This is a genomic window from Dermacoccus sp. NHGro5, from assembly GCF_017565385.1.
Classification (GTDB): Bacteria; Actinomycetota; Actinomycetes; order Actinomycetales; family Dermatophilaceae; genus Dermacoccus; species Dermacoccus nishinomiyaensis.
Genome location: NZ_JAGEKQ010000024.1, coordinates 1 through 56670 on the forward strand (window position 1 = coordinate 1; position 56670 = coordinate 56670).

General features: G+C 68.5%; 55 protein-coding genes and 3 pseudogenes. 28 read left to right on the forward strand and 30 right to left on the reverse strand.

The features are described 5' to 3' along the window. A partial coding sequence (locus J4Z35_RS10455) for an integrase core domain-containing protein (protein WP_208065573.1) occupies positions 1-207 on the forward strand: 207 nt, incomplete at its 5' end. A 30-nt stretch (positions 208-237) separates the two neighbouring features. After that, positions 238-516 carry a M48 family metalloprotease gene (locus tag J4Z35_RS10460; RefSeq protein ID WP_074041082.1) on the forward strand — a complete coding sequence of 93 codons (279 nt, stop codon included), beginning with the start codon at positions 238-240 and terminating at the stop codon, positions 514-516. Positions 517-594: 78 nt separating this feature from the next. On the opposite strand, the gene J4Z35_RS10465 is transcribed toward J4Z35_RS10460, so the two are convergent. Further along, positions 595-840, reverse strand: a complete 246-nt coding sequence (locus J4Z35_RS10465; protein ID WP_040014492.1) for a peptidoglycan-binding domain-containing protein — start codon at positions 838-840, stop codon at positions 595-597. A gap of 54 nt (positions 841-894) precedes the next feature. Here J4Z35_RS10465 and J4Z35_RS10470 point away from each other — a divergent pair, with 54 nt between their 5' ends. The 11 genes and pseudogenes from J4Z35_RS10470 to J4Z35_RS10520 all read left to right on the forward strand — a co-directional run bounded on the left by J4Z35_RS10470 (position 895) and on the right by J4Z35_RS10520 (position 8738). Beyond that, positions 895-2139 (forward strand): IS256 family transposase, encoded by a 1245-nt coding sequence (locus J4Z35_RS10470; RefSeq protein WP_040014493.1) that lies wholly within the window; start codon positions 895-897, stop codon positions 2137-2139. Between the two features lie 53 nt (positions 2140-2192). Further along, positions 2193-2348: pseudogene (locus J4Z35_RS10475) on the forward strand (IS30 family transposase); the annotation flags it as partial. Between the two features lie 4 nt (positions 2349-2352). Then, positions 2353-2646 (forward strand): annotated as a pseudogene (locus J4Z35_RS10480) (integrase core domain-containing protein); the annotation flags it as partial. A gap of 173 nt (positions 2647-2819) precedes the next feature. Next, positions 2820-3395 carry a TlpA disulfide reductase family protein gene (locus tag J4Z35_RS10485; protein WP_040014494.1) on the forward strand — a complete coding sequence of 192 codons (576 nt, stop codon included), beginning with the start codon at positions 2820-2822 and terminating at the stop codon, positions 3393-3395. Then, positions 3392-4135 (forward strand): cytochrome c biogenesis protein CcdA, encoded by a 744-nt coding sequence (locus J4Z35_RS10490; protein WP_006944749.1) that lies wholly within the window; start codon positions 3392-3394, stop codon positions 4133-4135. The genes J4Z35_RS10485 and J4Z35_RS10490 overlap by 4 nt, the downstream gene beginning before the upstream one ends. Positions 4136-4230: 95 nt before the next feature. Then, the gene (locus J4Z35_RS10495; RefSeq protein ID WP_006944798.1) at positions 4231-4617 is read left to right on the forward strand and encodes a metalloregulator ArsR/SmtB family transcription factor; all 387 of its coding nucleotides are present in this window, start codon (positions 4231-4233) and stop codon (positions 4615-4617) included. Continuing rightward, positions 4614-4760 (forward strand): hypothetical protein, encoded by a 147-nt coding sequence (locus J4Z35_RS10500; protein ID WP_006944664.1) that lies wholly within the window; start codon positions 4614-4616, stop codon positions 4758-4760. The genes J4Z35_RS10495 and J4Z35_RS10500 overlap by 4 nt, the downstream gene beginning before the upstream one ends. Further along, positions 4757-6718, forward strand: a complete 1962-nt coding sequence (locus tag J4Z35_RS10505; protein ID WP_006944623.1) for a cation-translocating P-type ATPase — start codon at positions 4757-4759, stop codon at positions 6716-6718. The genes J4Z35_RS10500 and J4Z35_RS10505 overlap by 4 nt, the downstream gene beginning before the upstream one ends. Continuing rightward, on the forward strand, positions 6715-7236 hold the full coding sequence (lspA, locus tag J4Z35_RS10510; protein WP_006944688.1) for a signal peptidase II: 522 nt from the start codon (positions 6715-6717) through the stop codon (positions 7234-7236). The genes J4Z35_RS10505 and lspA overlap by 4 nt, the downstream gene beginning before the upstream one ends. 68 nt (positions 7237-7304) lie before the next feature. Further along, positions 7305-7898 (forward strand): cadmium resistance transporter, encoded by a 594-nt coding sequence (locus J4Z35_RS10515; protein ID WP_006944675.1) that lies wholly within the window; start codon positions 7305-7307, stop codon positions 7896-7898. A 235-nt stretch (positions 7899-8133) separates the two neighbouring features. Then, positions 8134-8738: pseudogene (locus J4Z35_RS10520) on the forward strand (recombinase family protein). Here J4Z35_RS10520 and dnaB read toward each other — a convergent pair. The 3 genes from dnaB to J4Z35_RS10535 form a co-directional block, all read right to left on the reverse strand. Continuing rightward, positions 8703-10034, reverse strand: coding sequence for a replicative DNA helicase (dnaB, locus tag J4Z35_RS10525; RefSeq protein WP_050786480.1), 1332 nt, complete (start codon positions 10032-10034; stop codon positions 8703-8705). The pseudogene J4Z35_RS10520 and the gene dnaB overlap by 36 nt on opposite strands. An 835-nt stretch (positions 10035-10869) precedes the next feature. Beyond that, positions 10870-11982: a peptidoglycan-binding protein gene (locus tag J4Z35_RS10530; protein ID WP_062256949.1), complete on the reverse strand. Its 1113-nt coding sequence runs from the start codon at positions 11980-11982 to the stop codon at positions 10870-10872. Between the two features lie 383 nt (positions 11983-12365). After that, positions 12366-13415 carry an NlpC/P60 family protein gene (locus J4Z35_RS10535; RefSeq protein ID WP_143181292.1) on the reverse strand — a complete coding sequence of 350 codons (1050 nt, stop codon included), beginning with the start codon at positions 13413-13415 and terminating at the stop codon, positions 12366-12368. 415 nt (positions 13416-13830) lie between these two features. Between J4Z35_RS10535 and J4Z35_RS10540 the strand changes: the two genes are divergently transcribed. Further along, the gene (locus tag J4Z35_RS10540) at positions 13831-15120 is read left to right on the forward strand and encodes an MATE family efflux transporter (protein ID WP_347813547.1); all 1290 of its coding nucleotides are present in this window, start codon (positions 13831-13833) and stop codon (positions 15118-15120) included. 106 nt (positions 15121-15226) lie between these two features. Next, the gene (locus J4Z35_RS10545) at positions 15227-16048 is read left to right on the forward strand and encodes a serine hydrolase (protein ID WP_062256945.1); all 822 of its coding nucleotides are present in this window, start codon (positions 15227-15229) and stop codon (positions 16046-16048) included. A gap of 94 nt (positions 16049-16142) precedes the next feature. Here J4Z35_RS10545 and rplI read toward each other — a convergent pair whose 3' ends face one another. The 6 genes from rplI to J4Z35_RS10575 all read right to left on the reverse strand — a co-directional run bounded on the left by rplI (position 16143) and on the right by J4Z35_RS10575 (position 21728). Beyond that, positions 16143-16589 (reverse strand): 50S ribosomal protein L9, encoded by a 447-nt coding sequence (rplI, locus tag J4Z35_RS10550; protein ID WP_006944736.1) that lies wholly within the window; start codon positions 16587-16589, stop codon positions 16143-16145. 20 nt (positions 16590-16609) lie between these two features. After that, positions 16610-16846: a 30S ribosomal protein S18 gene (gene rpsR / locus J4Z35_RS10555; RefSeq protein ID WP_006944621.1), complete on the reverse strand. Its 237-nt coding sequence runs from the start codon at positions 16844-16846 to the stop codon at positions 16610-16612. A 128-nt stretch (positions 16847-16974) separates the two neighbouring features. Beyond that, positions 16975-17637 carry a single-stranded DNA-binding protein gene (locus tag J4Z35_RS10560; RefSeq protein ID WP_062256943.1) on the reverse strand — a complete coding sequence of 221 codons (663 nt, stop codon included), beginning with the start codon at positions 17635-17637 and terminating at the stop codon, positions 16975-16977. Positions 17638-17669: 32 nt separating this feature from the next. After that, the gene (gene rpsF / locus J4Z35_RS10565) at positions 17670-17957 is read right to left on the reverse strand and encodes a 30S ribosomal protein S6 (RefSeq protein WP_038569923.1); all 288 of its coding nucleotides are present in this window, start codon (positions 17955-17957) and stop codon (positions 17670-17672) included. A 213-nt stretch (positions 17958-18170) separates the two neighbouring features. Continuing rightward, positions 18171-19538, reverse strand: a complete 1368-nt coding sequence (locus J4Z35_RS10570) for a hypothetical protein (RefSeq protein ID WP_006944687.1) — start codon at positions 19536-19538, stop codon at positions 18171-18173. A gap of 27 nt (positions 19539-19565) precedes the next feature. Then, positions 19566-21728 carry a transglycosylase domain-containing protein gene (locus J4Z35_RS10575; RefSeq protein ID WP_074041085.1) on the reverse strand — a complete coding sequence of 721 codons (2163 nt, stop codon included), beginning with the start codon at positions 21726-21728 and terminating at the stop codon, positions 19566-19568. Between the two features lie 441 nt (positions 21729-22169). Here J4Z35_RS10575 and J4Z35_RS10580 point away from each other — a divergent pair, with 441 nt between their 5' ends. Further along, positions 22170-23159: a GTP pyrophosphokinase gene (locus J4Z35_RS10580; RefSeq protein ID WP_040014517.1), complete on the forward strand. Its 990-nt coding sequence runs from the start codon at positions 22170-22172 to the stop codon at positions 23157-23159. 305 nt (positions 23160-23464) lie between these two features. On the opposite strand, the gene J4Z35_RS10585 is transcribed toward J4Z35_RS10580, so the two are convergent. Then, positions 23465-24514: an NAD(P)-dependent alcohol dehydrogenase gene (locus J4Z35_RS10585; RefSeq protein WP_038569929.1), complete on the reverse strand. Its 1050-nt coding sequence runs from the start codon at positions 24512-24514 to the stop codon at positions 23465-23467. A 58-nt stretch (positions 24515-24572) separates the two neighbouring features. Then, positions 24573-24836 carry a type II toxin-antitoxin system death-on-curing family toxin gene (locus J4Z35_RS10590; RefSeq protein ID WP_235006027.1) on the reverse strand — a complete coding sequence of 88 codons (264 nt, stop codon included), beginning with the start codon at positions 24834-24836 and terminating at the stop codon, positions 24573-24575. Between the two features lie 325 nt (positions 24837-25161). Here J4Z35_RS10590 and J4Z35_RS10595 point away from each other — a divergent pair, with 325 nt between their 5' ends. Both J4Z35_RS10595 and J4Z35_RS10600 read left to right on the forward strand, forming a co-directional pair. Further along, complete coding sequence (locus tag J4Z35_RS10595) at positions 25162-25677, forward strand: DUF4396 domain-containing protein (protein WP_235006029.1); 516 nt, start codon at positions 25162-25164, stop codon at positions 25675-25677. Positions 25678-25757: 80 nt separating this feature from the next. After that, positions 25758-26339, forward strand: a complete 582-nt coding sequence (locus J4Z35_RS10600; RefSeq protein WP_074045826.1) for a YdhK family protein — start codon at positions 25758-25760, stop codon at positions 26337-26339. A 405-nt stretch (positions 26340-26744) separates the two neighbouring features. Here the strand turns inward: J4Z35_RS10600 and J4Z35_RS10605 are convergent, their stop codons facing one another. The 7 genes from J4Z35_RS10605 to J4Z35_RS10635 form a co-directional block, all read right to left on the reverse strand. Next, positions 26745-27836 carry an inositol-3-phosphate synthase gene (locus J4Z35_RS10605; protein ID WP_006944606.1) on the reverse strand — a complete coding sequence of 364 codons (1092 nt, stop codon included), beginning with the start codon at positions 27834-27836 and terminating at the stop codon, positions 26745-26747. A gap of 64 nt (positions 27837-27900) precedes the next feature. Further along, positions 27901-28470: a PadR family transcriptional regulator gene (locus J4Z35_RS10610; protein WP_038566193.1), complete on the reverse strand. Its 570-nt coding sequence runs from the start codon at positions 28468-28470 to the stop codon at positions 27901-27903. A 323-nt stretch (positions 28471-28793) separates the two neighbouring features. After that, positions 28794-29477, reverse strand: coding sequence for a prepilin peptidase (locus J4Z35_RS10615; protein ID WP_131940175.1), 684 nt, complete (start codon positions 29475-29477; stop codon positions 28794-28796). Between the two features lie 272 nt (positions 29478-29749). Next, positions 29750-31231, reverse strand: a complete 1482-nt coding sequence (locus J4Z35_RS10620; protein WP_131940177.1) for an ATP-binding protein — start codon at positions 31229-31231, stop codon at positions 29750-29752. Positions 31232-31336: 105 nt separating this feature from the next. Continuing rightward, positions 31337-32350 carry an HAD family hydrolase gene (locus J4Z35_RS10625; protein ID WP_235006031.1) on the reverse strand — a complete coding sequence of 338 codons (1014 nt, stop codon included), beginning with the start codon at positions 32348-32350 and terminating at the stop codon, positions 31337-31339. After that, positions 32347-35067: a phosphoribosyltransferase gene (locus tag J4Z35_RS10630; RefSeq protein WP_131940179.1), complete on the reverse strand. Its 2721-nt coding sequence runs from the start codon at positions 35065-35067 to the stop codon at positions 32347-32349. The genes J4Z35_RS10625 and J4Z35_RS10630 overlap by 4 nt, the downstream gene beginning before the upstream one ends. A gap of 14 nt (positions 35068-35081) precedes the next feature. After that, positions 35082-36332: an HpcH/HpaI aldolase/citrate lyase family protein gene (locus tag J4Z35_RS10635; RefSeq protein WP_062256925.1), complete on the reverse strand. Its 1251-nt coding sequence runs from the start codon at positions 36330-36332 to the stop codon at positions 35082-35084. A 98-nt stretch (positions 36333-36430) separates the two neighbouring features. On the opposite strand from J4Z35_RS10635, the gene J4Z35_RS10640 reads away from it, so the two are divergent. Next, a complete protein-coding gene (locus tag J4Z35_RS10640; protein WP_131940181.1) occupies positions 36431-37960 on the forward strand; it encodes a TerD family protein in 1530 nt (509 codons plus the stop codon). A 62-nt stretch (positions 37961-38022) separates the two neighbouring features. Here J4Z35_RS10640 and J4Z35_RS10645 read toward each other — a convergent pair whose 3' ends face one another. Both J4Z35_RS10645 and J4Z35_RS10650 read right to left on the reverse strand, forming a co-directional pair. Continuing rightward, complete coding sequence (locus J4Z35_RS10645; RefSeq protein WP_038566204.1) at positions 38023-38601, reverse strand: TerD family protein; 579 nt, start codon at positions 38599-38601, stop codon at positions 38023-38025. Between the two features lie 66 nt (positions 38602-38667). Further along, positions 38668-39252: a TerD family protein gene (locus J4Z35_RS10650; protein ID WP_131940183.1), complete on the reverse strand. Its 585-nt coding sequence runs from the start codon at positions 39250-39252 to the stop codon at positions 38668-38670. A gap of 164 nt (positions 39253-39416) precedes the next feature. Between J4Z35_RS10650 and J4Z35_RS10655 the strand changes: the two genes are divergently transcribed. Genes J4Z35_RS10655 through J4Z35_RS10665 form a run of 3 tightly spaced genes read left to right on the forward strand, consistent with a single transcriptional unit; the run spans position 39417 to position 41288 of the window. Next, on the forward strand, positions 39417-39881 hold the full coding sequence (locus J4Z35_RS10655) for a hypothetical protein (protein WP_131940185.1): 465 nt from the start codon (positions 39417-39419) through the stop codon (positions 39879-39881). After that, positions 39874-40419 carry a TerD family protein gene (locus J4Z35_RS10660; protein ID WP_006944616.1) on the forward strand — a complete coding sequence of 182 codons (546 nt, stop codon included), beginning with the start codon at positions 39874-39876 and terminating at the stop codon, positions 40417-40419. Before J4Z35_RS10655 ends, J4Z35_RS10660 begins: the two co-directional genes overlap by 8 nt. Beyond that, positions 40416-41288, forward strand: coding sequence for a hypothetical protein (locus J4Z35_RS10665; protein WP_131940187.1), 873 nt, complete (start codon positions 40416-40418; stop codon positions 41286-41288). The genes J4Z35_RS10660 and J4Z35_RS10665 overlap by 4 nt, the downstream gene beginning before the upstream one ends. 50 nt (positions 41289-41338) lie before the next feature. On the opposite strand, the gene J4Z35_RS10670 is transcribed toward J4Z35_RS10665, so the two are convergent. Beyond that, positions 41339-42478, reverse strand: coding sequence for a DUF475 domain-containing protein (locus J4Z35_RS10670; protein ID WP_006944707.1), 1140 nt, complete (start codon positions 42476-42478; stop codon positions 41339-41341). A 245-nt stretch (positions 42479-42723) separates the two neighbouring features. On the opposite strand from J4Z35_RS10670, the gene J4Z35_RS10675 reads away from it, so the two are divergent. The 4 genes from J4Z35_RS10675 (at position 42724) to J4Z35_RS10690 (ending at position 45786) form a co-directional block, all read left to right on the forward strand. Beyond that, positions 42724-43920, forward strand: coding sequence for a toxic anion resistance protein (locus tag J4Z35_RS10675; RefSeq protein ID WP_006944600.1), 1197 nt, complete (start codon positions 42724-42726; stop codon positions 43918-43920). 36 nt (positions 43921-43956) lie between these two features. Continuing rightward, entirely contained in the window at positions 43957-44397 is a 441-nt protein-coding gene (locus tag J4Z35_RS10680) for a hypothetical protein (protein WP_006944815.1), read from the forward strand. Continuing rightward, positions 44390-44932, forward strand: a complete 543-nt coding sequence (locus J4Z35_RS10685) for a TerD family protein (RefSeq protein ID WP_006944772.1) — start codon at positions 44390-44392, stop codon at positions 44930-44932. The genes J4Z35_RS10680 and J4Z35_RS10685 overlap by 8 nt, the downstream gene beginning before the upstream one ends. Before the next feature lie 122 nt (positions 44933-45054). Continuing rightward, entirely contained in the window at positions 45055-45786 is a 732-nt protein-coding gene (locus J4Z35_RS10690) for a hypothetical protein (RefSeq protein WP_006944762.1), read from the forward strand. A 148-nt stretch (positions 45787-45934) separates the two neighbouring features. Here the strand turns inward: J4Z35_RS10690 and J4Z35_RS10695 are convergent, their stop codons facing one another. The 8 genes from J4Z35_RS10695 to J4Z35_RS10730 form a co-directional block, all read right to left on the reverse strand. Continuing rightward, positions 45935-46756 (reverse strand): ATP-binding cassette domain-containing protein, encoded by an 822-nt coding sequence (locus J4Z35_RS10695; RefSeq protein ID WP_040014498.1) that lies wholly within the window; start codon positions 46754-46756, stop codon positions 45935-45937. Positions 46757-46998: 242 nt separating this feature from the next. After that, positions 46999-48078, reverse strand: coding sequence for an ABC transporter permease (locus J4Z35_RS10700; RefSeq protein WP_006944611.1), 1080 nt, complete (start codon positions 48076-48078; stop codon positions 46999-47001). A 115-nt stretch (positions 48079-48193) separates the two neighbouring features. Continuing rightward, on the reverse strand, positions 48194-48412 hold the full coding sequence (locus J4Z35_RS10705; protein ID WP_006944789.1) for a biotin/lipoyl-binding carrier protein: 219 nt from the start codon (positions 48410-48412) through the stop codon (positions 48194-48196). 26 nt (positions 48413-48438) lie between these two features. Further along, positions 48439-49770 (reverse strand): alpha/beta hydrolase-fold protein, encoded by a 1332-nt coding sequence (locus J4Z35_RS10710; RefSeq protein ID WP_131940189.1) that lies wholly within the window; start codon positions 49768-49770, stop codon positions 48439-48441. A 170-nt stretch (positions 49771-49940) separates the two neighbouring features. Then, positions 49941-50921 (reverse strand): sugar ABC transporter substrate-binding protein, encoded by a 981-nt coding sequence (locus J4Z35_RS10715; protein ID WP_006944819.1) that lies wholly within the window; start codon positions 50919-50921, stop codon positions 49941-49943. Positions 50922-51125: 204 nt separating this feature from the next. Next, a complete protein-coding gene (locus tag J4Z35_RS10720; protein WP_160126160.1) occupies positions 51126-52343 on the reverse strand; it encodes a glycosyltransferase 87 family protein in 1218 nt (405 codons plus the stop codon). Positions 52344-52624: 281 nt separating this feature from the next. Further along, entirely contained in the window at positions 52625-53356 is a 732-nt protein-coding gene (locus tag J4Z35_RS10725) for a putative glycolipid-binding domain-containing protein (protein ID WP_131940193.1), read from the reverse strand. A gap of 114 nt (positions 53357-53470) precedes the next feature. After that, positions 53471-54922: a CCA tRNA nucleotidyltransferase gene (locus J4Z35_RS10730; protein ID WP_040014499.1), complete on the reverse strand. Its 1452-nt coding sequence runs from the start codon at positions 54920-54922 to the stop codon at positions 53471-53473. Positions 54923-55451: 529 nt separating this feature from the next. Here J4Z35_RS10730 and J4Z35_RS10735 point away from each other — a divergent pair. Together J4Z35_RS10735 and J4Z35_RS10740 are read left to right on the forward strand one after the other, a co-directional pair. Further along, positions 55452-55982, forward strand: a complete 531-nt coding sequence (locus tag J4Z35_RS10735) for a hypothetical protein (protein ID WP_038566238.1) — start codon at positions 55452-55454, stop codon at positions 55980-55982. A 205-nt stretch (positions 55983-56187) separates the two neighbouring features. Continuing rightward, positions 56188-56667, forward strand: coding sequence for an NUDIX hydrolase (locus J4Z35_RS10740; RefSeq protein ID WP_006944822.1), 480 nt, complete (start codon positions 56188-56190; stop codon positions 56665-56667). The last annotated feature ends 3 nt before the right edge of the window (positions 56668-56670 follow it).

A 56670-nucleotide genomic window follows, 5' to 3' on the forward strand; every position in this document is an offset into this window, starting at 1 on the left:
ATCGGCCTGTACAAGACCGAGTGCATCACCACCACGATCTTCCACGACAGCCCGTACAAGACCATCGCCGACGTCGAGTACGCCACCGCCGGATGGGTCGAGTGGTACAACAACCGAAGGCTCCACTCGTCTCTGGCCATGACCACCCCGGCCGAGTACGAGACCGCCTACTACGCCAACCTCAACCGAGAGTTGGCACCCGCATAGGAGCGGCACGAAACCCGGGACGCTTCACTCATGCTCTTGGGCCTGCTGCGCAACCACCCTGTAGCCCTTGGTGCGGGCGTAGCCTGCGCACTGATCTGGACAGGGCTGCTACTGGCCCTGCGCGCCGCCGACCGCGCTGAAGAGTTCCGCGCCGACGACTTCGTGAAGAAGCACGGCCTCGCGCCCGGCTTGACCTCCTACCTCGAAAACCAGCACGACAATGGCAACGAAGAGAGTCAGACGCCACCCATGTCGTGGCTCAACACCCACCCCCCACTGATCGAACGCATCGAACTCCTGGAGAACTGACAGACTCCCCCCGCGCCCAGCGAACGCGAAGGAGGGGTGGTGATTCCACTGGAATCACCACCCCTCCTTCGCGTTCGCTCAGGCGTCCACGTAGTACATGTGGAGCGCGCGGAAGGTGGCCCGGCCGGCGACACCGTCTACGCCGAGGTGGTGCGCGCGCTGGAAGCGCACGACGGCCGCGCGGGTCTGCGGGCCGAAGACGCCGTCAGCGCGAATGCCGAGGTGGCGCTGCAAGTTCGCCACCGAGGCGCGCAGAGTGGAGTCCAGCAGAGTGGTGTACGACGGACCTGAGTGAGCGCGTGCCTTCAACGTAGGCGCGGCCACCAGGTGGATCCTTCGAGTGATCTCTCACAACCAACCTCGAAGAAGGACACCTTGATGACCGCTGGACCCAGTATCGACCCTGCCCGTTTCCTGAACGAGCAGCTGTCCCAGGCGAGCCCCGATCTGATGCGGGACCTGCTCACCACCTTCGTCAATGCACTGCTGTCCGCCCAGGCCGACGCGGTGTGCGGTGCCGGCTACAACGAACGGACCCCGGAGCGGGTCAACTCCCGCAACGGCTACCGCCACCGCGACCTCGACACCCGCGTCGGCACCCTGGATGTCGCCGTCCCCAAGCTACGCACCGGGTCGCTGTATCCGGAGTGGCTGCTCGAGCGCAGGAAGCGTGCCGAACGAGCACTGACCAGCGTGGTGGCGACCTGCTACCTCCTCGGCGTCTCGACGCGGCGGATGGACAAGCTCGTCCAGACTCTCGGGATCACCGGCCTGTCGAAGTCCCAGGTCTCGGTGATGGCCAAGGAACTCGACGAGCACGTCGAAGAGTTCCGCACCCGACGACTCGAAGACGCCGGGCCGTTCACGTTCGTCGCCGCTGACGCGCTGGTGTTGAAGGTCCGCGAAGGTGGCCGTGTGGTGCCGGTGCACGTGCTGGTCGCGACCGGTGTCAACGCTGACGGGCACCGCGAGATCCTCGGCGCGCAGGTCACCACCAGCGAGGACGGCGCCGGCTGGCTCGCGTTCTGGAGGGATCTGACCGCCCGCGGCCTCACGGGGGTCAAGCTCGTCACCTCTGACGCCCACGCCGGGCTCGTAGCTGCGATCGCGGCCACGAGCCCGGGCGCCGGTTGGCAGCGCTGCCGGACCCACTACGCGGCCAACCTGATGTCCGCGACCCCGAAGACCAACTGGCCGTGGGTCAAGGCGTTGCTGCACTCGATCTACGACCAGCCCGATGCTGAGGCCGTGCACGCCCAGTTCGACCGCGTCGTCGACGCCCTGCACGAGAAGCTCCCGGCGGTGGCTGAACATCTCGAAGGTGCCAAGGCGGACATTCTGGCGTTCACGCCGTTCCCGAAAGAGGTCTGGCGTCAGATCTGGTCGAACAACCCGAACGAGCGGCTCAACCGCGAAATCCGCCGGCGCACCGACGTGGTCGGGATCTTCCCCGACCGCGCATCCATCATCCGGCTCGTCGGCGCCGTCCTGGCCGAGCAACACGACGAGTGGGCCGAAGGCCGCCGCTACCTCGGCCTCGACGTCCTCGCCCGCGCACAAGCCGTCGACACCACCACCGAGGAGGTGACCACCGAACTCGAACTACAGGCCCTCACAGCCTGACAACACGACCAACCGAGGGATCAACCTCGTACACCACCCCAGCGGACTTGACCACCGACCTCGCCCGCTGGGGCCAAGACGAACTCCAAGCCGTCGCGCACGCCCTGAACACCCGCCCCCGCAAGGCACTCGGCTGGAAGACCCCCGCAGAAGCCTTCAACGAAGAACTACTGTTGCTGGCACAAGCCGGTGTTGCATCGACCAGTTGAACCCAGTCAGTACACCTCGGCCCAACTCGCCGAGGCCGCAGAAGAGCTCGATGTTCGATTGTCGGTCGGGCGCACCGGGGTCTGTTGGGACAACGCGCAACAGGAATCTTTCTGGTCAACCCTGAAAACCGAGTACTACCATAGGTATTCGTTCACGACCCGGGCCGAAGCCATCACCGGAGTCAGTACCTGGATCGACACGGTCTACAACCGTCGCAGGCGGCACAGCGCCCTCGGTCAGATCAGCCCGACAGCGTTCGAAGACCAACTCACCACCGCGGCTGCTGAAGCCGCATAACCGATGTCCACCAGACGGGGTCAACCCCAGGATGCTTGAGCTGGTGGAGCGCCGGCCGCGGGAAAGCGATTGGGCGGACCCGGCGCTTCGACTCACTCCACCACGGTCGGTAGTAATAGAGTGCGCGGGTGCGTAGCCTTCGTCGGTCCCCGTTCCAGCGTCGGCTCGCTGCTGTGGCGGCAGCGGCCGTGGTGCTGGCCGGAGCCGCTGCTTGTGGTGATGGTTCGAACTCGATTGCTGGCCAGGCCAAGCGTGGCGACAACAAGGGGTACGTCGCCGGTAACGGCCAGATCGAGGTGATCGCACCTGGGAAGCGAAAGAAGCCCGTGGCGCTGGAGGGTACGACCCTGGAGGGCAAGGCGTGGTCGCTCAGCTCGGCCCGCGGCCAGGTGGTGCTGCTGAACTTCTGGGGCTCGTGGTGTCCGCCGCGCCAGAAGGAGCTACCACAGCTGCAGAGCGCCTGGACCCGCTACCGTGCGGCCGGTGCGCCGGTGCAGTTCATGGGTGTACTACAGAAGGACTCAGTGACCTCTGCCAGCGCGACCGCGGCCAAGTTCGGTGTGCGCTATCCCTCCCTGCGCGATGACGGCGGCAAGTCGTTGCTGGGACTGCAGGGGAAGGTCGTCACGGTGCCGACCACATTGGTGATCGACAAGCAGGGCCGGATCGCCGCACGGGTGTCCGGTGAGTCAACCGAGACGACGTTCCGGTCCTTGGTCGACCAGATGCTCGCCGAGCCAGCAACATGACGTCCGACGCGGCCGACGTCGTCGCCAGCGGCAGCCTGCCGCTGGCCGTCATGCTGGCCGTGGCGGCCGGGACCGTCTCGTTCGCCTCGCCGTGCGTGCTGCCTTTGGTGCCCGGTTTCCTCGGCTACGTCACCGGACTGACCGACCACACCAGGCGTACGCGCGTCGTCGCCGGCGCCGCGCTGTTCGTGATCGGCTTCTCCGTCGTGTTCGTCAGCCTGTCGGTGGCGCTCAACGCGGCGATGAGCCTCTTCTTCGGCCACCGGGACCTGCTGATGCGCGGCGGTGGGGTCCTGGTCATCCTCCTGGCGCTGGTCTACCTCGGGTTCATCGGCCAGCGGGGACTGCCGGTCCGGTGGCGACCAGCCGCCGGGCTCCTCGGCGCGCCCGTCCTGGGCATGGTCTTCGGCATCGGCATGAGCCCATGCATCGGCCCCGTCTACGGCGCTATCCAGGTCGCCGCCTCACCGCTGAGCAACGACGGCGCGCCAGTCCTGCGCGGAGTACTGCTCGCAGCCGGCTACAGCCTGGGCCTGGGGTTGCCGTTCGTGCTGATCGCCGCAGGGTGGGCCCGCGCCGACCGCGCCTCACGCTGGCTGCGAACCCACCACCGGGCCACCCAGCGCCTGGGCGGCGTGCTCATGCTCGCCGTGGGTGTCCTGATGGTGACCGGTGCCTGGCAGTCCGCCATGACATGGATACAGGTCAACCTCAGCTCAGGTTTCACCCCCGCTCTGTGACCTGAGCCCCACCGGGCCACGACGACCGTCACCGCGCCCGACATCGGTGTCACCGAGATTGGCCGATCAATGGCTGATGTCGTTATTATCGGCGCATGTCGATGAGAAGTGAGGTTGCAGACGACCCGGGGCTGCAACCAGACCTGACCGCCGCGGTAGCGCTGTTCCGGTCGCTGGCTGATCCCACCCGGCTCGCGATCGCTCGCCGGCTGGCTTCGGGGGAGGCTCGGGTGGTCGACCTGACCGCGGAGCTCGGCCTGCCGCAGTCCACGGTGTCATCCCACGTCGCGTGCCTGCGCGACTGCGGGCTGATCGACTACCGGCCGCAGGGACGGTCCTCGGTCTACCGGGTCACCCACCCAGAGCTGATCGAGCTGTTTGCCGTGGCCGAGACCCTGCTCGGCGCGACCGGCGAGGCCGTTGCACTCTGCCCCACCTACGGAGATGTTGCCCGTCCTGGTGCCGAGAAGGTGAAGCGGTGACCCAGCTGTCCGCCGTCGAGACCGAGCAGCTGACCCGGCGCGGTCTGCGGCTGGCCCAGTTCACCGTCGCCTACAACCTCATCGAGGGCGCGGTCGCGATCACCGCCGGCATCCTCGCCACGACCGAGGAAGTAGCACCATGACGGATGCATGCGGCTGCGGCCACGACGATCCGCGCGATGACGAGCTAGCGGAGCTAGAGCCTGAGCGGCTCTGGGAGGTCAGCGAGCTGCGGTTCGCCGCGTTCGCTGGAGTCTTCCTCGTCGCAGGCTTCATTGCCGACCGCTCCGGTGCCTCCGGTTCGACGGTGACCGGCCTGAACGGCGTCGCCTTGGCGCTCGGCGCCTGGACCTTCGTCCCGAGCACCCTGAAGCGTCTGGTCAAGGGCAAGATCGGCGTCGGCACGCTGATGACGATCGCCGCGGTGGGCGCCGTCATCCTCGGCGAGGTTGCCGAGGCAGCGATGCTGGCCTTCCTCTATTCCATCAGTGAGGGCTTGGAGGAGTACGCCGTCGCCCGCACCCGCCGCGGCTTGCGCGCACTGCTGTCGCTGGTTCCGGCGGAGGCCACTGTCCTTCGCGACGGCACCCAGGTCACCGTCGCTCCGACCGAGCTCGCGATCGGCGACCTGCTCCTGGTCCGTCCGGGTGAGCGCGTCGCGACCGACGGCGTCGTTCGTGACGGTCGCACCGCTGTGGACGTCTCGGCCCTCACCGGGGAGTCCGTCCCGGTCGAGGTTGCCGCCGGAGACGCCGTCTACGCCGGCTCCATCAACGGAACCGGCGTGCTTGAGGTCGAGGTCACCACCACCGCCGAGGACAACTCCCTGTCCCGGATCGTCACCATCGTCGAGGCCGAGCAAGCCCGCAAGGGCAACGCCCAGCGCCTGGCCGACCGGATCGCCAAGCCGCTGGTGCCCGGCATCATGGTCCTCGCCGGAAGCATCTCGATCATCGGTAGTCTGCTGGGCGATCCGGCCACCTGGATCGAGCGCGCGCTGGTCGTGCTGGTCGCGGCCTCCCCGTGCGCCCTGGCGATCTCCGTTCCGGTCACCGTGGTCGCCGCCATCGGTGCCGCCAGCCGCATCGGCGCCCTGGTCAAGGGCGGCGCCGCACTGGAAGCACTCGGCCGGATCCGTGCCGTTGCCCTGGACAAGACCGGCACGCTGACCCGCAACCAACCGTCAGTGGTCCAGGTCGCCACCGCTCCCGGCCACACCCAGGAGCAGGTCCTTGCGATCGCGGCCGCGCTGGAGTCGCGCAGTGAGCACCCACTGGCCCGCGCCATCCTCGCAGCCGTCCCGGTGTACCGCGACGCCGAGAGCGTGGAGGCCATCACCGGGGCAGGCCTGACCGGCACCATCGACAGCCGCCAGGCCAGACTCGGTCGGCCCGGCTGGATACCCGCAGGCGACCTCGCCGACCCGGTCACCGCCATGCAGGAGGCCGGCGCCACCGCCGTGCTGATCGAGTACGACGGTGGCGTGGTTGGCGCCATCGCTGTCCGCGATGACCTGCGGCCCGAGGCCGCGGAGGTCGTCGCCCGACTCCGCGCCGACGGCTACCAGGTCGCCATGCTCACCGGCGACAACGAACGCACCGCCGCCGCGCTGGCCGCCCAGACGGGCATCACCGACGTGCACGCCGAGCTTCGCCCGGAGGACAAGTCGGCCATCATCCGCCGGCTCCGCGAGGACCGGCCGACCGCGATGGTCGGCGACGGAGTCAACGACGCCCCCGCACTGGCCACCGCCGACGTCGGGATCGCGATGGGCGCCATGGGCAGCGACGTAGCCATCGAGACCGCTGACGTCGCCCTCATGGGTGAGGACCTACGGCACCTACCGCACACCCTGACCCATGCGCGCCGCGCCAGGTCCATCATGCTGCAGAACGTCGCACTGTCTCTCGGCCTAATCGCCCTCCTGATCCCGCTCGCTGCTTTCGGTGTGCTCGGACTCGCCGCGGTGGTGCTGGTCCACGAGGTCGCGGAGATCTTCGTGATCGGCAACGGCGTCCGCGCCGGCCGTACCCGGCCGCTCCCACCACCACCGGCAGCCACGCCCGCGGCTTCGGTGCCAGCGGAAGCCGACGCCAGGTGATTGGCCGTGCCAGCGAGACGGCGGCGCCTGCGAGAACAAGTCGCGGCACGGTCCTGCTCACAGCCGCGGCCATCGCTGCGGTGGACCTGATCGCCAAGGGCGCCTCTGAGGCCCGGCTCGCCGAGTCCACCGTCGATCTCGGAGTCATCCAGCTGCAGCTGGCCTACAACTCAGGCGTGGCATTCAGCATGGGCGACAAGCTGCCCGCCGGCGTGGTCGTGGCCATCACCGCTGCCATCTCTGTCGCGTTCGTCTTGTACGCCTGGCACCGGGCTCCGCGAGCCGGGCGGATGGAGCAGATCGCCGGGGGCGCCGTGATCGGCGGCGCCGTCGCGAACGTGGCCGACCGTGCCCGCGACGGCATGGTCACCGACTACCTGCACACCGGCTGGTGGCCCACCTTCAACCTCGCCGACACATTCCTCGTCACCGGATGCGTCGTGATCGCACTGGTGCACGCGCGCCCCGGGCGCGCGGCGGATGACGAAAAGGAACAGCGTCACACCAGGAACCCGTGAACACGGCACCAGAGCAGGCACGCGCGCAGTAGCACTCGAACAACGTCGACGGAAGGAGACGAATACGCATGGATACGACCGCCGCCGCGCTGCAGGCGATCGGCTTGTACCTGGTGACGAACATCGACGACATCATCGTCTTGTCCCTATTCTTCGCCCGAGGAGCCGGGCAACGAGGCGCCACCACCAAGATCATCGCCGGACAGTACCTCGGGTTCGGTGGCATCCTTATCGCCGCATTAGCAGTGACCTTCGGCGCCGGATTCATCCTTCCCGACGACGCCATCCCGTACTTCGGTCTTATCCCGCTCCTGCTGGGCATCTATGCCGCCTGGCAGGCGTGGAGCAACGGCGACGATGACGACAACGTCGCGGACCGGCCCGTCGGCGCCCTCACGGTCGCCGCGGTGACGTTCGCCAATGGCGGAGACAACATCGGGGTCTACGTCCCGGTGTTCCTGGCGGTAGGTACCGGCGCCCTTGTGGCCTACTGCCTCGTGTTCCTGGCGCTGGTCGTCGTCCTGGTCCTCGCCGCGAAGTTCGTCGCAACTCGTAAGCCGATCGCCGAGGTGCTTGAACGCTGGGAGCACATCCTCTTTCCGCTGGTCTTGATCGGCCTGGGCATTGTCATCTTGGTTGAGGGCGGCGCGTTCGGCCTGTGACCCTCAGCTGCCGAACCGGGCTCGGCCAGTTGGCGTTGGTGCAGTCGTCCCCCGGGGTTGGTGTCCAACGCGTCCGGGGCCAGATCGGACCGTCACCCTGGGGCCAGATCGACTTGACACAATCACATTAGCGCGGATGGGGTACACCCTATTTGCGCCGTTTCTCGGCATGTGGCTCGCGTGCAAATAGGGTCCTCGGTGGCACTATTGCTCACCTTGCGCGTAGGGTCTAGACATGCCAGGACAGATCGTGGGGTACGCGCGCGTCTCGTCGACGTCGCAGAATCTAGCCAGATAACTAGAAGCGCTCGGGCGGTCGACGAGCTGTTCACTGACCACCAACCTGGCAAGAGCCGAGCCGATCGCGCTGGCCTGTCGGATGCGCTGCGCTACGTGCGCCGCGGTGACACGTTGCGCGTTGCGTCGATGGATCGCCTCGCCCGATCACTCATCGACCTCGAGCAGATCGTCTCCGGCCTCACCGCCCGCAAAGTGAGTGTCGAGTTCGTCAAGGAACGCCTCACCTTCTCACCCGACGCCGCGGCCGACCCGTTCGCGACGTTCCAACGCCAACTCATCGGCGCCGTCGCCGAACTCGAGCGTTCCCTCATCCGCGAACGCCAACGTGAAGGCATCGACCTGGCAAAAGTACGCGGCGTGTACAAGGGCCGTGCCCGCCGCCTCACCGACGAACAGGTTGCGCACGTGCGTCAGGCAGCAGCCGCCGGCGCGAACAAGGCCAAGCTCGCGATCGACCTTGGGGTCTCACGCCGCCTTATCTATGACGTCATCGCTGGCAACGGCTCAGAAGTTCTGACCGCCCATGTCCTTGAACCGTGAGTAGTGACCCTGGAACGCGACCGTGATGTCGGCCGTCGGGCCCGCACGGTGCTTGGCGACGATGATCTCGGCCTCGCCGGCCTTCTCCGACTCCTTGTTGAAGTAGTCGTCACGGTGCAGCAGGATCACCATGTCGGCGTCCTGCTCGATCGAACCCGATTCACGCAGGTCCGCCATCTGCGGGCGCTTGTCGGTGCGCTGCTCGGGGCCACGGTTCAGCTGCGAGATCGCGATGACGGGTACCTCGAGCTCCTTCGCGAGCAGCTTGAGCGCACGCGAGAACTCCGACACCTCCTGCTGACGTGATTCGACGCGCTTGCCCGAGCTCATGAGCTGCAGGTAGTCGATCGCGATGATCTTCAGGTCGTGGCGCTGCTTGAGCCGGCGCGCCTTCGCGCGGATCTCCATGAGCGACATGTTCGGTGAGTCGTCGATGAACAACGGCGCGTCCGAGACGCGGCCCATCGTCGTCGCCAGACGCGTCCAGTCCTCGTCACGCATCTGGCCTTTTCGCATGTGCTGCAACTGAATTCCGGCCTCGGCCGACAGCAGGCGCATCGTGATCTCCGTGCGCCCCATCTCGAGCGAGAAGAACGCGGCCGTCATGTTGTGATGAATCGCGGCGCTGCGAATGATGTCCATGCCGAGCGTCGACTTTCCCATGGCCGGTCGTGCCGCGATGACGATCATCTGCCCGGGGTGCAGACCGTTCGTCAGCCCGTCGAGCTCGGAGAAACCCGTCGGCACGCCGACCATCTGCCCGTCGGTGCCGGAGGCCTGCTCGATCTCGTCGGCCGTCGCCTCGATGACATCGCCGAGCCGCACGTAGTCCTCGCCGCCACGCTTGTCGGCGACGGCGTACACCTCGGCCTGCGCGGCGTTGACGATGTCCTCGACGTCGCCGCCCTCGTCGCCGTAGCCCATCTGCACGATGCGGGTGCCGGCGTCCACGAGCCGGCGCAGCACGGCCCGTTCGGCGACGATCTGCGCGTAGTACCCGGCGTTCGCGGCCGTCGGCACCGACGCGATGATCTGGTGCAGGTACGCCTGCCCGCCGATGCGCGCGAGTTCGCCGCGCTTCGTCAGCTCGTCGGCGACGGTGATGGCGTCCGCCGGCTCACCTCGGCCGTACAGGTCGGTGATCGCGTCGAAGATCGTCTCGTGCGCCGGGCGGTAGAAGTCGATGCCCTTGACCTCGGCGATGACGTCGGCGATCGCGTCCTTGCTCAGCATCATGCCGCCGATGACGCTCTGCTCCGCCTGCAGATCCTGCGGCGGCAGCTTGCCCGGCGGCATCGACGACGAACCCGCCCCGTCGAACTCCGGCGGCGCCTCGTACGGCTCCAGCTCAGCCACGCTCACAACTCCTCGAATCGGGTGCCACCCGCCCGGCCGACGCCGCACGATCCGTCACGACCCACCCTTGCACTCACCACCGACAACAGTAGGCAGACGCCCCGTCCGTTCACGAACCCGTCTGTGGACGGTGCTGTGGACAGGGTGTTGGAAACGCCGGTGGCGGTTGTGCACAGACCCGGGACGAACCTGTGGATGATTCGCCAGCCCGTCGTGGGAACCGCGCCACTGCGGTGATTCGCCGATCCACACCCTGTGGACGAAGATTGCTCCCGGTCGTCGACAACCTGGGTTGTCGTCCACAGCCCCGAAAGCTCCCCCACCCCCCACCAGCCGGTCACGTCGCGTTCACGGCCCGCTTGGCGCCCATCGTCCTGCGCGAGGCGGACCACCACGCCACATCAGCCCCACGAGCACCTCGCTGCAGCGAGCGAGGACACCCCGACGCACGAACGTTCGCCGTGGTCATCTTCCGAGGGTGGAACTCTCACATGCGGTCGAGTTCCGCCCCCTGAAGCATGGCGAACCAGTGGGGGGCTGATGCGCCGGGGTGCCATCCCACTCAATCAAGACCACCCCGGCTTCCGGGCGTCACGACACACCTCAGCGCTGGATCGAAACTGTTTTCACAGGTTCACACGCACGGCGCGTGAGCGCCTGCCACCCGTCGACAGCCCGCGCGGTCGACACCCAGCCTGCGCGGCATCCCACGCCGCGCCGCCACGGCAGTGCACGTGAGGCACCCCACCCGGGCAGGCCGGGTGGGGTGTCGCCGTCAGGATCCGTTGCGCGAGACGCCGACCGTGCCCGGGACGTAGGTGGTGCCGAGCTCCTTCGAGTCGGCGATCTTGATGCTCGTGTAGGAGGAGCAGTCAACGATGCCCCAGTGCAGGTGCGGTCCCATCGAGAAGCCGGTGTTGCCCGACAATGCGATCTTCTGCCCCTGCGAGACTCGCTGCCCCGCAACGACGTTCATCGACGACAGGTGCGCGTACTCCATGCAGAAACCGGAGGCGTCCTTGATGAGGACGGTGTTGCCACCGGTGACGTTGTTCTCGGTCTTGAACACGACGCCCGACGCGGAGGCGACGACCTGCGTCCCCGTCGGAACCCCGAAGTCGACGGCGTGCTTGTCGTAGTACTTGTGATGGCTCGCCGCCCCGTACGGACCCTGCGTGATGGGCGCCGGGTAGCCGTTGAGGAACGGTAGCTCGTACGGCGCGTCCGGGTGGACGAGCGGCGGGACGCCCGGCTGGCCGGGGGTGCCGGTGTCACCACCGGTCGGCTGGTCCGTGGCGAGAGCGAGGGCATACGTCGTCTTCGCCCCGACGACGCCGTCGACGCCGAGGCCGTGCGAGCGCTGGAACGTCATGACCGCCGACTCGGTGAGCGGCCCGAACACGCCGTCGACGTTCACCCCGAGCTTCGACTGGATGGCGCGCACGAGCGGGCCCGAGTCGCCGCGTCGGACGACGTCGCCGGCACTCGGCTGTGCGGACGACGCGTCGAGCGCCGCCCACGTACGGGGGCCGACGACGCCGTCGACGTCGAGGCGGTTGGCGCGCTGGAAGTCCTTGACGGCCGCTGTCGTGACCGGGCCGTACCAGCCGTCGACGACGAGAGCGAGGCGAGCCTGCAGCGTCTTGACGGCCTCGCCGCGCGAGTCGAAGGTCAGCACGGGCGAGGTGGTGGGAGCGGGCGCCGGCGCCGGCGTCTCCTGCGCCGCGAAAGCCGGGGCAGCCATCACAGCCGCTCCGGCGACGGGCAGCGTCGCGCCCACGCCGAGCGCGAGGGCGGATCGGGAGCCGCGGGCTGCGGCAGCACCGACGCGCGCGGACTCGACGCGGCCGTGGCGCGTGGCAAGGTGCTTCGGCAAGTACTTCGTCATGGCGGTTCGCTCCGTCGTCGAAGAGCGCCGGTCGACTCGCGGTGGGCGCTCGTGCTCACGTGTCGCACGGGGGTGCGACATGTCGAGGATGCACGAGCCGAACGTCGCCGCAAAGCACCCCGAAAATCACATGCATGTCGTTCTGGCACCCCGTGATCTTCCTGTGATCACGCGGCTGACGGGCACTTTCGGCATGGTTCCGGGCAGCACGAAACGAACATCCTTTCGAGCCTCGAAAAAATGTTCGACGAAATATTCACCATTCAGTTTTGTCCACGATGTGGGACGGCGCTCGGTCCGTCGTCCGCGTCAGCTTCCCCACTGTCGGTACGACCGGATCCGAGCGCCACCCCCTGCCATCGCGGCAGTCTCGACGCCGTCTTTCAGCGCAGCACGCGCGCGTAGCTCGACGGCTTGCCGTAGATCGCGCGAACACCCACGGTGGAACCCGGGTGCGGTGCGTCGATCATCATGCCGTCGCCGAGATAGATGGCGACGTGATACGCCGGGTAGCCGTAGAACAGCAGGTCACCCGGCTGCGGGTTCGTCGTGCTCGGGAAGTACGCCTGCTGCTGCGCGGAGACGCGCGGCATCGTGATGCCGTACTGCTTGAACACGTACGAGACGAAGCCGGAGCAGTCGAAGCCCGACGGCGTCGAACCGCCCCACACGTACGGCACACCCTGGAACGTCTTGGCGTACGCGATGATCTGCGCGGCCGTCGCGGACGGAGCAGGCGTCGTCGGCGTCGTCGGCACCGTGGGAGGCGTCGTCGGCGTCGTGGGCACCGTGGGAGGAGTCGGCGTCGTGGGAGTCGTCGTCGAGCAGCCCAGCTTCGACCACGTCAGCTTGCCCACGATGCCATCCGCGTACAGACCGTTCTGCGCCTGGAACGAGACGACCTCGGCACGCGTGGCCCGCCCGAAGATGCCGTCGACCTCGACTCCGAGCTTGCTCTGCAGCACCTTGACGAGCGCGTGCGTCGAACCGAAGCGCAGCGTCGTGGTGTTCGCGGTGCACGTCGTCGGCGTGGTCGGAGTGGTCGGAGTGGTCGGCGTTGTCGGAGTCGTCGGCGTCGTCGCCGCAGCGAGCTTCGCCCACGTCAGCTTGCCGACGATGCCGTCGGCGTACAGCCCGTTGCTGCGCTGGAACGACTTGACCGCCGACAGCGTCGCAGGGCCGAAGATGCCGTCCGCGTTGACCTGGAGCTGCGCCTGGATCGCCTTCACCGCTTCCCCACGGGAGCCGAAGAACAGGACGGGCTTGACGGTCGGTGTGGTCGCACTCGGCGTGGTCGTACCCGTGCCGGGTGCGGCCATCGCGGGCGCGGCCGCGACGAGGGCTCCGGTGGCCGGGATGGCGAGCGCCACCCCGGCGCCGAGGCCGGATCGAAGAGCGAGCTGCGGGCGCACGGTGCGTTCGCGTCTCCTCATGTGCAGGGGAGCATGTGTACTCAAGTGAGCAGCCTTTCTACGGTTTTCGCGTTCCAGCGCACCGCGCCTCCAGGGTGGAGACGCACGCCACTGCCACACCCTCGCCAGCCCCCGCTCACAAAGGTGCAGGCTTCACTCTGCCCGAGCGTTTCCTGAGTGCGAAATGAAAGTTGCCGACACGCCCGGTAAATGCTTGACTCGACGCGCGCCGCGCGAGATAAGCGGCCACGACGCCCACCTGGATCTTTTCCCGTCGTTCCGCGTAGTTTCGGGCCAGTACCAGGAGTCAGGGGCTCCGCCGAGCAGGCGCGCCGACGCGGTTGCACGAGAGGACATTTTTTCTCATATGATGAGACGGGCGACGCGAGAGGTGCAGGAAACCGACTCCCTGGGGCCCCAGATTCGGGCCCTTGCCGTGCCGGCCTTCTTCACGCTCGTGGCCGAGCCTTTGTTCCTCATGACCGATTCGTCGATCGTCGGCCACCTCGGCGTCACGCAGCTCGCGGCGCTCGGAGCCGCGAGCGCCGTCCTGCTCAGCCTCACCGGCATCTTCGTCTTCCTCGCCTACGCGACAACCGCACTCGTCGCACGCCGCATGGGCGCGAACGACGAGGACGGAGCGATCGGGGCGGGCCTCGACGGCGTGTGGCTCGCGTTGACGCTCAGCATCCCGCTCGCCGCCGCGACGTTCGCCGCAGCGCCACTCGCGGTGCGCGCGATGACCAGCGCGCCTGAGGTCGTGGACGCCGGCGTCACATACCTACGGATCAGCGCCCTCGGCATCCCGGCGATGCTGGTCTGCCTCGCAGCGCAGGGGCTGCTCAGGGGCCTACAGGACACGCGGACGCCGCTGCTCGTCACCGTCGCCGGATTCGCGCTCAACGCGGCGCTCAACGCCATCCTCGTCCTCGGTCTGCACACCGGCCTCGCCGGCTCGGCCGCCGGCACCACGGCCGCGCAGTGGCTCATGGCGCTCGCCCTGCTCGCCTCGATCGGCCGACGGGTGCGCCATCTCGACGTCCGCCCCCACCCGGGACGTGTCCTGGGTGCGGCACGCGCCGGGGCGCCGATCCTCGTGCGTACGATCGCGCTGCGCGCCGTCCTGCTCCTCACGACGGCCACCGCCGGGTTGTTCGGCCCCGGTACCCTCGCGGCGCACCAGATCGCATCGACGATCTTCACCTTCCTGACGTTCGCGCTCGACGCCGTCGCCATCGCGGCGCAAGCGCTCGTCGGCGAATCACTGGGCCGCGGTGACGCCTCACGCACCCGCGAACTGACCGCGACGCTCACTCGATGGGGTTGGCGCTGCGGACTCGTCGGCGGTGTGGCGACGCTGGTCACGGCGTGGTGGGTGCCCCTGCTGTTCACCTCCGATGCGACGATTGCGCACACGACGAGCGCCGCCCTCGTCGTCATCGCCCTCGTGAGCGCACCGTCGGGCGTGCTGTTCGTCCACGACGGTGTGCTCATGGGTGCTGGGGACGGCGCGTTCCTCGCCCGTGCGCAACTGGCGCTTCTCGTGGGCTACCTGCCACTCGTGTGGGTCCTGAGCACCTCGCGGGATGCCGTCACAGGCTGGGGGGACGCGGCGCCGCTCGTCGCGGTCTGGGTGCTGTATGCGCTCTACCTGCTCGCGCGCATGGCCGTGCTCGACCACCGGCGTCGAGGCACCGCCTGGATGCACCTCGAGAGCGCCGGCTGACGCCCCGCTCCCGCCGGCCCCGATGCTCGCGGGGCCGCGAATGCCCCATGGGCCGCCCTCACCCACTATCTTGAGGTCATACGCAGGCATCTCTCAGGGAGTTCCCATGACGCACGACCTCGATGATCGACTGCTCACGAGTCACGGCGTCAGCCGCCGGACCGCACTCACCGGAGCGCTCGCACTGGGCGCCACCGGCGCCGTCTCGACGCTCGGGGCGAACCGGGCCTCGGCCACCACGGTGGGGCTCTACGACAAGATGCACGCCATCGACGCATCCACGACCGGCGGGTTGTCCGTCGCCGTGCACGATCGGCGCAGCATGCGGGTGTGGCAGTACAACGCGCCGTTCCGCAACGAGTGCGCGAGCATCGTCAAGGTGCTCATCCTCGCGGCCGTCTGCTCGCGCGCCCAGAAGGCGGGGCGCGGCCTCACCGCGTGGGAGAAGAGCCAGGCCTCCCCGATGATCCGCGTCAGCGACAACAACGCGGCGACGAACCTGTGGCGCAGCGTCGGCGGCGCACCCGCGGTGCAGGCCGTCGCGAACAGCCTCGGCATGACGTCGACGCGCGCTGCCGGAGCCTGGGGCCTGACGACGACCTCCGCCTACGACCAGATCGTCCTCATGAACGAGATCAGCTGGCGCGGCAGGCTGCTCAACGCCGCCAACCGTGGCTACATCCTGACGCTCATGGGCCAGGTCGCGGCGGATCAGCGTTGGGGCGTCGGCTCGATCGGCACGAGTCAGGTGAAGAACGGCTGGCTGCCCTACGCCGGTCTGTGGCGCGTCAACAGCATCGGCCACGTCGGCGGCAACCGCAACCACACGCTCGCCATCCTGCAGCGCACCCCGACGATGGCGATCGGCACGTCCGTCGCCAACCGCGTCGCCGCGACCATCCACGCGCACCTCGCGACCGCCCTCTGACGCACGCACGACGAAGCCCCGCCCACGGACGAACCGTGGCGCGGGGCTTCGACGTCGCTCCGCCCCGGACGAGGCCGGGGCGGAGCGGTGAGGATCAGGCGCGGGCGACCTTGACGTCGACCGTGGCCTGCACCTCGGGGTGCAGACGCACGAGCACCGAGTACTCGCCGAGCGAACGCATCGGCGTCGTGATCTCGATCTTGCGCTTGTCGACGGAACCGGCGCCGGCTTCCTTGATCGCGTCGGCGATCTCACCGGTCGTGACGGCGCCGAAGAGGCGGCCGTTCTCGCCGGCGCGAGCCTTCAGCGTCACCTTGGCGTTCTCGAGGTTGCCCTTGACGGACTTCGCCTCTTCGAGCGTCTTGATGGAACGCGTCTCGCGAGCCTTCGTGATCGAGTCGACCTGCTTCTGGCCGCCCTTCGTCCACTCCGTGGCGAGGTTGTTGCGCAGAAGGTAGTTGCGGGCAAAACCGGGCTTGACGTCGACGACGTCGCCGGCCGTGCCGAGCTTGGAAACCTCGTGGGTCAGGATGACCTTCATGTCGGTGTTCCTTTCCTCGATCAGCGAGCGGAGCTCGAGTAGGGAAGCAGAGCCATCTCACGCGCGTTCTTGACGGCGTTGGCGATGAGGCGCTGCTCCTGGACGGAGACACCGGTGACGCGACGGGCGCGGATCTTGCCGCGGTCGGAGATGAACTTGCGCAGCAGCGCAGCGTCCTTGTAGTCGATGTTCTCGACCTTCGCCGCCTTCAGCGGGTTGGCCTTCTTCTTGGGCTTGCGCACAACGGGCTTTGCCATCGTGGTGCTCTCCTTCTATGAGAGCCCGAGTGGTGACTCGGGATAGCGAGTGTGTGAGTGGCCGGCACGTGCGTGCCGGGCCGGTGGGGCGTCATCGTCGTGGTGACGCCCGGTAAGAGGAGGAACGATCAGAACGGGGGCTCGTCGTACGACGGGCCGGTGGACCAGCCACCGTTGCCGCCGCCCTGCGAGCCGTTCGACTGGCCGCCGGCGTTGCCACCCGAGTTGCCGCCGAAGCCGCCACCCGAGTTGCCACCGGTCGCCCACGGGTCGTCGGTCGGGCTGCCACCGAAGTTGCCGCCCTGAGAACCCGAGTTGCCGCCGAAACCGTTGCCACCGCCGGAGTTGCCCCCGAAGTTGCCCTGGCTGACGTTGCCGCCGCCGTTGCCACCTCCGAAGTTGCCACCCTGGCCACCGCCGGAGCGCTGGGTCTTGTTGACCTTCGCCGTGGCGTACCGCAGCGACGGGCCGACCTCGTCGACCTCGAGCTCGGTGACGGTGCGCTTCTCGCCCTCCTTCGTCTCGTACGAACGAGACTTCAGACGGCCGGTGACGATGACGCGCGAGCCGCGCTGGAGCGACTCCGAGACGTTCTCCGCTGCCTCGCGCCAGATGGAGCAGGACATGAAGAGCGCCTCGCCGTCCTTCCACTCGTTCGACTGGCGGTCGAAGACGCGCGGGGTCGAGGCGATGCGGAAGTTCGCCACGGCAGCGCCGTTCGGCGTGTAGCGCAGCTCGGGGTCGGCAACGAGGTTGCCGACCATCGTGATGTTGACGTCACCTTGCGCCATGGGTGGTTCCTCCTACTGAATGTGGGGAGTTCTCAGGCGTCCTTGCGCAGGATCTTGGTGCGCAGGATGGACTCGTTGAGTCCAAGCTGACGGTCAAGCTCTGCAGCGGTGGCCGGGGTCGCGTTGAAGTCGACCACGACGTAGATGCCTTCGGACTTCTTCTTGATGTCGTAAGCCATGCGGCGACGGCCCCAGACGTCGACGTTGTCGACGGTGCCGCCGTCCTTCGTGACGACAGAGAGGAACTTCTCCAGCGAGGGCTGGACCGTGCGCTCGTCGAGCTCACCGTCGAGGATGATCATCATTTCGTAATGACGCATGCGGTAACCCACCTCCTTTGGTCTCAAGCGGTCACGGTCTCTCCGTGACAGGAGGGTTGCAGCGTTGCCGCGCCCTCTCGTCGTCGCACGCACCACGATGGCCCATCGAGCCGTCGGGGAGCACGCGCCGGAGCCACAGGTTGTGGATGAGACGGCACGAACCCCACAAGACTACCCGTAGCCGTCACCGGCGACCAATCTCTGTGGATGAACTCAGGCTGACGCGGCGTTCGCGTGCTGCCGAGCCGTGAGGCCGGCGCGGCGGCCGTCGTCGCCGTCCTCGGATGACGCGACGGTCGACGAACGCGTCGCGCGGATCGCCGCGGTGACCAGGTAGACCAGCCCGACCAGTCGCACCAGGGTGAAGAAGCAATACCAGCCGGAGGGCAGCGCCTTCGCCATGTTCGAGGCGCGCGCGATGAACCCCCACACGGTGATGAAGTAGACGAACTCGGCGCCCGCCCAGACGAGGTGGTCGCGCCACGGCAGCGCGCTGAGCGCGATGAGCGGCAGGACCCACAAGCACGCCTGCACTGGCAGGGCACGCGACGTCAGCATCACCGTGACGAGCATGAGCAGCGCGATGGGCGCGAGCGGCAGCCGCTCACGACCCTGAGCGAGAATCGCCCCCAGCGCGATCGCCGCGATCCACCCGAGCACGGCGAGGCCCGTCAGGACGGCAGGTGACAACGTCACGCCCGCGAAGCTGAGGATGTACCAGAGCGAGCCGTACCCGGCGCCCTGCTGGCGCCAGGCGGTGAACGCGGTGAACGGGTCGCCGCCCCACACGGCGATGACGGCGAACATCGCGACGCACGTCGCGCCCGCCCCGACGAAGAGCGCGAGGGCGCCCTTCGTGTGGCCGCGCACGAGCGCGACGACGAGCGCGGCCGCGAGGACGGCGCCGAGCGTCGGACGCGTCAGGAGGGCGCCCGCTAGCGCCACCCCCGCGAGCGGGAAGCGCGAGCGCTCCCAGGCCAGCAGCCCGGCTGCGACGAGGGCCACACCGAGCGCGTCGAACGAGATGAGCGCACTCGTGATGAGCACCGGCGACAACGCGATGTGGGCAGCCACCCAGGGGCTGTCGGGTCGCGACGCGGCACTCGCGCACACGGCGAGGGCGATGAGCAACGCGACGACGGCGGCCCCCCACGCGAACATCCCCTGCTGCAGCCGCAGCTGCGAACCGCCGGGCACGATCGTGCGCACGAGCCAGGTGATGAGTGCCGTCAGCGGGGGCTGGCCCTGCATCGTCGGGTTCGACCACGGCGACGATCCGGCGGGCGCGGCGACGGCGACGGGCAGGTCGGAGTAGCAGGCGCGCCACAAGGATCCGGGCGTCGCCCACCCCGTCGAGACACAGTGGTTCTTCTGCAGCACCCCGAGCGCGACGAAGACCGCGCTCAGCGCACTGAGGACAGCGGCGGCCGGGCGCCACCCGCGTCGCCCGACGACGGCGTGACGCCCCAGCGGCCCACCGACGACGTGACTGGCCTCCGCGGCCACCGGGTCGGTGCGCGTCGGGGCTCGACCCGAGCTCGGAGCGGTCGTCGGGTGCGCAGGCGTGGCCGTGTGCGTCATGGGGTCAGCCTAAGCGGGGGTGCCCGGTCAGCGACTCGCCGAGGCTCCCGGGGATGACCGGCCGCTCGCGGCGGCCGATGACGCCGCCGTCTGCGGCGGGCTCGTTGCACGTGAAACAGCCGCGCTGGAGGAGGCCGGCAGCGTCGCGTCAGGCGCCGTCGACCCGGACGACGCCGGGCCTGGGGCGTCCGTCGCGTCGGGCTGGGTGGGCTGGACGTTCGACTGCGTCGGCTCCGGGTAAGGCTGCGACGCGGCGCTGGAGGGCGCGGCGTACGTCTTCGTCGGGGTCGGTGACGCAGACGTGGACGCCGACTCGGGCTTGTTCTCGTTGTAGTACGAGCGCTTGGGCAGTTGCGTCTTCTTCTGCCCCTCGAGGGCGGCATCCATGAAGTCGACCCACACCTTGCGCGGCAGACCCGCGCCGTAGACGTCGCTCGCCGTCACACCCGGCAGATTCTGCATCGGCTGCGCCGTCTTGCCGTCGGTGCTGTAGTACATGCCGACACTCGTCGTGATCTGGCCAGGCGTGAAGCCGTTGAACCAGAGGTACTTGTTGCCCGAGGCCGTACCTGTCTTCGACGCCATGGCGCGCCCGAGCTCGTCCTGCGCGCCCGCCGCGGTGCCGTAGACACCCGTCTTGCCGAGCGCCCACGTGAGGTCGTCCGCGATCGCCTTGTCGTACACCCGCTTGCCCTTGGTGTCGACGGTGTAGGAGTACTTGCCGTCGAACGACTTCACCGTCGAGATGAGGTGTCGGTCATGGAACACGCCGCCGGAGTTGAGGGTGTTGTACCCCGTCGCCTGGTCGACGACGCGGCTGTCACCCGTGCCGAGGACGTTGAGGATGTTCGTGTCGTTCATCCCCCCGAGCGTCTTCGGCATGCCCGAGGCCTGCGCCGCCTCGAGCGTATTCGCCGGCCCGATCTCCCGGTTGAGCCGGACGAACGCCGTGTTGATCGAGTACGCGAGCATGTTGCTGATCGGCTGCCAACCCCACGACTCGTTCTGGTTGTTCTGCACGTACTTGCCGGCACCGATCGGCAGATAGTTGTTGCCGTTGTACTGGGTGTCGACCGACTTGCCGTGCTGCAGCGCAGCGATCGCGGTGTACAGCTTCATCGATGACGCCGTCTGCAGCATCGCCTGATCTGCGTCCGAGTAGGGCGACTTCACCGGGTCGTAGTCGGCGCCGCCATACATCGCGACGACGCCGCCGTCGTTCGCACGCTCGGCGACGAGGCCGGTGTGCAGCTTGCCGAGCAACGTGTCAGGCGTGTGCTTCTCCACCGCCGCGACGGCCGCGTCCTGCGCGCGCTTGTCGATCGTCGTCGTGATGCGCAGACCACCGCGGTCGATGTCCTCCTGGCTGAGCTTCAGCTTGCGCGACAGTTCGCCGCGGACGGAGGCGATGACGTAGCCCTGCGGCCCGTCCGCGTACTTGATCGGCTGACGCGGATAGAACTTCGGCATGACGGCCTTGTTGCGTTCCTCGGCCGTCAGCCACCCCATCTTGACCATGCCGTTGAGCGTGTACGCCATGCGCTCGTTGGCACGCTGCTCGGAGTTGGGCCCGACGCTCGGATCCATGTTCTCCGGGTTGTTGACGACGGAGGCGAGGAACGCGCCCTCCACAGTCGTCAGCTGGGAGACGTCCTTGTGGAAGTACGACTGCGACGCAGCCTGGATGCCGTACGTCCCGCGCCCGAAGTAGACGTTGTTGAGGTAGGCCTGCAGGATCTCGTCCTTGCTCATCTCCTGATCGACCTTGAGGCTGATGACGACCTCCTTCACCTTGCGGGTGACCGTCTTGTCCTGCGTCAGGAAGTAGTTCTTCACCCACTGCTGCGTCAGCGTCGAGCCGCCCTGGCTGCCACCGTCACCGGTGAAGTCGTTGATGAAGGCGCGCGCGATGCCCGTCGGGGAGATGCCGCGGTTCGAGTAGAAGCTGCGGTCCTCGGCGGCGATGAACGCGTGTTGCACGTCGATCGGCACCTTGTTCAGCTCGACGGGGTCACGGTTCGTCGTCGTGAAGCGGCCCATCTCCGTCTTGCCGTCGGCGTAGTAGACGACGGAGACCGCCTGCGTCGCCTGCGTGTTGGCCTTGGGGATGTCGATGAACAGGTAGAGGCCGATGAACGTGAGCACGGCCAGCAGCACGAGGCTCGCGAGGGTGAGCAGGACGGCGCGCACGATGCGGAACGGTAACGAGTGCGCGCTCTTCTTCTTGCTCCCCCGTCGACGCCGCGCCGCGGGACTCGCGCCCTGGGCGCCCCGCGCACCGGCGCGGGAGGTGGGTGCCTTGGGACTACCGCTGTTCGACGGACGCGACCCGCCCCTCGACGGGGGTCGCTTCGAACCGGAATCGTTGACCACGGACGTGCCTCACTTTCGCGCGACGCACGACGTGCGGCGTCATTCTCATCGATCAGCGTACCGAGCGGGCTCCCGCCGCGTCCTCGTGGTGGCTGTCAATGCCTGTGCGTGAGCCGTGCCCGGAGCGCCAGCGCCGGGGCAACAGGGTGGTGGAAGTGGCGACGTGGGCAGGCCGTCGGGCGCAGTGCGACGTCCTGTCGGCCGCGGGGCGCTGCCGGCAGGTGACGTGCGCGGGCTGCATCTGTTTGGATGCTCTTCATGAGCCGACGGTCTCTGGAACGCGCGATGGCGACGTACACCTCCCGCTATCCCCGCACGCGGCGGCGTACGGACGACATGGTGCGCAAGGTGCGTTCGATCATCGACGACGCCGGCATCAACTATCTGTCGATCACGGGGCGCGCGAAGTCGCCGGCATCGTTCTCGGACAAGGTCGCTCGACGTGCGAGCGAGTTGGGGCACACCGATTTCGATCCGGCGCTCGACATCACCGATCAGGTCGGCGTCCGCATCATCACGTACGTGCACAGCGACATCGAGCCCGTCGCACAGTTGCTCGCGGAGAACTTCACGGTGCTCGAGGATCGCGACATGGGTCGTGAGACGGCGAGCGAGGGACGGTTCGGCTACGCGAGTCGTCACATGCTGATCTCGAACGATCCGTCGGCGACGGCGTACGACGCGGCGCAGTGCATGTCGGTGCAGTTGCGCACAGTGCTGCAGCACGCGTGGGCGGAATTCGAGCACGACGCGCGGTACAAGGGTGACGTGCCGGCGGAGTTCGCGCATGAGCTGGATCGTCGTTTCACGTTGGCGGCGGGGCTCATCGAGCTCGCCGACCGTGAGTTCTCCGTCATTCGCGACACGTTGTCGAGTGGCCTCTCGCAGCAGGGTGAGGGCCGGTTCGAGGACGGGTTGCGCGTCGACGCCCGCGAGCTCGCGTCGTTCCTCGCGGGCCGGTACGAAACATCGGGCTTCGCCCGGCCGGAGGCGTACGTCGAGGCCGCGAACTGGTTGACGGAGCTCGAGGTGACGTCGATCCCGATGCTGGCTGACGAGCTGAAATCCGTCGACTCGGAACGCATCTCACGTTCGATGGGCTACCGTCACCAGCCCGGTGCCGTGCGCCGGCTCGAGGACGACCTCCTCGCGCGTTACCGCGAGCGTTTCGTCGAACTGCCGGCGAACGAGGAACGTCGCGATTCTCTTCGCGGCCGCTTGCAACGGTTGGGCCGCGTCGGAGATTGAGCAGGCGTGTGAGCCGAGTGATGCGCACCGAGGCGCTCACCCAGTGAGGGACAAGGGGTGACGCAGCGCCGACGTCCAACCCCGCCACGCTCCATCTCCAGGCTCAGAGACCCGCAGCCCCGACCGCCCGCGACGCGGACTCGGGATGACGAGAGCCGCCCCGGCCGAACACCGAGCCTGCGAGGTGTGCGGTCGAGGCGGCTCTCGCCGTTCCGCCCGAAGGCCTGTCGCACCGAGGCGGCGCGGCGATCCTGGGCGAGCTTGCGAGCTCAGGATCCGCGCCACCCGGAAGACGGGCCGAGGGATCAGGCGAACGTCTTGGCGTCGATGACGAAGCGGTAGCGGACGTCGGAGTTCACGACGCGGTCGTAGGCTTCGTTGATCTGGTCGGCGTTGATGAGTTCGATCTCGGCAGTGACGCCGTGTTCGGCGCAGAAGTCGAGCATTTCCTGCGTCTCGCGGATGCCGCCGATGTTGGAGCCGGTGAGGGACTTGCGGCCGCCGATGAGGTTGCCGGCGTTGACTTCGAGGGCTTCGGTCGGCAGGCCGAGCAGCACCATCGCGCCGTGGGGGCGCAGTGTCGCCATGTAGGCGCGCACGTCGATGTGGGCGGAGACGGTGTTGATGATGACGTCGAACTGGCCCTTGTGCTCCTTGAGCGCGTCGGGGTTCTCCTTCGTCGCGATCCATTCGGTGGCGCCGTACTTGCGGCCGTCCTCTTCCTTGGAGCGCGTCTGGCTGATGACGGTCACCTCGGCGCCCATTGCCTTGGCCAGCTTGACGGCCACGTGGCCGAGACCGCCCATGCCGACGACGGCGACCTTGGAGCCTTCGGTGACGCCCCAGGTGCGCAGCGGCGAGTAGGTGGTGATGCCGGCGCACAGCAGTGGCGTGACGGCGGCGGCGTCGAGGTTCTCGGGGATGTGGAGGGCGAACGCCTCGGAGACGACGATGGCCTGCGAGTAACCACCGGCGGTCGGGCGCCCGTCGTGACGGTCGATGCCGTTGTAGGTACCGACGGCGTTCGGGCAGTTGTTCTCCTCGCCCTTCTTGCACCATTCGCACTCACGGCACGAGTCGACGAGGCAACCGACACCGGCACGGTCGCCGACCTTGAACTCGGTGACGTCGGAACCGATCTCGGCGACGCGGCCGACGATCTCGTGGCCGGTCACCATGGGGTAATTCACCGGGCCCCACTCGCCGCGGACGGTGTGGATGTCGGAGTGGCAGATTCCGGCGTACTCGATCTCGATGCGGATGTCGTCGGGGCGCAGGTCGCGGCGCTCGACGGTGCCGGGCTCGAGGGGCTTGTCGGCGGCAATGGCCTGGTAGCAGGCAACAGTCGTAGTCATGATGCTGACGCTACGCCGACGCGGAGTGAGAAGCATTGTCACGTCGGCGAGCGCCGTCTCACATGGGTTCCGTGAGGTCACGAAGGCGTTCGGCGATCACGCCGACGTCGTCGAGGCCCCCGGCAGCGACGTCGAGCATGCATTCGCATCGTTCGTCGTCGCTGCCGACGAGATGAGTCCCGTTGAGGGCGAGGAACAGCCAGAGCGCACCGAGCGCGGTCCGCTTGTTGCCGTCGACCAACGCGCGATTCTTGGCCACGGAATGGACGAGTGCGGCTGCCTTCATCAGGATCCCCGGGTAGACATCCTCCCCGAAGACCACCGCTCGCGGCCGAGCCAGGGCCGATTCCAGCAGACCCCAGTCCTGCTGGCGCGCCGCGCCGACCGCCGGTCAGGGCGCCTGAAACCGCTGAGGTCTGAAACTCCACAATGCGGGGTTTCAGACCTCAAGCCGTGAGTTGAGGGCCGAAACTCTGCACTGCAGGGTTTCGGCCCTCAACTCGACGATGGCGACGAGGTGGACGACGGACGCCCTCCGTCCAGTAGGTGCAGTGAAACCTCCCAGCAGTCATGGAATACCCCCTAGGGGTATCGGCGTTGCGGCTGACATGAGCGAACACGAACACCATCACGGCTCAGGTCATGACATGTCGTCGATGGCTGCGTCGGCCACGCTGCACTGCCTCACCGGATGCGCCATCGGCGAGATCGTCGGGCTCATCGCCGCAACGGCCCTGGGATGGGGCAACGGCCTCAGCACGGCCGTCGCGATAGCCCTCGCGTTCGTCTTCGGGTACACGCTGTCAGCGACACCGCTGCTGCGCTCAGGCATCCCCGCCAAGCAGGCGCTCCTGCTCGTCCTCGCAGCGGACACCGTCTCGATCGCCACGATGGAGCTCGTCGACAACCTCGTCATGTGGCTCGTACCGGGTGCGATGGACGCACGGTTGATGGACCTGCTGTTCTGGGTCTCGATGGCGGTGGCTCTCGTCGCGGCCTACGTCGCCGCCTACCCGGTGAACAAGCACTTGCTGCGCCAGGGCAGAGGGCACGCGATCACTCACCACGCCAGCGGTGCAGCGATGGACAACAAACCCCTGGCGTACGCCATCACCGCGTTCCTCCTCGGGGGCGCCGTGGCATCGCTCGGCACACTGCTGTGAACCCACGCCGCTCTGACAGAACTCAGAGGGACGTCCGCTATGTTCGTCGAACACGCCCCCGAAGCGAAAGGCCGCACCTCATGAACCGTCGAAATCTGGCCGCCACTGCGGCCGCCGCCGTGGCATTGGGCGCCGGCACCGCATGTTCCTCCGGCAGCGACCATTCCTCGCACTCAGGCATGCCGACGTCGGCCGCGGCCACGTCGACGTCGGCCTCCTCCGGCCATGGTCACATGCACGAGATGGACGGCGGCCCGGCCCCGGCGGACATGACCCCGGCGAAGAACCCGAGATTCCCGGTGGGCAGCAGGGTCACGCTGACGACCGATCACATGGACGGCATGAAAAATGCCCCCGCGACCGTCGTCGGGGCCTACCGCACCGCCACATATGCGGTGAACTACCAGCCCACCACCGGCGGTGCGATGGTCAAGAACCACAAGTGGGTCGTGCAGCAAGAGCTGAAGAGCGCCGGCACAGAACACCTCGCCGACGGGGAAGCCGTCACCATCACAGCTGACCACATGGACGGCATGCAGGGCGCCAAGGGCACCATCGCGTCGTCCACCACTCAGACGGTGTACATGGTCGACTACACGGCCGACGGAATGACGATGAAGAACCACAAGTGGGTGGTGGAGGACGAGATGAAGTCTCGTTGAGGTCGCACCGATCGTTGCGCCGGCCCGGCTGCGCCCTCGCGTGAACGCACAACTCGTCGCGTGCAGGGTCGCGATGCCCAGCGACGTTCCGACGAGCGTGACGAGCAACGCGCCGGGCCCTTTCGACCGGCCGACGCGGGGTGGCGCGCGGCCGGGTGCGTGCGCAGACTACCCACCCGTGGGGTCTGAAACTCCGCAATGCAGAGTTTTAGACCCCAAGCCATGAGTTGAGGGCCGAAACCCTGCAGTGCAGAGTTTCGGCCCTCAACTCGTCAACCCGTTCAGGTCGCCGGACGGCGCGACATCGATGCCGACTCAGCGCTCTTCCTCTTCTGAGCGCTTCCTCAACGCTCACTTCGGCAGGATCCTCGCTTCGCTGCGGTCCTACCTCCGCTCGCTTGATCGTCAGCGCTCTTCATCACCGCGGATGAAGGCCTCCAACATCTCGCGGCCGACGGTGTCCTCGCGCTGCTCGGGCGGGCTCTTCATGAGGTAGCTCGACGCGGACAGCAGCGGGCCGCCGACACCACGGTCCTTGGCGATCTTCGCGGCGCGGATGGCGTCGATGATGATGCCGGCCGAGTTCGGCGAGTCCCACACCTCGAGCTTGTACTCCAGGTTGAGCGGCACGTCACCGAACGCGCGGCCCTCGAGGCGCACGTACGCCCACTTGCGGTCGTCGAGCCACGCGACATAGTCGGACGGGCCGATGTGCACGTTCTTGTCGTCGATCTTGCCGGCGAGCGAACCGGAGAGGTTCGACGTCACGGCCTGCGTCTTCGATACCTTCTTCGACTCGAGGCGCTCACGCTCGAGCATGTTCTTGAAGTCCATGTTGCCGCCGACGTTGAGCTGGTACGTGCGATCCAGCGCGACACCGCGGTCCTCGAACAGCTTCGCCATGACGCGGTGCGTGATCGTCGCGCCGACCTGGCTCTTGATGTCGTCACCGATGATCGGCACGCCCGCGTCCTCGAACTTCTTCGCCCACTCCGGGTCGGACGCGATGAAGACGGGCAGCGCGTTGACGAACGCGACACCCGCGTCGATCGCGCACTGAGCGTAGAACTTGTCGGCGCTCTCCGAACCGACGGGCAGGTAGCTGACGAGGACGTCGACCTGCGCGTCCTTGAGCGCCTGCACGACGTCGACGGGCTCCGCGTCCGACTCGTCGATCGTCATGGCGTAGTACTTGCCGACACCATCGAGGGTGTGCCCGCGCTGCACGATGACGCCCGTCGGCGGCACGTCCGCGATCTTGATCGTGTTGTTCTCGGAGTTGTTGATCGCCTCCGACAGGTCGAACCCGACCTTCTTCGCGTCGACGTCGAACGCCGCGACGAACTCGACGTCACCGACGTGGTAGTCGCCGAACGTGACGTGCATGAGACCCGGCACGTGTGCGTCAGCGGACGCGTTCTTGTAGTACTCGACACCCTGCACGAGCGAACTCGCGCAGTTGCCGACGCCGACGATGGCGACGCGAATATTTCCCATGGAACTCACTCCGTTGTGGACGAGCCTTCGATCCTGACGGACGACGCGAGCGCCGCCCGAATCGTCAGGTCTCGGAGGCGAGGGGGCGCGGATCGGCAACAGCCTTCCGCTCGATCTCGATGAGTTCGTTCACCCAACGCACCTCACGCTCCGTCGACTCGATGTCATGACGGAACAGCTCCGCAATGTACGAATCGCGTGTGCTGCGGCTGTCCATCGCCTGCTCGCGGGAGCGCTCGAGACGCTCCTGCAACCGCAGACGTCGCCCCTCGAGGATGCGCAGGCGCACCTCTGCGCTCGCGCGCGAGAAGAAGGCGAAGTGCACGTCGAAGTTCTCGTCGTCCCACGATGCCGGGCCGGAGCGCGACAACTGATCCGCGAAATGATCCCGACCCTCGTCGGTGATCTCGTACGTGATGCGAGGGCGCCGACCGCCGGGAGCGAACGACGCGCTCTCGGAGATGAGGCCCTTGCGGGACAGCTTCGCGAGACACGGATACAGCGACCCGTAGCTCACGACACGAAACGCACCGAGCACACCGGTGAGCCGCTTGCGCAACTCGTACCCGTGCAAGGGCGCCTCATGCAGCAGACCGAGGACGGCGAACTCGAGCACCGTGCCACGACGTGACATGCCACTCTCCTTCGCCTCGAAACAGTCTGCGCCGCACCGCGCGACACGAATGCCCAGTTTTTCAAACGGACGCGCCACACGGAAATGACGAGCGGGTGAACGCTCAGAGACATTCCTAACAGATGTATCGAGTCGAGATATCGAAACGCGGCAAACTTCTTCGGAACGGGTGGGGACGACGAGAGGCCAGCGCCACCCGTCGGCACAGCGCCACGCCGGAGGATCTGCGCGCCACGCCGACTGACCGGAGTAGGTCCCCGGGCCGCGAGGACGCCCTGGCGTGAGCCTTCCGCGCGACCCTTTGCCGTCCGTGAGGGCGCGCGTCAGGCCAGCGCGAGGGCGACGAGGGCGCCGGCGATCATGAACGGGCCGAACGGCATGCGCGCCTGACGACCCCTGCCGCGCGCGAGCAGGACGACGCCCCATGCGCCGCCGAGCAGGAACGCGGCGAACGCGCCGGTGAGCCACACGTCCCAGCCCACCCACGCGAGCAGCGCGCCGAGCGTCGGGGCGAGCTTCACGTCCCCGAGGCCCATGCCGGACCCACCGCCGAGCAGCGCGAGGACGAGGTAGCACGCGCAGAGCGCGACGGCACCGACGACGGCGCGGCGGGCGGCGTCAGCGTCGAAAACGGTTGTGCCGGAACGATGGACGTCGACGAAGCCCGCCAAGGCGAGCCCGGCGCCGACGAGGGCTGCGGCGCGCAGCGTCAGCGCGTTGGGCAGGCGATGGACGTCGAGATCGATGACGGCGAGGCGCACGAGCGTCGGCATGACGATGACGGTCGCGACCACGAGACCCGGCCGGGTGGCCCACCACGCCGTCACAACACCGACGAGCAGCAGGGCCGCGAGCGCCGACGCGGCGAGCCATGCCCCGTCCAGGCGACTCAGTGCGGGCTCGCGATAGGTGACGCCGTCACGATGGCCGGCGGCCACGACATCGCGCGCCGCGAGCGGCAACGCCCCGGCGAGAAACAGTGTGACGCCAGCGGCGGCCCAGATCATGCCTCGATCATGTCAGCGCGCGCCCTGCCGGCGGTGGTTCGCGAGTGGTCGATCACGGCGCCGAGAACGCGGGCATCGGACGATCCTGCGAGCGCCGGGCACGGGCTCTCGCCGGTCGACAGACCCGAAGCTCCGCGTCACGACGAGCCCCAGCTTGCTCGCCGCGTTCGTCGCGGTGGTCTGTGCGCCCAGCGCTCCACATCACGAGCCTCAGCACCATGGAGGTGACCGCCGAAGCGCTCGGACCTCCAACTGGTCAGTCCGCCAACGGCTCAGACCTCGAACCCGTCCGACTGGAAGTCGTCGAAACCCTGCCCGGCGAACACGGCGTCGTCCGCCTCGTCCGCCTCGTCAGGAGCATCGGAACCGCCCGAACCGAGCAGCGCTCGCGTCACGTGCTGCGCGTCGTCGAGCATGTCGTCGAGGGCGTGCGTGACGTCGTCGGCCGTGATCGTGGTGCTCTCCGGGCCCGGCTGCAACGCCGTGAGCACGCACCGTCGCACGAGTTCCTTGAGGAACGAGGCCGTGACGCCCTCGGTGCGGCGGCTCACCTCGTCGAGCAGGGCCGGCGTCATCTCGAGGTCGGTGCGCGCCGCGTACAGCTCGAACAGTTTGCGTCGCGCCTGGGCGTCGGGCCGTTCGATCTCGACGGCGACGTCGACGCGCCCGGGCCGTGCGGCGAGCGCGCGTTCGAGCACCTCGGCGCGGTTGGTCGTGAGGATGAACAGCAGGTCGCTGTCGGCGGCGGCGCCGTCCATCGCGTCGAGCAGTTCGAACAGGATCGGATTGTCGCCCTGGTCGAACGAGCGATCCTGGGCGACGAGGTCGACGTCCTCCAGCACGACGACGGCCGGCGCCAACCGGCGGGCGAGATCGGCGGCTGAGGCGATGGCGTGCAGCGCCGCGCCCTGCATGATGAGGCGCGTGTAGCCCTCCATCTGCCCGAGCACGTAGCGAATCGTGTGCGTCTTGCCCGTTCCCGGAGGGCCGTACAGCAGTACACCGCGCTTGAGATGCTGCCCCGCAGCGAGCAACTGCTCACGGTGCTGGGCGACTCCGACGGTGTGCTGCTCGACGCGCTTCAACGTGACCTCGGGCAGGATGAGACGCTCCCGCGGCATCGGCGTGGGGTCGAGGAACTCGAGCGTGATGCCACCCGTCATCGACGTGCGCACCTGCAGCAGACCCCCGCGGTGCACGTCGAGAGCATCACGAAGACTGTCGAGTTCGTCGAGGACGGCCTGCGCCTGCGCGACGGGCAGGCCCGCGATCTCGACGCGCAGTTCGCCGCTCATGTCATCGCTGCGGCCCAGATACACGGCGTAGGAGCCGCGCGCATCGCGCACGAGGAGGAAGACACGCTCGTAGCACGCCAGCGTGCTGCCGTAACCGTCGGGCAGATCCGTCATCGCCGGAGCGACGAGACGGGCCGGTGCGCCGTGGCCGGACATGAGGCTCATGAGATCGGCGCCGCCGTAGTTGCGCGGCACGTACACGCCGCGCACGTCGACGGTGCGCCCCGGGCTCACCGACCAGGTGTTGATCGCGACCTGTAGGTTGACGAGTTCCATCCCCGGCAGGTCACGCCCGATGACGGACTCGGCCGCGCCCTCACCCAGCCAGTCCTCCAGCAGGCGACGAACCTTGTCGCGTTCGTCGTCAGCGTGCTCCCGGACGTTCGCCCATTCCACGAGCGCGCTGATGTCGCTCGCCAACTGCTGCATCCGTGCGTCGTGCTGCGATTCGCTCGTCATGACCGAAGGCTAGTCGGCAGGAGCAGGGTCGGTGGGGGTTGGCGTGGGCTGTGCTTGATGGCTGATGGGCAGGGTGATCTCAGGGGCTGACGAGCGACGGCGCTCTCACGGGCTGACGGCCGCGAGCAACCGCGCACAGACCTCGCGGCCACCGAGGACGCCGGAGGCCGTCGTCACCTGCAGGCCCGGGCACGTCCAGCCCAGGTCGTCGAGTTCGCCGTGACGCGGGCGGATCGGGGCATCGACGGCGAGCAGCAGGTCGGCGTCGAGCAGCGAGTCGCCGGCGGCCGTCGAGAACGTGGCACCCGTGCGGCGCATGACCTCCGCGAGTCCGCGCGACTTGCGCAGCGGCTTCGGCACGACGTAAAGCTTGCGACCCTGCAACGACACGTCCCAGCCGCGCTCGTCGGCCCAGGCCGACAGGTCGCGCACGACCGACGCCGGCAACTCGGCGCGTTCGACGACGAGATAGGCGAACATGCCCTCGGCGTCGCGCAGCTTGCGCAGCCACCCCGGGTCCGCGATGGCGTCGAGATGCTCTCGAATCTCGGCCAGGGGGGCGCACGAGCCGTCGAGTTCGGCGACGACGTCGCAGTGGTAGTCCTCGTCGCTCACACCGTCGACGAGCAGGTGCGCGCCGTTGGTCGTGATCGCGAAGTGCGGGTCGATGGGCAACCGGATGCGTCCGTACTGCGCGCGGGTGCGTGTGGTGGCCGGCACGACGTGCGCGACGTGATGCATCTCCTGCACGAGCGCCACGGCGTCGACCGTCAGATACGACAGCGGCAGCTTGTCGTACACCTCCGCGACGAGCAGGACGGGCGCATCCGCGTCGTCGCCGGCGAGCGCCAGGGCCTTCGCCGAGTAGATGAGCGTGCGGTCGAGATCGCAGGCGATGACGCTGCGCTCGCCGGGGTTGGCGCGCCTGCGTCCCGGGGCCGCGTCGGCGTCGCGGGTGGCGTCGACCGTCTTTGTGACACGGGGGCCAGCGTCGCGGGGGCTGGTGCCGTCGGAGGTGACGCCGGTGCGCCCGCCCGCGGCAACCTCGACGTTCGCGAATCCCCTGACGTACGAGGCGAGTTCGTCCGTCATCGGCACGCTCACCGGATGCGTCGTCATGCGCGCTCCCCCGCCCCGGTGAGGTCCGTTGCGGCCCGGGCGGCCGTGCCGTCGTCGCCCGTCGCGCCGCGCGTGAAGCGCGGGTGGATGAGGCCGACGCAGCTGTAGTCGAGGCCGGGATACTCCTCGACCGGCACGCCACGCGCCGCGGCGAGCGCCTCGATGTGGCGCAGATCCTCGCCGAAGCCGGGCGCGACGAGGATCTTCCAGGGCACCCGGCGCAGCAACACGCGGGTCGTTTCGCCGACGCCCGGTTTGACGAGGTTGACGCTGCCGATGCCGAACTCCTCGGCGAGCTTCTCGACGGTGGCCCACCCCGTCCACCGGGGTGGCTCCGCCGCGCATCGCGCCTGCGCCTCGGCGCGGATGTCGTCGGCGTCCGCGGCCGGCGGGAATGCTCCCGTGACGGCGTCGACGAAGAGTCCCGACACGTCGTGCGGCGCGAGTTCGGCGTAGAACTTGGCCCCATGGAACTGGCCGGGCCCGATCAGAGCGTCGTTGAGCACGGTGCGTGACACGAGACCGGAGACGGTCGAGTTGAGGCAGGCGGAGGGGATGAGGAAGTCATCACGCGTGCCCCACATCGTCGTGCACGACCCGGTGTCGGCGAGCACGGCGAGCGTCGGATCCAACTGCACCCCCGTGGCTTGCTCGTACTCGGCGAGCGCCGCGACGAGTTCGCGGCTGATCGCGCCCTTGCCCGTCCAGCCGTCGACGAACAGCACCGAAGACGCATCGTGCCGCGCCACGATGTGATCGAGCGCCACCGTGTCGATGCCGCGCCCGCGCACGATCGAGACGGCATAGTGCGACACGTCGAGCCCGCGCGCCTGACGGGCCCAACGCTTCATGAGCACCCCCACGGGAGTGCCGGCCCGGGCGAGGGAGACGAGGACGAGGTCATCGCCGCGCTCTGCGAGCGCGAGCTCGGTGACGGCGGCGACCGCAGCAGCCACCCGGGCCTTCGACATCTCCAGCGCATCACGGAACAGCTGTCCGTAGGCCGCGTCCGGTTGGTACTCGACGGGCAGGCTCTCGGCATAGTGCGCGCCGCCGGACTGGATGGCTTCCTCGCGTTCCTCGGTCGGCGCCTCGAGCGTGACGCCGGACAGATCTTCGAGCAGCCACGTCACCTCCTCGGGCGCGTACGAACCAAACGTCGGGCCGACGAGTTCGCGCGCCGGGGCCGTCGCCGGTTCGGGCAGCCGCGCGACGACGACGCAGTCCGTACTGGCCGCGAGCGCCTCGATGACGCCATCCGGGGCGTGCAGCTGCGGCATCAGGCTCGGCGGGTCGACGCACAGGACGATCGCCCGCCACGGTGTTTCACGTGAAACGTTGTACGTGAAACGCGGGCCGTCACCGTCGGCCGGGTCATCGAAGGCCGGGAACGTCAGCGCGTTGCGGATGGCATAACCGGGGTCGTCCACGGCGAGTACGGGCGAGCGGGTGGTCGTCGAGAACCGCGTGGCGACACCGCGTTCGCGCAGCGCGCATGCCAGACGCAGCGGCGCGTCCATCAGCTCTTCGGTGCCGAGGACGAGCACCTCACCATCGCCGTAGGGCAGAGCCTGTGCGACGACGGTCGCCGCCTCCGGAAGCGTCGCGGTCAGGGGGGCGAGCTGCGCAGGCGTCACCCCGTGACGCCCCGTCAACGGGGTGCGGGGCGGCCACGGCACGTCGACCTCGGTGATGGTTCCCCGGGCAGCATTCGGTGCGGCCGTCGAGACATGGGCGCGCCCCGATGCCCACGCAGCCTTCGACTCGGGCCCCTGCTCCGGGCCGGCATCTCTCAGGACGCTCGCGCGCGACTCCACCTGCTCGACGAGCCGCTGCCCGCGCTCGAGCACGTCGCTCGGCAGGTCGAGGTGACCGGCCGCGAGCGAGACGACGTCGATCTGCACGCCGAGCTCAGCGGCGCGGGTGGCCATCGCCGCGCGATCCTTCGCGTTGCGCATGTCGACGAGCGTCGCGATGACGTAGCGCACGCGCGGCAGGCTCTCGTGCAGCGCGGCGATGGTGTTGAGCACCGTGCGGCCCGTCGACAGTTCGTCGTCGACGAGGACGAGCGGCACGACGCGCCCAGCAGAACGCCGCGCGAAGAAGCCGTCGTCCGAAGGCAGGACGAGGTGGCTGGTGGCGTGCGAGTGCTCCTCCTCGAAGGCGCCGACGGGCGTGAACCCGGCGACGGGGCGTCGCGTCGAATGGATCGCCGGCGCCCGCAGCGCATCCGCGACGCACTGGCCGAGCGCCGTCGCCGTCTCGGCGAACCCCATGACGACGCATGCAGGTGAGTGCTGCAGATCGACGAACGAGTCGACGGCGCAAGTGAATTCATCGACCACCCGCGCGTCGTCAGGAGCCCGGTGAGCCTCGTGCAGCGCCTGTCCTACGCGTGCGAGAGCACCATCGACGACGTCAAGGCCCTGCGCACCCGAGTCGTCGCTTCCCGCGTCACTGCTACCAACCGCCGCTCCTGCGTCGAGAACCCGACGCACCAGCTCGCCGAGCGCCCGGCCACTGCCGCGCACGATCTGCGGGTCGACGGGCACGTGCTTGCCGAGGACGTTCGAGACGAGCAAGTGTGCGCGACGAGGGTTGCGTCGCACCGCGAGCCCGACGAGGTCGTGCAGATCGAGCCCCGGCAGCGCCTGCGTCGTGCGCAGGTCGGCACCGAGGCGTTCGGCGACCCACTCGCCCGGCCACGTCGTCGTCATGGGGTGCTCCTTCGTCATGCCTGCTCACCGGCTGGGTTGCCCGCGCCACGACCCGCGAGGGCCTCGACGTGCGCGAGGAGGAAGTCGACCATGCCCAGACCGGGCCGCGCGACACCGAACAGTTCGGCGCGCGTCATCGTGCGCTCCCCCCACCCCCGATGCGGGCCGGCTTCGTTCATCTTGTTGCCGGCGCTGGAGGCCTGCACCCCACCACCGCTCGCATGCTTGGCGAGGATGTCGACGGCGTCGGCGTGCTCCTCGCTGGAGACGACGCTCAGCGCGTGCACGATGCCGACGTGCTGGGGGTGGATGATCGTCTTGCCCGTGAGCCCGTTCGCCCGATCCAGTGCGAGTTCGCGTACGAGGCCGTCGAGGTTCTCCTCGAGCAACTCCTCACGGATGTCGTCATGCTCGAGCGCACGGAACGGGGTCTCGCGCAGCTGCGGTTTGAACAGGCGGCGCGAGTTGGCGAAGTACTCCCAGACGGGCCCGGAGATCGGAAAGCCGGTGCCGTCGGTGCGGCCGAACACGTTGACGATGTCGTACACCACGTCCGCGACGGGCCCGATGTTGTAGATCGTCAGCTCGCGCGGGCGACGCAGCCCGAGCGCGGCGCCCAGGTCGGTACCACCGATGCGCACGCAGGCGACGACGTCGCGATGGGGTGCGAGCAGCGTCGAGACAGCCGACAGCAGGCCGCCGCGCGTCTCCCGATGAAGCAGGCCGGGCGTCTCGACGACGGGCATCGCGAGCAGGCGATACCCCGCGAGCGCGCTCGCCTCCGCGAGAGCGTCGAAGTAGGCCGGCGCGTTCGCGCCTGTGAACTTCGGCATGACGAAACCCGCCAACACCGCTGAACTCCAGGTTGATTCGCCGCCTGGCCCCTCGTTCACGAGGGTGGCGAGGTCGCGCAACTGCTGCGGCGTGCGCACCCGGACGAAGATCAGCGGCAGCGCCGCGGCGACGTCGTCAGGCGTCGGAAACCGCGCCGCGAGCGCCGCGAGGTGCGTGACGATGTTGGCCTGCGCCGCCGGCACCTCGCTCTCGGAGATCGAATCCTCGAGGCACCACACGGTGCTGACGAGACCACGCGCGTGATGCGTGACGACGTCATCGGCGAGCTGCGGGCGCGTACCGGGCATGTAGAGGCTCGCCCCGAGACCCGAACCGACGTGCTGCGCGTCATCACGCGCCGAGAAAGAACGAGGCGGGCTCGCGAAGATGGCCTCGCGGGTCGATTCGTCGAGATGGGAATAGTGCTGCACCGCATGCCCTCCCTGATGTCGGTGTGCCTGCGCCCAAGTCTGCCCCGTCGACGCCCGTCATCCGCCAACGGGACGCCACGGCATGTGAGGATCGAGACATGACCCAGCTCACCAAGGGCGCCAACGTCGCCGTCCCCAGCGATGCCGTCAACATCGTCGTCACCTGGACGGCGGCACCCCAGGCGCCGACCGTCGACCTGTCCACCCTGCTCGTCACCGCCACCGGCAAGGTCCGTGACGACTCGGACTTCGTGTTCTACAACGCCCCGCAGCACGCGTCGGGCGCCGTGCGTCTCGGCCCCTCCTCGCCCGGATCCGCGTCTGTCGAAGCCCATCTCACGGGCGTCGAGGACGTCGTCGAACGTATCGTCGTCGTCCTCAGCGCTGACGGCGGCCCGTTCTCGCAGGTGCCCGGCCTCACCGTGCGCGTCGACGATGCGACGAGCGGCCAGGTCGTCGCCCAGTTCGGCGACATGGGCGCGACGAGCGAGACCGCCCTCGTCGCCGGCGAACTGTACCGACGCGCCGGCGCCTGGAAGTTCCGCGCCGTCGGCCAGGGCTGGGATTCCGGCCTGGCCGGCCTCGCCACCGACTTCGGCATCAGCGTCGACAACGCCCCCGAACAGCCCTCGTCGTCAACGGCGCCGGCTGCCACCCCTGCGTCGGCTCCTGCCCCGGCACCGGCGGCACTCCGGCCTGCCGAGCCCTCGCCGGGCGAGCAGCCAGGCAGCGACACGAGCCAGCCGTACGCGGCGCCGGTGTCCCCGACGCCCGCGCCGCTACAGCCTCCACAGCAGCCGTCGGCACCGCAGCAGGCCCCCCTGCAGCCGCCCCACCAGCCCCAAGCTCCGCTTCAGGCCCCGCTTCCACAGCAGGCGCCGCTGCAGCCACCCCACCAGCCGCAGGCCCCGCAGTACGAACCCCTGCAGCCTCCACACCACCAGCAGGCTCCCCAGCAGGTGCCCTCGCCGCAGATGGCACCGCCTCCTCAGATGGCGCCGCCTCAGATGCCCCTGGCCGCGCCGGCCACTCAGGCCGCGCCGTCGGTCGTCAACCTCGACAAGGGCCATGTGAGCCTGCGCAAGGGTGATCGCGTCAGCCTGACGAAGACGGGCGCGCCGCCGATGAGTCGCGTGTTCATGGGTCTCGGGTGGGATCCGGCGAAGCGCGGACGCAACATCGACCTCGATGCGTCCGTCATCGCCTTCGACGCGAACGGGCGTGAGCTGGAGATCGTCTGGTTCATGCACAAGAAGGAGTTCGGCGGCGCGATCGTGCATCTCGGTGACAACCTCACCGGCAAGGGCGACGGTGACGACGAGGTCATCACGCTCGACCTGACGGCGATTCCGCCCACCGTCGTGCACCTGGCGTTCACGATCAACAGCTACTCGGGGCAGAAGTTCACGGACGTGCGCAACGCCTACGCCCGTCTCGTCGATGCGCAGTCGGGTGCCGAACTCGTGCGGTTCTCGCTCAGCGAGTCGGATCGCGCGACGGGTGTCGTCATCGCAGCGCTGAGCCGCACTCCGCAGGGCACGTGGGACATGCGCGCCATCGGCCAGTTCGCCAACGGCCGCACCGTCAAGAAGCTCGTCAAGCCGGCCGTGCAGATGCTCGGGCTGTGACGACACACGTGTGAGGGGTGAGGGCCCGAAAGCCCTCACCCCTCACACGTCGCAGGAACTGCTCAGCCGACGTTGACGCCGAAGTCGCGCGCGATGCCCGCGAGACCGTCGGCGTAGCCCTGACCGACGGCGCGGAACTTCCACTCGCCGTTGTTGCGGTAGACCTCGCCGAAGATCATCGCCGTCTCGGTCGAGGCATCTTCCGTCAGGTCATAGCGCGCGAGCTCGGCGCCGTCAGCACGGTTGACGACGCGGATGAACGCGTTCGCCACCTGCCCGAAGCTCTGCCCGCGCTGCGGCGCCTCGTAGATCGACACCGCGACGACGACGCGCTCGACGTTCTGCGAGAGCGTCGACAGGTCGACGTTGATCGACTCGTCGTCGCCCTCACCCTCACCGGTGAGGTTGTCACCGGTGTGCTCGACGGCGCCGTCAGGGCTGCGGAGGTTGTTGAAGAAGACGAAGTGCTGGTCGTCGATGACGCGGCCGTCAGCACCGAGCAGCAGCGCCGAGGCGTCGAGGTCGAAGTCGGCGCCGGTCGTGGTGCGCACGTCCCAGCCGAGGCCGACCGTGATGGCCTGCAGGGACGGGGCCATCTTCGTCAGGGAGACATTGCCACCCTTGGAGAGCGAAACACCCATGAGATTTCTCCTCGTTCGATGTGAGTCGTACGGATCGTGCGTCGAGATCGAGCCGGACGCGACGCGTCAGCCGACGTTGACGCCGAAGTCGCGCGCGATGCCCGCAAGGCCGTTCGAGTACCCCTGGCCGACGGCACGGAACTTCCACTCGTCGTTGTTGCGGTAGACCTCACCGAAGATCATCGCCGTCTCGGTCGAGGCGTCCTCCGTCAGGTCGTAGCGCGCGAGCTCCGAGCCGCCAGCCGCGTTCATCACACGCATGAACGCGTTGCGCACCTGCCCGAAGGTCTGCTGGCGCGTCCCCGCATCGTAGATCGACACCGCGACGACGACCCGGTCGGCCTGCGGCGGCAGGCCCGACAGGCCGATCTTGATCTGCTCGTCGTCGCCCTCGCCCTCACCGGTGAGGTTGTCACCGGTGTGCTGGACGGTGCCGTCCGGGCTCGCGAGGTTGCCGTAGAAGACGAAGAACCCGTCGTCGATGACCTTGCCCGACGCGTCAACGATGATCGCCGAACCGTCGAGGTCGAATTCCGTGCCCGTCGTCGTCCGCGCGTCCCATCCGAGACCCACGACGACGTCGGTGAGACCGGCGGGCCCGGCCTCCTTGGTGAGTGAGACGTTTCCGCCCTTGGCGAGGCTGACAGCCATGACTGCTCCTTGATCACCTGATGCTCCGGTGGCCGTGACCAGCGTGACGCAGGTCTCGGCCCTTGCTCGTGACACTACCAACGCACGAGACGCTGCGAAGGTTGCAGCAGTACGCTCTGTGCGAACACTCGAACGCACCGACGAAGCCAGGGGAGGCAGTGACGATGGGCTTGTTCGATCGGCTCGGCGAGCGCGCAGCGTCTTCAGCAGCCCCAGCGGCCCCATCCGCCCCCGAGCCCGGCTCGGTGGAGGCGATCGCCGCCGGCAACGTCACGCTGCTGCAGTTCCTGCGCCGCGAATCCGGCCGGATCCCCAACCGCGCCTACATCCTCGCGCGCACCATCGCCCAGCACCTCGACGACGTCGTCGCGGACCCGTCGGCTCACCTGCTCGACGTCGGCTCCCGCATCACCCTCGAACGCATGGCGACGACCCACCTGCCCGACACGATCAACGCCTACCTCGCAGCCCGCACCATGCCCGACGCCGACGAACTCCTCGTCGAACAGCTCGCGACGCTCGAGGTCGCCGCGTCCAAGGCCGCCGCGCGCTCCATCGAAGCGGCGCGCGACGCGTTCCTCATCCAGGGCAGCTTCCTCGAGGACAAGTACGGTTCGTTCCATGTCTGATCTCGTCCCCGGCGCCAACGTCTCACTGCGCGAGGTCCCCGGCCTGCGCCTGCTGCGCATCAGCCTCGAATGGGACGCCGGACGCGAGAACGTCCTCGACGAACGTCTCGGCGTCGCCGCGCTCCCCCTCGTCGACGAGAAACTGCCCGGACGCAGCCACGTCGTGTTCGGCAACCAACCCACCTCACCCGAGCAGTCGACCCGCCTCGGCGCCTCGAACGGCGTCGTCGAGATCGACCTCGACGCCGTCCCCGCCGACGTCGGGCGCGTCGCCGTCATCGTCTTCATCCACCCGCGCCCCGGCGCCGCGCGCCGCTCCCTGTCGCAGCTGCGCTCGCTGCGCGCCGTCGTCACCGACGCGGAGAAGGGCACGCCCATCACCCGCTCCGTCGACCTCGCCAAGAGCGCCGGCAACGTCACCGCGCTCATCGCCGTCGAGGTGTACCGCCGCGGCAGTGAGTGGAAGGTCAAGGTCAACGGCCAGGGCTTCGACGGAGGACTCGACGCGGGCCTCGCGCAGTTCGGCCTGCCGGCATGAGTGACGGCTTCCTGCGTCCGCCCTCGGCGGGCGGCCCGGGCACGCCGGACGGCCCGACGCTCGCGCCGCCCGGGACCTCCGCGCCCCCATCGACCCCGGGCCCATCGACCCCGGGCCCGGCTTCCGCGGCGGGGCAGGCGCAGCCCGCCGCCTCGCCGAGCGCGTCCTCGCCGACGACGAGTGGCCCGCGTCCTTGGCTGTGGGTCCACACCGCGCGACCCAACCCTCTCGAGGCGCCGTCCGCGACGCCGGTGAGCACTGCGGCAACACCGGCCACGACGGGCGCCCCTGCCGTCACCCCGCCGGCGGCGGGCCACCGTTCCACGTCGGCCGGCACCCCGCCCGGGCCTGCCGGCGCCTCCCGCACGCCGGCGTCGTTTCCGCCCGCGCGCGTGTGCCACGACGCACCTCGCGGCCTCGAGATGACAGGCGGGACGACGACGCAGCTCGACGGCGCGATCACCCTCGACCGTCTCGCCTCCGGTTACGGTGCCCTGACGATCTCGTGGTCGCACACCGGCGAGGGCCGCGATCTTCTCGCACTCGTCGACGGCTCCACCGTCGACCCGCGCGGCGACGAGTTCGTCATCGACCTGCTCCCCGGCCTCGACCGCATCCTCATCTGCACGGGCACCGCGCGCGGCGTCGAGCTGCCCGCGTCGAGCATCATCGTGGCGAACGGTTCGACGCGCGTCGAGTGCCGACTGCCCGCAGGCACGAGTTACGGCGTCTGGCCCCGCCTCAGCCTCGTCGGGGTCGACGAGTTCGTCGTCCTGCTCGACGAGCACGACCCCAGCTCCGGCGACCTCGGGCCCGTGGCCGCTGCCTACGGCCACGATGCGGCGACGTTCGTGCGCGCGGGACGCTGACGGCCACCCGTCCTCATCAGGACGAGTGGCCGCGCGCTGTTCGTGAGGGCTCAGCCGCCCAGGTGCTCGACCTGACCGCCGGCCGCCTCGATGCGCTTGTTGCGCACCAGAGAGCTGAGGTAGGCAGCGCCGATGAAGCCGACACCGATGAGCCCGGTGACGACCTCCGGCACCTCGTGCTTGATGCTGATGAGCAGGATCGCGGCCAGCGCTCCGATGGCCCACATCGCGCCGTGCTCGAGGTAGGCGTAATCGTCGAGCGTGCCCTGACGCACGAGGTACACCGTCAGCGACCGGATCCACATCGCCCCGACGCCGAGGCCGAGCGCGATGATGAAGATGTCCTGGCTGATGGCGAACGCGCCGATGACACCGTCGAACGAGAACGACGCGTCGAGCACCTCGAGGTACATGAACAGGAAGAACGCCGCCTTGCCCGCCGTGGTGCCAACACCCTTCGACGCGGGTGCCTGCGCCGCAGTGTCGCCGGCCTTCGTGGCGACGCTGCGCTCAGCGTCGTCATCGCCTGCCGCAGCGTCGTCGTCATCCTCGCCCTGGCTCTCGAACAGGTCACCGAGACCGCCGACGAGCAGGTACGTCATGAGGCCGAGGATGCCGGAGAACAGGACGGTGCCGGGCTCCTTCGCGAGCGTCTGCGACACGACGGCGAGCACGAGCAGCGCGACGACGACGGAGAGCTGATCGAGCTTGCCGATCTTGGCGAGGGGACGCTCGATGGGGCGCAGCCACTGCAGGTCGCGCTTCTCGAAGACGAAGTCGAGGAACAGCATCAGCAGGAACATGCCGCCGAACGCGGCGATGCTCGGGTGCGCATCGTGGAGCATGTGCGCGTATGTGCCGGGGGTCTCCTGGTCGCCGCCCTTGATGGCCAGGTCGATGGCCTCCATCGGCCCGACGTGACCCGTCAGGCACACGATGAGCAGGGGGAAGACCAGGCGCATGCCGAAGACGGCGATGAGGATGCCGACCGTCAGGAAGATTTTCTGCCAGAAGGCGTTCATCCGTTTGAGGATGGTCGCGTTGACGACGGCATTGTCGAAGCTCAGGGAGACCTCGAGCACGATGAGGATGGCGACGATGGCGAGGCCGGAGGGCCCACCGATCAGGAAGCCGCCGACCAGGCCGGCGATCGTGATGGCGGCGGACCATCCGAACGTCTTGAGGAGCATGAGGATCCGTTTCCGAAGGGGACGCGCCCGGCGACATCGGCACGGGCTGCGGGGTCATCGCTCAGCCTAGCCGCGCAGCGACGGGGAACGTCCGCGGCACGACGGAGCACCACCGTGTTTCACGTGAAACTTGGCGCCGCAGAGCCGGACGGGGAACGTTCCCCGGGCCTCAGCGCGTTGTCACCGGCGTGGACTAGGCTCGACGCAACCGAGATGTCTTGGCCGCGTGACCAAGGAGGAGCACGATGACGAACCCTGAACCCCAGCCCATGCTCGCCCCGCCGAAACCGGTCGACGTGGTCGAGCCCGAGAAGGCTGCGGCGATGGTGCCGATCGACGAGCAGCACAAGCAGCTCGCCGTCACGGAGGCGACGCAGACCGTCGCGAGGTTCGAGGAGATCGACCCCAACGACCCGGCGTTCCGCGCGCGGCTCAAGGAGATCACCAACATGGGCCGCGAGGAGTCCATGAAGGCTGCGCAGGTGAGCAACTCGATCCTGCAGCGCCCCTCCCTCGCCGGCAAGGACAGCGCCCAGAACAAGGTCGGCAACACCCTCGCCGAGCTGCGTCAGACGGTCACCGACCTCGACCCGCACCGCGCCGACCTCAAGGGTGCGAAGAAGCTGCTCAAGTGGATGCCGGGCGGCGACAAGGTCGACCGCTACTTCATGAAGTACCAGTCGAGCCAGACCCACCTCAACGCCATCATCGCCGCGCTCGAATCGGGCCAGGACGACCTGCGCAAGGACAACGCCGGCATCCAGCTCGAGCAGACGCGCCTGTGGGAGTCGCTCATCCGCCTGCGCGACCTCGACGAGAAGATGACGCAGCTCGACGCCGCCATCGAGCAGCGCGTCGCCGAGCTCGGCGCCCGCGGTGAGACGGAGAAGGCCGACGCGATGAAGTCGCAGGTGCTCTTCACCGTCCGTCAGCGCCGTCAGGACCTCGCGACGGAGATCGCCGTCGCCACGCAGGGCTACATGTCGCTCGGGCTCGTCCTGCAGAACAACGACCAGCTCATCACGGCCGTCGACCGTGCCAAGTCGACGACAGTCGCCGCGCTCTACACGGCCGTCATCGTCTCCGAGGCGCTGGCGCGTCAGAAGCTCGTGCTCGACCAGATCAACGCCCTGCGCTCGACCACGTCGAACATGATCGAGTCGACGTCGCAGCAGCTGCGTCAGCAGGGCGCCGAGATCAACGCGAAGTCGACCGAGTCGCTCGTCGAGGTGCAGAAGCTCGAGAACGCGTTCACCAACGTCTTCGCGACGATGGACGCGATCGACTCCTACCGCAGCGCCGCGACGGACTCGATGGCCGCGACCATCACGTCCCTGCAGACGCAGATCAAGCGTGCCGAGCCGTACATGGAGCGCGCCCGCAAGCAGCAGCTCGAGAGCAACGAGAACATGCGCGGCCAGCTGCCCGGCGGGCCCGCCTGAGCCTCGTGACGCACCGCTTCGCAGGAAGGATCTGACGTGGGGTGGTTCTCGCGCGACGACGCGCGCCAGCAGCAGCCCAGCGGGCCGACTCCGGGCACCGTCGAAGCCGTCGAGGCGGCGCTGCACCCGTACGTGCGGTGGCTGCGTTCCCTCGGCGCGCAGGTGCCCGGGCGAGCGATGGTGCTGTGCCGTCTCATCGGAGACCACCTCGAGGACGTCGTCGCCGACCCGTCGGCGCGCCTGCTCGACGTGCAGACCCTCGTGACGCTGGAGCGCACCGCGAGCGCCCACGTGCCCGACACGATCAACGCCTACCTCGCGGCGCGCGGCGTCGCCGGGGCGCAGGACATGCTGATCCAGCAGCTCACGACGATCGAGCACGTCGCCTCGTCCGCGGCGCGCCGTTCGATCGACAACGCCCGCGACGCCCTGGAGATCCAGGGCGCGTTCTTGGAGGAGAAGTTCGGCCATGGCTGACGAATCCCGCGCGCCCGGCACCGGCGCCTCACTCGACGGCGTCCGCATCGTCTCGCTCGACGTGCGCTGGAACACCGGCGCGCAGACCGCGCTGGGCGACCGCCTCGGCATCGCCGCGATGCCGCTCGTGCGCGACCGCGTCGAGAGCCGCGAGCACGTCGTGCACTCCAACCAGCCGGCCACCCCCGACGAGACGACGCGCCTCGGTATCTCCGACGGCGTCGTCGAGGTCGACCTCGCGGCAGCCCCCACGGACGTCGAGCGCATCGTCGTCCTCGCGTTCGTTCAGCCGCGCGCCAACGCCCCGAAGCGCACCCTCGACGAGGTGAGCAGCCTCGACGTCAGCGTGCGTGACGACGCCACGGGTCGCGAGATCACGCGCTCGGGCAACCTCGCGTCAGCGGCGGGGCCTGTGTCGGCGCTCGTCGTCGCGGAGGTCGTGCGAGGGGATGCCGGGTGGCGTGTCGAGTTCACCGGCCGCGGCTACGACGCCGGCCTCGACGCCGCGATGCAGCAGGCCGGGAGCCGGCTGTGACGCTGCAGCCACCGCCCGGTTACGGCTCCGGGCAGGGGGATTCGTCGCCCACTCCATCGTCGGGGGGCGCTTTCTCACTTCCCGGAGGCACCGATGGCTACGCGCAGGATCAGCCAGGCCGGGTGCAGCCCCCGACGCCGGCGCCGCTGCCTGCGGACGCACCGGAGGATGCGCCGTCCGAGCGCGGTGTGCCGGATTCGCAGCTCGGCAACCCCGATGGTGCCTGGCTGCGCGTTCTCGCGCGGCAGACGAGCCCGTCGGTGACGGACATGGCCCCGTCCGCGGGCGAGCAGGGCGTCGCGGTGGGGCAAGGCGGCGAAGCGCCCGCTCCGAGCGGGCGGGTCGAGGTCGTGCCGGCACGTCGACGCCCGTCTCCGCCGCCGCTGGGCGTCAGCGTCGTCGGGGGGCGCACGGTGAAGCTGCACCGCGTCGCCGCGCTCGACCGGCTTGCCTCGGGCGTCGGCTACCTGACGGTCGAATGGCTCGTGCGTCGGCGTGGTCTCGACCTGCTCGCGCTGCAGGACGGCTCGAGCGTCACCCCACGCGGCAACACGCTGACGGTCGACATGACGCAGCCGATGAACCGCGTGCTCATCGCCACGGGGACCCAGGGCACCATGCCGCTGCCGCCGTCGGAGATGCGGGTGAGCAACGGTTCGACGCAGGTCATCGTCCCGATCGATGGGGGCACGAGCCTCGGCGTCTGGCCACGCCTGACACTGACGCGCGTCGACGAGTTCGTCGTCATCCGCCACGAGCACGACCCGCTGTCCGGTGTGCTCGGGGCCGTCGCGTCGGCGTACGGCTACGACGAGCGATCGTTCGCCATCACGCACACGCACCTGTTGGGCTGACGTCCGCCGCGCTCGCCTGGAGGCCGCGTCGCCGGCCCACGCGCACCTTCCACGGCTGAGGGCCGAAACCCTGCAATGCAGAGTTTCGGCCCTCAACTCGTCTCTGAGAGCTGCGATCCCGCAGCGCGCGGTCTCGGCTCCGAAGGAATCACTCGACGTCGATCGGTGACGCGGCCACCTTCGGCGCGTCGTCGTGGCGCAATTCGTGCTCGAGCGCCTCGAGTTCGCTCACGCCGGCCATCTGCGCCGTCAGCTCGTCGAGGCCGATCTCGCTCTTCGACGCATCGAGCGTCACGCGGCCGAGCTTCAGGACGACGAAGTGGTCGCCGACCAGGTAGGCGTGGTGCGGGTTGTGCGTGATGAGCACGACGCCGAGGCCGGCGTCACGCGCCGCCATGATGTATTTCAGAACGACGCCGGATTGCTTGACGCCGAGCGCGGCCGTCGGCTCGTCGAGGATGATGACCTTGGCGCCGAAGTAGATGGCTCGGGCGATGGCGAGACACTGCTTCTGCCCGCCCGAGAGGCCACCAACGGGACGGTCGAGGTCGGGCACCGCGATGCCCATCTTCGTCAGTTCCTCGTCGCAGACGGCCTTCATGCGCTTGATGTCGAGCGCTCCGAACGGGCCCTTCGTCAACTCGTTGCCGAGGAAGAAGTTGCGCCACACCGACTGCAGCGGCGCGAGCGCGAGATCCTGGTAAACCGTCGCGATACCGGACGAGAGCGACTGGCGCGGTGACGAGAAGTGGCGCACCTCGCCGTCGACGACCATCTCGCCGCTCGTGTAGTCGTGCAGGCCCGACATGATCTTGATGAGCGTCGACTTGCCGGCACCGTTGTCACCGAGCACGCACGTCACCTCGCCGGGTCGGACGGTGAGGTCGACGCCACGCAGGGCGTCGACGTTGCCGTAGGCCTTGCCGACGTCGACGAGCTGGACGATGGCGGTGTCATCGTGGGAGTTCACGCCGGTGGCGCCCCTCGTCTCGCCCGCGCTGTCCGTGCCCGAGGAGGCCGTTTCACGTGAAACATCAACCGCGGGGGACGCGGTGCGTTCAGCCGACGCTGTTCGGGTCTCTTCGGCCGCCTCGCGTCGGGGGGCAGCGTCATCCGGCATCACCGACTGCGTCGCGCCAGCAGTGTCACCCGTGCCCGGCCTTCCCGTTGCGCCCGGGCGGCGGCGGCCGTCGTCACCGGTCTTGATGCGGATCATCGGGCGTCCGCCTTTCGCTTGACGTAGGTGTTGAGGAGCACGGCGGCGAGCAGCATGACGCCGAGGAACGTCTTGAACCAGTCGGGGTTCCAGCCGGCGTAGTTGATGCCGAGCTGCGTCATGCCGAACATGAGCGCACCGAAGCTCGCACCGACCGCGGAGCCGTAGCCGCCCGTCAGCAGACAGCCACCGACGACAGCCGCGATGATGTAGATGAACTCGTTGCCGATGCCCTCACCGGACTGCACCTGGTTGAACGCGAACAGCAGGTGCATGCCCGACAGCCAGGCGCAGAACCCGACGAACATGTAGAGCCCGACGCGCACCTTCCACACGGGCACACCGACGGCGCGGGCCGCTTTCTCGTCGTCGCCGATGGCGAAGATCCAGTTGCCGACCTTGGTGCGCAGCAGCACGAAGGCGGCGATGATCGTCAGGACGATCCAGAACAGCACCGGGATCTTGAGGTTGACCGGCCCGATCTTCATCGAGGCCGCGAAGAATGCGTGCGCGGAGTCGAAACCGGCCATGTCGGAGATGTCGTTGCTCGCGACGCCACCCGTGACGGAGCGCGTCACGCCGAGGTTGACGCCCTGCAGGACGAAGAACGTCGCGAGCGTGATGAGGAAGCTCGGCAAACCGCTGCGGTTGAGCATGAACCCGTTGAGCGCACCGATGGCGAGCGCGATGAGCAGGCTCAACCCGACTGCGGCCCACACGTGGAAGTTGAAGTACCAGGCGAGCAGCGACGCCGACAGCCCCGCCGTCGTCACCGCGACACCGGCCGACAGGTCGAACTCGCCCGCCACCATGAGCAGCGCGACGGGCACGGCCATGATGCCGATCGTCGCGGACTGATAGAGGATCGTGCCGGTGTTTGCCATGTGACGGAACGGCTCGGCGACGAGGAGGAAGAACACGGCGATCGCGAGAACCCCGAACAGGGCACCGATCTCGGGGCGTGACAGGTAGCGCGCGAGGACGTTGCGGTTGCGGACGCGGTCGTCCGCTGAGCTGGCGGGCGCGGGCGTCGCCGGTGACGAACTCGGCTCGCTCGACGTGGCAGGAGTCGACACGCGAGGCTCCCTTTCGAGTGTGCGGGCAGGCGAAGGGGTACCTTCACCGTCCTTCATGGTAGAGGACAGGTGTATCGAACCGATACATTTCCCGACCGCGCCGCGCGGCGCTCGCTCACTGAAGGACGACGAGGACGTCGCCCTCCTGCACGACGTCACCGGGCTGGACGCGGATCTCGACGACGGTGCCCGGCTCCTCGGGGACGACGGGGATCTCCATCTTCATCGACTCGAGCAGGACGAGTTCGTCACCGGCCTCGACGCGCTGGCCGACGCTCACCGCGATGGAGTGGACGTTCGCGACGAGGTCGGATGCGATGTGTTGTGTGCCCATGCCAGCATCGTGGCAGAGGCGCGCTGTTACCCGCGCGTTCGCGGCGTCAAGCCGACGAGGCCGTTCGTCGAACCCGTGACGTGATGGGTGAGAGCGCGGTGACGGCGCGTCAGCGAACTCGCCGACGGCTGCACCTGCGACGTGCCTGCTGCCGCGCTCGACGGCGACGTCGCCTGCTGCGACGTCGAACCCGCCGAGGCCGCGAACATGGGGAACGTCTTGCCCATCCAGGTGAACACGTCGGGGAACGTCGTCTCCCACACGCCGACGCGGTGACCGGCGTGCGGCAGGTCGACCTGCGTGACGTCATACGCCGTCGCCGCCTTGATGAACGCCTCGCTCGAGGCGCCCGACAGCTTGTCCGCGCCCGAGACGAGCACCCACAGCGACTGCGGGTGCGGGTTCTTCTTGACCTGCTCGATGAGGTTGTAACGCTCGGGGACCTTGCCGTTGAACGGGTTCCACGTGTCGAACTGCGGCGAATAGTACCCACCGAGGCTCGCGCCACCCGCGTAACGGTCGGGGTGCAGGATCGTCGCCATCGACGAGCACCAACCGCCGGCCGAGACACCGATCGTCGTCCACGCCTCGCGGCTGGCCTGTGCACGGAAGTTCTGCGTGATGTAGTCGGGCACCATCGACGTCAGCCACGTCTCCATGTTGAGGCCACCGCCGTCGACGCACTCGGTGTCGATACCGGCCGGCATCTCCTGCGGCACGATGATGATGGCGTCACGCATCGCGCCGCGACTCACCGCGTCACGCAGCGAGGCGTCGAGGTGGAAGACGCGCTGGTAGTCGAGGGTGCCACCGGGCATGCCGTGGAAGGCCTCGATGACGGGGTACGTGCGCTTCGTGTCACTCGTGTACGACGGCGGCAGCCACACCATGACACGGCCGATGTCCTTGCCCTGCATGCGGATACCGGGGATGTTGATCTTGATCCACTGCCCCGTGGAGGACGGCTTGAGGTGCAGCCCGGCCTCGTAGCGGGCGCGCTGGGCGGCGTACTTCGCGTCGGCGGCGGCGTCGGTCTGACGTGCCTGCTGCAGCGCTTCGTTCTTCTGCTCCTGGGTACGCGCCTTGCCGTGCGTGTGCTGCTCGATGGTGGGCGGTGTGCCGGTGACGGCGGCCTGCACGTCCTGCCAGGACGAGTACCACCCGTACTTCGAGTTGAGCGTCACGACGGCCGCGAGCACGAGCACGAACGTGCTCGTCAACATGCCACCGAGGCGCATCGCGACGTGCTTGAGCGAGCGCGTGCCGAACGCGTGACCCCGCAGCGCCACGAACAGCGTGATGAGCAAGCCCAGAATCCAGATCATGACCGCGAACGTCATGCTGTCCGGCTCGATCATCTCCCCGCCCTTCCCCTTGCGCGCCCCGCGGTTCGGGGCGTCGACGACGAGCTCTTGTGAAGTCCAACCCTCAGCACATCACATCCAGGTGAACGCCAGCTGAGGCGGGCCAGAACCACACGTGGGTGCGCGTCGGGCCGAGACCGCGCCGCGCGAGTCGGGCGCACCGCTCAGCGGCGTCCGGACTTCGCGTACTTCTCGACGTCGGCGACGTTCGACTTGTCGATGAACGCGGGCCCCGTGAGCACGGGCTGGCCACCACCGACGATGTTGCCGTTGTTCTTGCGCAGCCACAACGCATCGACGGCGAGGTATCCCTGCAGGTACGGCTGCTGGTCGACCGCCCACTGGATCGTGCCCGCCTTGATCGCGCCGAGCACCTCGTTGCTCGTGTCGAACGTGTAGACCTTGGCGTCCGAGCTCGCGTCCTTGACCGACTTCGTCGCCGCCATCGCGTACGGGCCGCCGAGGCCGAGGACGGCATCGATCGTCTTGTCCTGCTGCAGCTTGCTCGTGATCGCACTCTGCACGCTCGGCATGTCCGTGCCGTTGACGTAGATGTTCTCCGTCGCGTCGAACTTGCTCTTGACGCCCGCACAGCGATCCATGTGGCCGACGTTGCCCTGCTCGTGGATGACGCACAGCACCTTCTTGGCGCCGCCGCTCTTGAGCTTGTCGCCTGCCGCCTCGCCGGCGATCTTCTCGTCCTGGCCGAAGTAGCTCTCGACGCCCATCTTCTTCCAGTCGTCCAGGCCGCCGTTGAGCGCGACGACGGGGATGCCCGCCTTCTTCGCCGCCTCCACGGAGCCCTTCATGGCATCCGGCTTCGCGAGCGTCAGGGCGATGCCGTCGACCTTCTTGTCGACGGCCTGCTGCACGAGGTTCGACTGCTTCGAACCGTCCGGGTCGGAGGTGTACTCGAGCTTGACGTTGTCCTTCGCCGCCGCATCCTCGGCGCCCTTGCGCACGATGTCCCAGAACGTGTCACCCGGGCCCGAGTGCGTGACGAGAGCGACCGTCATCGTCGGAGTGTTCGCGTGACCGGCGTTGTTCGACGCCTCTTCGACCGCCTTGCGCCCACCCGTGGAACTGCACGCGGCGAGCGAGGTGGCGAGCACGGCGACACTCGCCATCGTCAGGGACTTGCGCATGTGGATGATCCTTCTCCGGGGCGCCGACGGCGCGGACGTGACTATCAGCGTCCATTGTGCCCCACCTGATGTCTCGGTTCGATACATCGCGGGTCGGCGGGGTGCCTGTGTCGGCGGTGGGGCGTGGGTGCCCGGTGGGCCAGGGCGCTGTCAGGATGGCGGGTAAGTCACGCGTCGGCAGGTAACTGCGCGCCTACCTGTGAGTTACTCGCCACCTCGTGGTGCGGGTGAAGCGACGTTGCGCCCGCGTCGGCCCGCACGGGCGTCGAGAAGTGCCCAGGCGATCCACAGCGCGCCGGCGACGACGTACGTGTTGCCCAAGACCTTCTGGACGAGGCTCCACGACAACTCGGCGTCCTCGTAGTGAGGTGGCCACCACGTCGAGCGCGAGACGAAGACGAGCAGCCACACCATGAGGAGCGCACCCGTGGCGACGGCCCAGCCGGGCGCACGCTCGGCGGCACCGATGCCCCGCGCGTCGCCATGGTCTACGTCATCGGCCGCATGCTCGCCATTGCCCCCGCGCGCACCCCGGAGCTGACGGACGAGCGCCGCCACGAGCACGAGAGCGGCCGGCCACGCCCAGACCCAGTGATGGCTCCACGAGATCGGCGACATCGCGAGCATCCCGAACGACGCGGCGATCACCGACTCGAGTTCATGACCGCGACGGTGGAGGTAGGAAGCCGCGACGAGCGCCGCCAGACCCGCGAGCGCCTGCGCCACGAGGACGACGGCGTGCGGCAGAGGCCCACCGGCCCACCGCGGCAGCACCCCGGTGAGGGCCTGGTTACCGGCGAAGAAGGCCGAACCCACGCGCGACGGATCGCGCACCGCATCCGTCCAGAAGACCGCCGCGCCATGCGGATTGAACATGAACCCCACCGCGACGGTGGCGGCGAACGTCGCGCACACCGTCGCCGCAGCCCGGAACTGCCGCGTGAACACCAGATAGGCGACGAAGAACAGCGGCGTCAGCTTCAACCCCGCAGCCAGACCGACCATGACACCGCGCGCACGATGACGGCCCGTCAGATCGAGCAGACACAACGCCAGCACGATGAGGTTGACCTGCCCGAACGAGAACGTCGCCCACACCGGCTCGAATGCGATCGCCAGCACGGCCAGGACGAAGAACCAGTGCGCTGCGATCGGCAACGGCTGTCGGACCAGCGTGCGGCGCGTGACGAGGAGCAGTGCCGCGAACGAGAGCATCGCGATGAACGCGGCGCCGAACGCGAAGGGCAGATGCCCGAAAGGAGCCATGGCCATCGCCGCGAAAGGCGGGTACGTGAAGGGAAGCCCCGCATCGTCGAGCTTCTGGTCGTAGAGATCCGACGAAAAAGCGTGGCCGGCGCCGAGGACGTAGACCCTCAGGTCGATGAACCATCCGTTCGAGACGGCGGCAGCCACAGCACCCACGACGGCGATGAGGCCAGCCGCGACCAGTCGCTCGGTGCGCAGCAGCGGATCAGCCGTGGACCGTCCCCTGCTCTCGACTCGAGCGAGATCCTGACGACCCAGATGCGTTGCGCGCGAACGTCCCCATGTCACCGGCCCATCCTCGCGCATGTGTGGCCGACTGCCGCACACCGCGAACGCGCGGCGCGCCACTTGAGCGACTCGGCCTCCGTCAGCTGCCGACGCGGGACCGCTGCATCAGCCCCCGGGTTTGCGCGGCGTCGACCCGACAGAGTCGGACGTCACTCTGTGACGACGCGCGCGGCGAGATCGGGGTAGGTGAGCACGAGGCCGTGATCGTCGACGGTGAGATCGACGCTGACGTCGCGCGTCGCCGAGCGGTAGTGCACGACCGAGAACACACGCGGGTCGAGCACCGTCATCGCCTCCGTCAGCGCCTGCGGCCCCGACGAGTACACCTGCGGCGACGGCATGACGGCGAGATCCGGAAGGCGCACCCACGCCGTCGTGATCGACCGTTCCCCGACGCCGGCAGCATCGACCCCGAGACGACGGATCGGCATCGTGTTCGTCACCGGGCAGCCGCCGAGGTCGACGTCGACGGCGTCGCTGAGGAGCAGTTCCATGCCGTCCTCCATACCGAGCGGGGCCAGCCAACCGGGCGCGTCGCCCGACCCGTCACCCTCCCAGCGCCACAGCGAGCGAGCTCCGTCGTCACGGCGCCAGATGTTGAGGTGGCGTTGCCACACCGGCTCCCGCCAGCCGCCCTCGTCCGCTGTTTCACGTGAAACGTCGTCGGTTTCCGGTGAAACAGGCGCGTAGCCCTCGGCGTCGAGCGTCACGAACTTCGTGCACCAGCGTGAATCCACGACGAGATCCCACTGCACGCGCCACGTCTCCGTCGACTGACGGCCGGTCGCGACGAACCCACCCTCGTCGGAGAAGTCGAGCGACGCCACGTCGAGGCGCGTCTCGTCGTCGAGGCCCTGCCACGCCACGTCCACTGCAGTCATGGCACCACCTTGTCAGGCACGCCAGCCGTGACGGCGGCAACACGCCCGCCGCAGTCCACGGCACCCGCGAGAACACGCATGACGCATAACAACACGAACAGCGCAATGCCCCCGTCAGCCCTGCGACTCCGGCTGCTGCGCCCACCATTCACGCAGCCGCTCGCTCGCGGCGTCCTTGCCGATGACGCCCTCATCGAGGCGCACCGCGAGCAGGTGCTTGTAGGCACGCCCGAGTACCGGCCCGGGCTTGATGCCGAGGACGGCCTGGATCTCGTTGCCGTCGAGCTCGGGCCGCACGGCGGCCAGCTCCTCTTCGGCCTGGAGGCGCTCGATGCGCGCCTCGAGGTCGTCGTAGGTCGCTTGCAGCCGGGCTGCTTTGCGCTTGTTGCGCGTCGTCGAATCCGCTCGCGTCAGCAGGTGCAGGCGCGGCAGCAACGGCCCTGCGTCCGTGACGTAGCGGCGCACGGCCGAGTCGGTCCACTCACCGTTGCCGTAGCCGTGGAAACGCAGGTGCAGCTCTACGAGACGGGAGACCTGCTTGATCGTCTCCTTGTCGAAACGCAGCGCGCGCAACCGCTTGCGCGTCATCTTCGCGCCGACGAGTTCATGATGGTGGAAGCTCACGCCGCCACCCGGCTCGAAACGTCGCGTGTCGGGCTTGCCGATGTCGTGCAGCAGAGCCGCGAGGCGCAGCACGAGATCCGGCCCCTCGACCTCGGTCGGCGCCTCGACCCCCGGCACCTCGCGCGGTCCCTCGAGCGCCATCGCCTGCTCGAGCACGATGAGTGAGTGCTCGTACACGTCCTTGTGACGGTGGTGCTCGTCGATCTCGAGCGCGAGCGCCGGAAGTTCGGGCAGCACGTGTTCGGCGATGCCCGACTCGACGAGCAGTTCGAGCCCCCGGCGCGGCGTCGGTGACATGAGGAGCTTGACCAGTTCGTCCCGCACGCGCTCGGCCGAGATCATCTCGATCGACGCGGCCATTTCGCGCATCGCCCTGAACGCTTCGGGCGCGACGTCGAACCCGAGCTGCGACGAGAAACGTGCCGCGCGCATCATGCGCAGTGGGTCGTCACCGAACGAGACCTCCGGGTCGGTCGGGGTGCGCAGCACACCTGCAGCCAGGTCGGCGAGACCGCCGTACGGGTCGACGAACGTCAGGTCGGGCAGGCGCAGCGCCATCGCGTTGACGGTGAAGTCGCGGCGGACGAGATCGTCGTCGAGCGAGTCACCGAACTCGACCACCGGCTTGCGCGTCTCACGGTCGTAGGCGTCAGCGCGGTAGGTCGTGATCTCGACCTGGACGCCACCCTTGCGCACCCCGATCGTGCCGAACGCGCGGCCCAGATCCCACGTCGCGTCGGCCCATCCGGCGACTATGCGCTCGGTGTCATCGGGGCGGGCGGACGTCGTGAAGTCCAGATCCGGCGAGGTGCGGGAGAGGAAGGCGTCGCGCACCGGCCCGCCGACGAGAGCGATCTCGTGCCCGGCCCCGGCGAACAGCTCACCGAGCTGCCGCAGCAGCGGCATGACCGGTTCGAGATGCGCGATCGCTGTCCCGAGCATCCTCGCCCCCGACGCCGGAGGCGCCGCGGTCGTGCCCGTCCGGGCGTCCTGCTGGGTGGAGGTGGAGGTGTGCGTCACTGGTCAAGGGTATCCAGTCGCCCACCTCGGGCCGCACCCCCGTTGCGCTGCCGCGTGATGGCTGCCGCCACGCCTGAGTGGTGGCCGTCGCCTCGCGTCCAGCGCCTCTTCGCAACGGGCTTCATCAAATGGAGTCGTTGCGATGAACAATGCGGGCGATCGTCGCCCCCCGTCGCCATGTTCCACGTAAAACATCGCTTCGTCCTCGCTCGACGTCGGTCACATCCACGCCAGCATCGAATCGACGGTCCCCACATGAGCACCTCAGCAGACGTGCCGCCGTTCCTACCCGCTCGGCGCATCCGCGCGGTCGCTGCCGCCTACGGTGCGGTCTCGGGGCGGTGGCCGGCCTCGCGCTGACCCCGATGAACGGTGCGCAGCACCTCATCTGGCACGGGCCCAGAGCCCCGTACGATCTGCCGCCACCATCCTGCTCAGCGGTGTCATCATCGTGCCGCTGCGGCGCAAGGATGACCACCTCGACACCCTCGACTCCCTCATCACCGACTCCGAGGATCCCGTCGCCGTGCGCTGGCGGCGCACGCTTCACCTGTGCGCCCTCGGTGTCGCGGCCGTCGCCGGCTTCCTCGGCTGCGTCGTCATCCATCAGGCCACCAGCGGTGAGCACGTCGCCCTCGGTCTGCCGACCGTCGGCGGCGGTCAGGAACAGATGCTGTGGGCCTTCGTTCCCGCAGCCGCGGGCGCTGCGATCGCCGCGCTCTTCAACGCCGGACAGCCGCTGCTGGGCAGATGGCTCGATGCGGTGCCGGCACCGTCATGGGTGCAGGCCATGCTCGCCACGATGGCCGTCGCCCTCCTCGCGGCCTTCCTCCCGCAGGCCCGATTCTCCGGACACGAGCAGATGCCGGAGATCGCCGCCTTCATTCACGACGGCGCATGGGTGACGCTCGCGGCGCTGGCCTGCGCAAGCCCCTCGCCGCGCTGCTGTTGTGCGCCCTCGGCGCCGGCACCGGCGCCCTGATCCCGCTCATGGTCGCGACGCTCGTCGGCGCCGTCATCGCTCGTCTGTTGCCGGAGCGCGAGCAACACTGACGGGGCACCCCCAGGCCGCCCACGAACGGCCGCGACGGACGTCAAGACCGGGCGCCGGCGAGTTTTCCGCATCATGCCGGGGCCTGCGGGCGAGCGCGGGCGCAAACGCCGAACCCTCTCGTTAAGGTATGAGAATGACCGTCTCCTCGCACCGCGTGCACCGGGCTGCGCGCCTTGCGACGCTCGAGGAGATCTCTGCGGGCGGCGTCGTCGTCGACGTTCGCGACCACCAGGCCTACCTCGCTCTCATCGCGCGCCACAATCGCGCCGGACGCGTCGAGTGGTGCCTGCCGAAGGGCCACATCGAAGCCGGTGAGACGCTCGTCCAGACCGCGGAACGCGAGGTGGAGGAGGAGACCGGCATCAAGGGCCGGGCCCTCGTGACGCTCGGCGTCATCGACTACTGGTTCTCCGTGCCGGGCTACCGCATCCACAAGATGGTGCACCACTACCTGCTCGAAGCCGTCGGAGGCGAGATCAGCATCGAGAAGGACCCGGACCACGAAGCCATCGACGCGCAGTGGTTCCGCCTCGACCGCGCCCACGAACACCTGACCTTCCCCAACGAACGCCGCATCGCCGCGACGGCGTGGGCCCGCCTGACCGGTCACTGAGTC

Bases quoted from the DNA above. Each gene is read 5' to 3' on its own strand.
- J4Z35_RS10460 (WP_074041082.1), top strand. From the start codon at position 238: ATGCTCTTGGGCCTGCTGCGCAACCACCCTGTAGCCCTTGGTGCGGGC.
- J4Z35_RS10470 (WP_040014493.1), top strand. From the start codon at position 895: ATGACCGCTGGACCCAGTATCGACCCTGCCCGTTTCCTGAACGAGCAG.
- J4Z35_RS10490 (WP_006944749.1), top strand. From the start codon at position 3,392: ATGACGTCCGACGCGGCCGACGTCGTCGCCAGCGGCAGCCTGCCGCTG.
- J4Z35_RS10495 (WP_006944798.1), top strand. From the start codon at position 4,231: ATGTCGATGAGAAGTGAGGTTGCAGACGACCCGGGGCTGCAACCAGAC.
- J4Z35_RS10505 (WP_006944623.1), top strand. From the start codon at position 4,757: ATGACGGATGCATGCGGCTGCGGCCACGACGATCCGCGCGATGACGAG.
- J4Z35_RS10515 (WP_006944675.1), top strand. From the start codon at position 7,305: ATGGATACGACCGCCGCCGCGCTGCAGGCGATCGGCTTGTACCTGGTG.
- dnaB (WP_050786480.1), bottom strand. From the start codon at position 10,034: ATGCCGCCGGGCAAGCTGCCGCCGCAGGATCTGCAGGCGGAGCAGAGC.
- J4Z35_RS10530 (WP_062256949.1), bottom strand. From the start codon at position 11,982: ATGACGAAGTACTTGCCGAAGCACCTTGCCACGCGCCACGGCCGCGTC.
- J4Z35_RS10535 (WP_143181292.1), bottom strand. From the start codon at position 13,415: ATGAGGAGACGCGAACGCACCGTGCGCCCGCAGCTCGCTCTTCGATCC.
- J4Z35_RS10545 (WP_062256945.1), top strand. From the start codon at position 15,227: ATGACGCACGACCTCGATGATCGACTGCTCACGAGTCACGGCGTCAGC.
- rplI (WP_006944736.1), bottom strand. From the start codon at position 16,589: ATGAAGGTCATCCTGACCCACGAGGTTTCCAAGCTCGGCACGGCCGGC.
- rpsR (WP_006944621.1), bottom strand. From the start codon at position 16,846: ATGGCAAAGCCCGTTGTGCGCAAGCCCAAGAAGAAGGCCAACCCGCTG.
- J4Z35_RS10560 (WP_062256943.1), bottom strand. From the start codon at position 17,637: ATGGCGCAAGGTGACGTCAACATCACGATGGTCGGCAACCTCGTTGCC.
- rpsF (WP_038569923.1), bottom strand. From the start codon at position 17,957: ATGCGTCATTACGAAATGATGATCATCCTCGACGGTGAGCTCGACGAG.
- J4Z35_RS10570 (WP_006944687.1), bottom strand. From the start codon at position 19,538: ATGACGCACACGGCCACGCCTGCGCACCCGACGACCGCTCCGAGCTCG.
- J4Z35_RS10580 (WP_040014517.1), top strand. From the start codon at position 22,170: ATGAGCCGACGGTCTCTGGAACGCGCGATGGCGACGTACACCTCCCGC.
- J4Z35_RS10585 (WP_038569929.1), bottom strand. From the start codon at position 24,514: ATGACTACGACTGTTGCCTGCTACCAGGCCATTGCCGCCGACAAGCCC.
- J4Z35_RS10595 (WP_235006029.1), top strand. From the start codon at position 25,162: ATGTCGTCGATGGCTGCGTCGGCCACGCTGCACTGCCTCACCGGATGC.
- J4Z35_RS10600 (WP_074045826.1), top strand. From the start codon at position 25,758: ATGAACCGTCGAAATCTGGCCGCCACTGCGGCCGCCGCCGTGGCATTG.
- J4Z35_RS10605 (WP_006944606.1), bottom strand. From the start codon at position 27,836: ATGGGAAATATTCGCGTCGCCATCGTCGGCGTCGGCAACTGCGCGAGT.
- J4Z35_RS10610 (WP_038566193.1), bottom strand. From the start codon at position 28,470: ATGTCACGTCGTGGCACGGTGCTCGAGTTCGCCGTCCTCGGTCTGCTG.
- J4Z35_RS10615 (WP_131940175.1), bottom strand. From the start codon at position 29,477: ATGATCTGGGCCGCCGCTGGCGTCACACTGTTTCTCGCCGGGGCGTTG.
- J4Z35_RS10620 (WP_131940177.1), bottom strand. From the start codon at position 31,231: ATGACGAGCGAATCGCAGCACGACGCACGGATGCAGCAGTTGGCGAGC.
- J4Z35_RS10625 (WP_235006031.1), bottom strand. From the start codon at position 32,350: ATGACGACGCATCCGGTGAGCGTGCCGATGACGGACGAACTCGCCTCG.
- J4Z35_RS10630 (WP_131940179.1), bottom strand. From the start codon at position 35,067: ATGACGACGACGTGGCCGGGCGAGTGGGTCGCCGAACGCCTCGGTGCC.
- J4Z35_RS10640 (WP_131940181.1), top strand. From the start codon at position 36,431: ATGACCCAGCTCACCAAGGGCGCCAACGTCGCCGTCCCCAGCGATGCC.
- J4Z35_RS10645 (WP_038566204.1), bottom strand. From the start codon at position 38,601: ATGGGTGTTTCGCTCTCCAAGGGTGGCAATGTCTCCCTGACGAAGATG.
- J4Z35_RS10650 (WP_131940183.1), bottom strand. From the start codon at position 39,252: ATGGCTGTCAGCCTCGCCAAGGGCGGAAACGTCTCACTCACCAAGGAG.
- J4Z35_RS10655 (WP_131940185.1), top strand. From the start codon at position 39,417: ATGGGCTTGTTCGATCGGCTCGGCGAGCGCGCAGCGTCTTCAGCAGCC.
- J4Z35_RS10660 (WP_006944616.1), top strand. From the start codon at position 39,874: ATGTCTGATCTCGTCCCCGGCGCCAACGTCTCACTGCGCGAGGTCCCC.
- J4Z35_RS10665 (WP_131940187.1), top strand. From the start codon at position 40,416: ATGAGTGACGGCTTCCTGCGTCCGCCCTCGGCGGGCGGCCCGGGCACG.
- J4Z35_RS10670 (WP_006944707.1), bottom strand. From the start codon at position 42,478: ATGCTCCTCAAGACGTTCGGATGGTCCGCCGCCATCACGATCGCCGGC.
- J4Z35_RS10675 (WP_006944600.1), top strand. From the start codon at position 42,724: ATGACGAACCCTGAACCCCAGCCCATGCTCGCCCCGCCGAAACCGGTC.
- J4Z35_RS10685 (WP_006944772.1), top strand. From the start codon at position 44,390: ATGGCTGACGAATCCCGCGCGCCCGGCACCGGCGCCTCACTCGACGGC.
- J4Z35_RS10705 (WP_006944789.1), bottom strand. From the start codon at position 48,412: ATGGGCACACAACACATCGCATCCGACCTCGTCGCGAACGTCCACTCC.
- J4Z35_RS10710 (WP_131940189.1), bottom strand. From the start codon at position 49,770: ATGATCGAGCCGGACAGCATGACGTTCGCGGTCATGATCTGGATTCTG.
- J4Z35_RS10715 (WP_006944819.1), bottom strand. From the start codon at position 50,921: ATGCGCAAGTCCCTGACGATGGCGAGTGTCGCCGTGCTCGCCACCTCG.
- J4Z35_RS10725 (WP_131940193.1), bottom strand. From the start codon at position 53,356: ATGACTGCAGTGGACGTGGCGTGGCAGGGCCTCGACGACGAGACGCGC.
- J4Z35_RS10730 (WP_040014499.1), bottom strand. From the start codon at position 54,922: ATGCTCGGGACAGCGATCGCGCATCTCGAACCGGTCATGCCGCTGCTG.
- J4Z35_RS10740 (WP_006944822.1), top strand. From the start codon at position 56,188: ATGACCGTCTCCTCGCACCGCGTGCACCGGGCTGCGCGCCTTGCGACG.